40 protein-coding genes and 1 tRNA gene (1 of these 41 running past the window's edge) are annotated in these 57671 nt (G+C 40.4%); 35 read left to right on the forward strand and 6 right to left on the reverse strand.

Annotation, left to right across the window (positions count from 1 at the left end; genetic code table 11):
* The 4 genes from ACGHEH_RS14470 to rlmB form a co-directional block, all read left to right on the forward strand.
* On the forward strand, positions 1-6913 hold a 6913-nt coding region (locus ACGHEH_RS14470; RefSeq protein ID WP_390446522.1), incomplete at its 5' end, for an SdrD B-like domain-containing protein.
* Positions 6906-10982: an OmpA family protein gene (locus ACGHEH_RS14475; protein WP_390446524.1), complete on the forward strand. Its 4077-nt coding sequence runs from the start codon at positions 6906-6908 to the stop codon at positions 10980-10982. The genes ACGHEH_RS14470 and ACGHEH_RS14475, both read left to right, overlap by 8 nt.
* 202 nt (positions 10983-11184) lie before the next feature.
* Positions 11185-13731, forward strand: a complete 2547-nt coding sequence (gene rnr, locus ACGHEH_RS14480; protein ID WP_390446526.1) for a ribonuclease R — start codon at positions 11185-11187, stop codon at positions 13729-13731.
* Between the two features lie 5 nt (positions 13732-13736).
* Positions 13737-14474, forward strand: a complete 738-nt coding sequence (rlmB, locus tag ACGHEH_RS14485; protein ID WP_390446528.1) for a 23S rRNA (guanosine(2251)-2'-O)-methyltransferase RlmB — start codon at positions 13737-13739, stop codon at positions 14472-14474.
* 223 nt (positions 14475-14697) lie between these two features.
* Here rlmB and yjjG read toward each other — a convergent pair whose 3' ends face one another.
* From yjjG to ACGHEH_RS14500, 3 genes are all read right to left on the reverse strand, one after another.
* Positions 14698-15384: a pyrimidine 5'-nucleotidase gene (gene yjjG, locus ACGHEH_RS14490; protein WP_390446530.1), complete on the reverse strand. Its 687-nt coding sequence runs from the start codon at positions 15382-15384 to the stop codon at positions 14698-14700.
* A 7-nt stretch (positions 15385-15391) separates the two neighbouring features.
* Entirely contained in the window at positions 15392-15928 is a 537-nt protein-coding gene (gene yjjX, locus ACGHEH_RS14495) for an inosine/xanthosine triphosphatase (protein WP_390446532.1), read from the reverse strand.
* A gap of 101 nt (positions 15929-16029) precedes the next feature.
* Positions 16030-16929 (reverse strand): phosphoribulokinase, encoded by a 900-nt coding sequence (locus tag ACGHEH_RS14500; protein ID WP_390446534.1) that lies wholly within the window; start codon positions 16927-16929, stop codon positions 16030-16032.
* Between the two features lie 224 nt (positions 16930-17153).
* On the opposite strand from ACGHEH_RS14500, the gene ACGHEH_RS14505 reads away from it, so the two are divergent.
* The 9 genes from ACGHEH_RS14505 to ACGHEH_RS14545 all read left to right on the forward strand — a co-directional run bounded on the left by ACGHEH_RS14505 (position 17154) and on the right by ACGHEH_RS14545 (position 24534).
* On the forward strand, positions 17154-18020 hold the full coding sequence (locus tag ACGHEH_RS14505; protein WP_390446536.1) for a hypothetical protein: 867 nt from the start codon (positions 17154-17156) through the stop codon (positions 18018-18020).
* Between the two features lie 74 nt (positions 18021-18094).
* The gene (galE, locus tag ACGHEH_RS14510; protein ID WP_390446538.1) at positions 18095-19105 is read left to right on the forward strand and encodes a UDP-glucose 4-epimerase GalE; all 1011 of its coding nucleotides are present in this window, start codon (positions 18095-18097) and stop codon (positions 19103-19105) included.
* A gap of 175 nt (positions 19106-19280) precedes the next feature.
* Positions 19281-20258, forward strand: coding sequence for a tRNA dihydrouridine(20/20a) synthase DusA (dusA, locus tag ACGHEH_RS14515; RefSeq protein ID WP_390446540.1), 978 nt, complete (start codon positions 19281-19283; stop codon positions 20256-20258).
* A gap of 601 nt (positions 20259-20859) precedes the next feature.
* Positions 20860-21549 carry a PspA/IM30 family protein gene (locus ACGHEH_RS14520; RefSeq protein ID WP_390446542.1) on the forward strand — a complete coding sequence of 230 codons (690 nt, stop codon included), beginning with the start codon at positions 20860-20862 and terminating at the stop codon, positions 21547-21549.
* Between the two features lie 80 nt (positions 21550-21629).
* Positions 21630-21830 (forward strand): PspC domain-containing protein, encoded by a 201-nt coding sequence (locus ACGHEH_RS14525; RefSeq protein ID WP_390446544.1) that lies wholly within the window; start codon positions 21630-21632, stop codon positions 21828-21830.
* A 38-nt stretch (positions 21831-21868) separates the two neighbouring features.
* Complete coding sequence (locus ACGHEH_RS14530) at positions 21869-22192, forward strand: hypothetical protein (RefSeq protein WP_390446546.1); 324 nt, start codon at positions 21869-21871, stop codon at positions 22190-22192.
* Between the two features lie 77 nt (positions 22193-22269).
* A complete protein-coding gene (locus tag ACGHEH_RS14535) occupies positions 22270-22773 on the forward strand; it encodes a copper chaperone PCu(A)C (RefSeq protein WP_390446548.1) in 504 nt (167 codons plus the stop codon).
* A gap of 9 nt (positions 22774-22782) precedes the next feature.
* On the forward strand, positions 22783-23769 hold the full coding sequence (locus ACGHEH_RS14540; RefSeq protein WP_390446550.1) for a DUF2333 family protein: 987 nt from the start codon (positions 22783-22785) through the stop codon (positions 23767-23769).
* Between the two features lie 3 nt (positions 23770-23772).
* Positions 23773-24534, forward strand: a complete 762-nt coding sequence (locus tag ACGHEH_RS14545) for a TIGR04219 family outer membrane beta-barrel protein (protein WP_390446552.1) — start codon at positions 23773-23775, stop codon at positions 24532-24534.
* Positions 24535-24932: 398 nt separating this feature from the next.
* Here the strand turns inward: ACGHEH_RS14545 and ACGHEH_RS14550 are convergent, their stop codons facing one another.
* Together ACGHEH_RS14550 and ACGHEH_RS14555 are read right to left on the reverse strand one after the other, a co-directional pair.
* Entirely contained in the window at positions 24933-25808 is an 876-nt protein-coding gene (locus ACGHEH_RS14550) for a TIGR03899 family protein (RefSeq protein ID WP_390446553.1), read from the reverse strand.
* Complete coding sequence (locus ACGHEH_RS14555; protein ID WP_390446555.1) at positions 25805-26191, reverse strand: hypothetical protein; 387 nt, start codon at positions 26189-26191, stop codon at positions 25805-25807. The genes ACGHEH_RS14550 and ACGHEH_RS14555 overlap by 4 nt, the downstream gene beginning before the upstream one ends.
* A gap of 388 nt (positions 26192-26579) precedes the next feature.
* Between ACGHEH_RS14555 and ACGHEH_RS14560 the strand changes: the two genes are divergently transcribed.
* A complete protein-coding gene (locus ACGHEH_RS14560) occupies positions 26580-28772 on the forward strand; it encodes an EAL domain-containing protein (RefSeq protein ID WP_390446557.1) in 2193 nt (730 codons plus the stop codon).
* Between the two features lie 307 nt (positions 28773-29079).
* On the opposite strand, the gene ACGHEH_RS14565 is transcribed toward ACGHEH_RS14560, so the two are convergent.
* A tRNA-His gene (locus ACGHEH_RS14565) sits at positions 29080-29155 on the reverse strand.
* 173 nt (positions 29156-29328) lie between these two features.
* Here ACGHEH_RS14565 and ACGHEH_RS14570 point away from each other — a divergent pair.
* From ACGHEH_RS14570 to ACGHEH_RS14670, 21 genes are all read left to right on the forward strand, one after another.
* Complete coding sequence (locus ACGHEH_RS14570) at positions 29329-30144, forward strand: mechanosensitive ion channel family protein (RefSeq protein ID WP_390446559.1); 816 nt, start codon at positions 29329-29331, stop codon at positions 30142-30144.
* An 18-nt stretch (positions 30145-30162) separates the two neighbouring features.
* A complete protein-coding gene (locus tag ACGHEH_RS14575) occupies positions 30163-30939 on the forward strand; it encodes a YdiY family protein (RefSeq protein ID WP_390446561.1) in 777 nt (258 codons plus the stop codon).
* A gap of 839 nt (positions 30940-31778) precedes the next feature.
* Positions 31779-33059, forward strand: a complete 1281-nt coding sequence (gene tviB / locus ACGHEH_RS14580; protein ID WP_390446563.1) for a Vi polysaccharide biosynthesis UDP-N-acetylglucosamine C-6 dehydrogenase TviB — start codon at positions 31779-31781, stop codon at positions 33057-33059.
* A 93-nt stretch (positions 33060-33152) separates the two neighbouring features.
* The gene (locus ACGHEH_RS14585) at positions 33153-34175 is read left to right on the forward strand and encodes an NAD-dependent epimerase/dehydratase family protein (RefSeq protein WP_390446565.1); all 1023 of its coding nucleotides are present in this window, start codon (positions 33153-33155) and stop codon (positions 34173-34175) included.
* A gap of 246 nt (positions 34176-34421) precedes the next feature.
* Complete coding sequence (locus ACGHEH_RS14590) at positions 34422-35558, forward strand: polysaccharide export protein (protein WP_390446567.1); 1137 nt, start codon at positions 34422-34424, stop codon at positions 35556-35558.
* 14 nt (positions 35559-35572) lie between these two features.
* Entirely contained in the window at positions 35573-36007 is a 435-nt protein-coding gene (locus tag ACGHEH_RS14595; protein WP_390446569.1) for a low molecular weight protein-tyrosine-phosphatase, read from the forward strand.
* Between the two features lie 14 nt (positions 36008-36021).
* Positions 36022-38259, forward strand: a complete 2238-nt coding sequence (locus ACGHEH_RS14600) for a polysaccharide biosynthesis tyrosine autokinase (protein WP_390446571.1) — start codon at positions 36022-36024, stop codon at positions 38257-38259.
* Positions 38260-38531: 272 nt separating this feature from the next.
* Positions 38532-39647 carry a non-hydrolyzing UDP-N-acetylglucosamine 2-epimerase gene (gene wecB, locus ACGHEH_RS14605; RefSeq protein WP_390446573.1) on the forward strand — a complete coding sequence of 372 codons (1116 nt, stop codon included), beginning with the start codon at positions 38532-38534 and terminating at the stop codon, positions 39645-39647.
* Positions 39648-39746: 99 nt separating this feature from the next.
* Complete coding sequence (gene wecC, locus ACGHEH_RS14610) at positions 39747-41006, forward strand: UDP-N-acetyl-D-mannosamine dehydrogenase (protein WP_390446575.1); 1260 nt, start codon at positions 39747-39749, stop codon at positions 41004-41006.
* A 40-nt stretch (positions 41007-41046) separates the two neighbouring features.
* The gene (locus ACGHEH_RS14615; RefSeq protein ID WP_390446577.1) at positions 41047-42228 is read left to right on the forward strand and encodes a hypothetical protein; all 1182 of its coding nucleotides are present in this window, start codon (positions 41047-41049) and stop codon (positions 42226-42228) included.
* The gene (locus tag ACGHEH_RS14620) at positions 42218-42709 is read left to right on the forward strand and encodes an acyltransferase (RefSeq protein WP_390446579.1); all 492 of its coding nucleotides are present in this window, start codon (positions 42218-42220) and stop codon (positions 42707-42709) included. Before ACGHEH_RS14615 ends, ACGHEH_RS14620 begins: the two co-directional genes overlap by 11 nt.
* Before the next feature lie 185 nt (positions 42710-42894).
* Positions 42895-43989, forward strand: a complete 1095-nt coding sequence (locus ACGHEH_RS14625) for an oligosaccharide repeat unit polymerase (protein ID WP_390446581.1) — start codon at positions 42895-42897, stop codon at positions 43987-43989.
* Between the two features lie 42 nt (positions 43990-44031).
* Positions 44032-45213, forward strand: coding sequence for a glycosyltransferase family 4 protein (locus ACGHEH_RS14630; RefSeq protein WP_390446583.1), 1182 nt, complete (start codon positions 44032-44034; stop codon positions 45211-45213).
* Between the two features lie 64 nt (positions 45214-45277).
* Complete coding sequence (locus ACGHEH_RS14635) at positions 45278-45985, forward strand: WecB/TagA/CpsF family glycosyltransferase (RefSeq protein ID WP_390446585.1); 708 nt, start codon at positions 45278-45280, stop codon at positions 45983-45985.
* 265 nt (positions 45986-46250) lie between these two features.
* The gene (wecA, locus tag ACGHEH_RS14640) at positions 46251-47354 is read left to right on the forward strand and encodes a UDP-N-acetylglucosamine--undecaprenyl-phosphate N-acetylglucosaminephosphotransferase (protein WP_390446587.1); all 1104 of its coding nucleotides are present in this window, start codon (positions 46251-46253) and stop codon (positions 47352-47354) included.
* Positions 47355-47847: 493 nt separating this feature from the next.
* Positions 47848-49983 (forward strand): YjbH domain-containing protein, encoded by a 2136-nt coding sequence (locus tag ACGHEH_RS14645; RefSeq protein WP_390446589.1) that lies wholly within the window; start codon positions 47848-47850, stop codon positions 49981-49983.
* Between the two features lie 419 nt (positions 49984-50402).
* Positions 50403-51572: a nucleotide sugar dehydrogenase gene (locus ACGHEH_RS14650; protein WP_390446591.1), complete on the forward strand. Its 1170-nt coding sequence runs from the start codon at positions 50403-50405 to the stop codon at positions 51570-51572.
* 360 nt (positions 51573-51932) lie between these two features.
* Entirely contained in the window at positions 51933-53309 is a 1377-nt protein-coding gene (locus ACGHEH_RS14655; RefSeq protein WP_390446968.1) for an MBL fold metallo-hydrolase RNA specificity domain-containing protein, read from the forward strand.
* Between the two features lie 77 nt (positions 53310-53386).
* Positions 53387-54262, forward strand: a complete 876-nt coding sequence (gene galU / locus ACGHEH_RS14660) for a UTP--glucose-1-phosphate uridylyltransferase GalU (protein WP_390446593.1) — start codon at positions 53387-53389, stop codon at positions 54260-54262.
* 638 nt (positions 54263-54900) lie between these two features.
* Positions 54901-56058, forward strand: a complete 1158-nt coding sequence (locus ACGHEH_RS14665) for a polysaccharide biosynthesis/export family protein (RefSeq protein WP_390446595.1) — start codon at positions 54901-54903, stop codon at positions 56056-56058.
* 32 nt (positions 56059-56090) lie between these two features.
* Positions 56091-57671 carry the 5' portion of a hypothetical protein gene (locus tag ACGHEH_RS14670; RefSeq protein ID WP_390446597.1) on the forward strand. 279 nt of this gene lie beyond the right edge of the window, so 1581 of the gene's 1860 nt are visible here — the first part of the coding sequence; its start codon is at positions 56091-56093; the stop codon falls past the right edge of the window.

Below are 57671 nucleotides of genomic sequence, written 5' to 3' on the forward strand. Positions count from 1 at the left end.
CACTTTACAAGACGGTGAACTTGAAACTGCCGAGCTAGATAAAGCGTTAGAAAACATTTCAGTAACCCTAACAGGTAAAGACAAGTTTGGTCGCGCGGTGTCACTAACCCGAACCACAGATGTGAACGGCCTTTACGAATTCGATAACCTAGTCGAAGCCAATGCTGATGGCTATGTCGTATCAGCTGCTTTCTCTGGCAATGCGCTGAATGAAAATGGTCAAGACTATCTAATCATCGGTGCAAACCGCACTGAGTCAAACACGGTAAACAGCAGTGTCAAAGTTGACTTAACGGGTGCAAACAAATCAGCAACCGTAGACTTTACTGAAAAACTGAAGCCAGTTAATTATGAAGTATCAGGTCGCGTCTTCCTAGATACCTTACAAGACAGTGAACTTGAAGTAGCAGAGCTTGATAAAGCGTTAGAAAACATCACTGTCACGCTGAATGGTAAAGACAAGTTCGGTCGCGATGTATTACTGACACGTACCACAGATGTGAACGGACAATATGCGTTTACTGATTTAACTGAAGCAAATGATGATGGTTACTCAGTAGCTGCAACTTTCTCAGGTAACACTGAAAACGAGAACGGTAAAGATTACCTAATCATCGGTGCAAACCGCACTGAGTCAAACACGGTAAACAGCAGTGTCAAAGTTGACTTAACGGGTGCAAACAAATCAGCAACCGTAGACTTTACTGAAAAACTGAAGCCAGTTGATTATGAAGTATCTGGTCGTGTCTTCCTAGATACCTTGCAAGACGGCAAATTAGAAACAGCTGAGTTAGATGAGGCTATTAAAGACATCGTTATCACGTTAACTGGACAAGATATCTTTGGCCGCGCAGTGTCGCTAACCCGCACTACAGATGTGAACGGACAATATGCGTTTACTGATTTAACCGAAGCGAATACTGATGGTTACAGCGTGACAGCAACACAGTCAGGTCTGACAAATCATTTAGACGGTAAAGACTACTTGGTTGTAGGTGCAAATCGCATCGGATCGCAAGCTTCAAGCAACACAGTTGTGATTGATTTAACTGCTGGTACACGTTTAGTAACAGTGGACTTTACAGAGCAGTTAGAGCCAGAAAATCGCAGTATTTCTGGCCGTGTATTCCTAGACACCTTACAAGATGGTGAACTTGAAGTAGCAGAGCTAGACAAAGCCCTTGAAAGCATCACAATCACGCTGACAGGTAAAGACACCTTTGGTCGCACTGTATCGCACACTCAAGCAACCAAAGTTGACGGTACTTACTCGTTCACAGGTTTAACAGCGGCGAATGATGCGGGTTACACGGTAACAGCAGCGCAATCAGGAATTTCTAAACAACTAAATGGTCAAGATTATTTAATCTTAGGCGCTGCGAAAACAGCCTCAAATACAGCTAACAATTCAGTCATTGTGGCATTGTCAGGCAACACAGAGACTGCTGGTGTTGATTTCACAGAGATGTTAACTGATGAAGAGCGTCGTATAACTGGTCGTGTGTTCTTAGATACTCAACAAGATGGTGAGCTTGAAGCGGCAGAGCTAGATAAAGCGCTCGAAAATATTACAGTCACACTGACAGGTAACGACATCTTTGGCCGCTCTGTATCTCGCACTCAAACAACCCAAACGGATGGTATATACACATTCACAGGTTTAACGGCGGCTAATGATGCGGGTTATAAGCTTCAAGCGAGTTCTGGCGGTTATGTGAATGGTAAAGATTATCTAACCACATCAGGTGTAACGACTATATCTGACATGTCTGACAACGCCGTTCTAGTAAAGTTAAGCGGTTCGAATGAGCAAGCAACGGTTGATTTCACTGAATTACCAAAAGCAGGCGAAGGTCAAATCACAGGTCGTGTATTCTTTGATGCTCAGCAAGATGGTGAGTTAGAAGCTGCTGAATTAGATAAACCGCTATCGGCTGTGTCAATCTCACTTGTAGGTACAGATATTTATGGTCGTACCGTAACGTTCCAGACGCAAACCAATGAGCTAGGTCAATTTAACTTCACCAACTTAACTGCTGCGAATGATGCAGGCTACACAGTTACAGCGGGATATGGTGGCTTTAGCAATGGTCTTGATTACTTAACCATCGCAAGGTCAACAACCCAGCTAGATGCAGAAAATAACGCCATTGCAGTGAAGCTAACTGAAACAACGCTGACAGCAAACATTGACTTCACTGAGCAACCAGATGATGGCACTAAAACGATCCGCGGCTCTGTGTTTGTTGATACCGAGCAAGATGGTCAATTCGAGGCTGCTAAAGGCGATAGTGCATTAACACAAGTGATGGTGACCCTTGCTGGTCGGGATCAATATGGTCGTGAGGTCAATCAAACTGCGCAAACTGATGCCCAAGGTGGCTTTGAGTTTACCCGCTTACATGAAGCAGATAGCACAGGTTATGTGATCACACATGCACTTGTATCGCCATATCGTGATGGTTTTGATTACCAAGATGGCGCACGCACAGCGAAACAACCTGACACTGAGCACACCCATGGTATTCGCTTTGAGTCACAAGAGACGGTTGTGTATGACATGACAGAACGCTTACCTGCCAATGAAGGGGTTATTTCTGGGCAATTGATTGTCGATATTAATCAGAATGGTCGTTTAGAGGAACAGGATATCGTCATTACTGATGCTCAGATCACGTTAACGGGTATAGATCTATTAGCGCGTGATGTGTCTCTATCGGTGCAAACAGATGCACAAGGGCGTTTTGAATTTACGCAATTATTTGCATCAAATAATCAAGGTTATCAACTCGCGCATCAACAAGTTACGCCTTACTTAGACGGGCTTGATTATCTAGACAGTAAGCAAGTTGATTCAACAGATGATGTGATTGCAAATATTGCTGTAACTGCTGCGTCACGTACGTCATTGTTACTAACCGAGCAGTTGCCTGAAAACACCGCTAAGATATCGGGCCGCGTGTTTGTGGATATCGCTCAAAACGGTGTGTTTGAAGCACAAGACGTGGTGTTACCTCAAGTCACCTTGCAGTTGTCTGGCCAAAACGTATTAGGTCAAAGCATATCGCTTACTACCCAGACTGATGAGCAAGGTGACTTTAGCTTCGAGCAGTTGTATGCATCTGATGCTGCGGGCTATCAAGTAAATCAAGTACAGCCTGCACAGTATATTGATGGTGCTGATTACTTAAATACGCAACGTATTTCAGAGCAAAATGATTTGATCTCTGATCTGGTTCTGAATGCGGGTCAGCAGCAAACGTCGCTGATTTTCACTGAGCAATTTAATGAATTAGGCAGTATTGCTGCACAGGTTTATTTAGATGCGGATCAGAATGGTGTACCAAGTGACACAGAGCTAGGCCTACCAGCTGTTACTGTGACATTAGTCGGGACTGATATTTATGGTCGTGAAGTCTCGCTTGAACAGCCAACAAATGAGCAAGGCATTGTTAAGTTTGAAGGGCTTGCTGCCAGTGACATGCAAGGTTATGTGTTAATCCAGTCTCAGCCGGAAGGTTACTTTGATGGTAAAGAATCTGATCAAGGTGTAGTACTTGCTGAAAATAACGATCAGTTCAGCATTACACTTGCGCCTGAACAACAAAGAACAGGACTTGCTTTTGCGGAGCTTGAAGCGGGTAGTATTGCTGGTCATGTTTATGTCGATAGTGATAACAGCGGTACATTTGCAAATGATGCAGATCGTGCAATTGCTTATGTGACATTAACGCTAAAAGGTAATGACTTATTTGGTCAGTCGCTAGAGCGTCAGGTTCAAACTGATATTGATGGCGCATACCAGTTTACTGGTTTGCCACCAAGCGATGGCAACGGGTATCAGGTAAGCCAAGCACAACCAGAGTTCTACCTTGATGGCTTAGATTATATTGCTGGCGTTGTTGTTGAAAACTCAGCGCAAACAGATGTTATTTATGTTGGCGTATTAAAATCAGCTCAGCAAATCAACAACATAGACTTTACAGAAGCGTATGGCCTTGCGGTGATGGGCTATGTGTTTGTTGATAAACAAGACCAAGGTGTTTTAACGCTGGCAGACGATATGTCAGAGATTGCAATTGCCAACAGCGAAATCACGCTCACAGGCTATGACTACCGAGGTCAGTCGGTTGAAATGACCACCACTACCGACGAAAACGGTCAATATCGTTTTGAAAAACTTGCACCGAGTGATGAGCAAGGTTATGCGATTTCGCAGACCACTCAGCCAAGCGATTACATCGATGGTTCTGAGTCACTTAACGAAGAAGTGTTTGCCAACTCGAAAGGTCGTGACGACATCTTTACGGTAGAGCTAAAAGAGTTACAAACCTTCGGCATGTATAACTTTGCTGAGCTACCTCGAGCTTCATTGGCTGGTGCCGTATATGTTGATAGCAACGAAGACGGTGTGCTTAATGACTCGGAACAGTTACGTGTTGGCAATGTTGAAATCACCCTAGAGGGCACAACCTTAGAGGGTGAAGCGGTGAACCTGACAGTGCGCACTGATGAGCAAGGGGAATACTTGTTCGACTACCTTCGCCCAGGCCAATACAGCATTACTCAAACTCAACCATCAGCATGGTTAGACGGTGAAGAGCAACTTGGTTCATTAGGCGGTGAAGTCGGTCAAGACACCTTCACGAATATCAACTTAGAGCTTGGCGTAAAAGGAGCTGGTTACTACTTTGCTGAGCGTGGTAGTCACCTAAGCGGTACGGTTTATGTCGATTTAAATGACAATGGTACTCAAGAAAATAATGAGCTGGGTCTTGCGAATACACAGCTAGTTATTTCGGGTACCGATTTAGACGGTCAGCCTGTGCAACGTGAAGTACTTACTGACGGGTATGGCCGTTACCAGTTTAAGCAACTACCTCTGAGTGGTGGTGAAGGTTTTACTATCACCGAAACACAACCTGAGAATACCCAAGATGGTCTGGACAGCATTGGTAGTATTGGCGGTGTTCAAGAGCAAAATGACGAGCTGAAGCACATTCAGATCAGCGAGCACGTTACTCATGGCGTTGACTATAACTTCGGTGAGCAACTGATGGATCCGGCGAGTATCAGTGGTCTAGTTTGGCTCGATAAAAACCATAACCGTGCCAAAGATGACAACAACGGTCAGTCGGGTTGGATAGTCGAGCTTTTACTTGACCCGCAAACGGGTGAAGCAAATCCATTAGACGAAGAGCCGTTGGCAACCACGACTTCGGATGAAAATGGTCGCTACACGTTTGCAGGCCTACCAGTTGGTATCTACGAAATTCGTTTCCGCCACCCTCAAGGTGGGGTTATTTACGGCACACCTGTGACTGATGATCCTGACGCATCGAGCGAGAAAGGCACCATCTTAAACCTTCGCTTAAGTGCTGGTGAAGAGGTCGATAACCAGTCATTACCAATTGATCCATCGGGCGTGGTGTACAATGCGCAAACGCGTAAGCCAATTCAAGGTGCGATCGTGAAGATCATTGGCCCAGCAGGCTTTGAACCAGATCTACACTTGGTAGGGGGCAGTGCGAACGTTGAACAAACGACCGCAGAAGATGGTTTCTATCAGTTTTTATTCTTCTCACAAGCACCAACGGGAATTTACCGTTTAGAAGTCACCGAACCAGTTGGTTACTTAGCAGGGGGCTCAACACAGATCCCTGTGTGTGAAAACACCTTAACCGCGGGTGCGAGTGAGTTACCTATATTGGTGCATTTTGAAGAGTTGGTACCACAGTTAGACGCACCAATTCATGATCCGAGCGCGTGTGTGGCACATTCAGATCAGATCACTCAAAACAACACCAGTACTCAGTACTATCAGAGCTTCTATATCGATCCTACGTTACCATCTGGCAATGTGGTGAATAACCATATTCCGCTCGACCCGTACGGTGATGACATGGTGCAGGTAAGTAAAACGGCATTAAAACAAGATGTGGTGATTGGTGAGCTAGTGCCTTATCAGATCAGCTACAAGAACCGTTCGAGTGAGACATTAGCGCCACTTTCTTTAATCGACCAACTACCAGCTGGCCTGAAATATGTACCGGGTAGTGCCCGTGTTGATGGTTTTACCAAAGAACCTGAAGTACTTGGTCGCGTACTACGTTGGCACAGTTACAGGCTGGCTCCTGAGCAAGTGATAAACATCGAGCTGATGGTTGTGGTGGGCAGTGGTGTAAGCCAAGGCACTTATATCAATCAAGCATGGAGCGAGTTTATTGGTGGTCAGCATTCACTTGATAGCGGTTGGCGTATTTCAAATATTGCCACTGCAGCTGTGCGTGTTATTCCAGATCCGGTATTCGACTGTAGTGACTTGAGCGGTAAAGTATTTAATGACCTCAACCGCAATGGCTATCAAGATGGCGATGAAAAGGGTCTACCTGCGGTGCGTTTAGCCACGGCACAAGGCTTGTGGATCACCACCGACGAGCATGGCCGTTATCACTTAGCCTGTGCCGATATTCCAAATGCGGTTCGTGGTAGCAACTTCATCGTTAAAGTCGATGAGCGTAGCTTACCGTCTGGTGTACGTATTGTGTCTGAAAACCCACGCGTAGTGCGTTTAACGCGTGGTAAATCACAGCAAGTTGATTTTGCCGCCAATATTCACCGAGTGGCGCGTATTCAACTGACACCAAGCGCGTTTGTTGAAAACCAACTTGCTGATGATTACGAAACACGTTTATTGGCATTACTTGATGCGCTAGATACACGCCCAACGGTGATCCGTGTGGCTTATCAGGCCAAGCCGTCACTACAGACAGATCAACAACTGAACAACTTAAAGCACTGGCTAAGCGAACAAGCTGAGCTCAGAGAATTACAGCTAACCATAGAAACAGAAATGACCCCAGTAGCAATTCCTACTTTGTCTTCTCTAACTAAGGAGACAAGCCATGACTAAATTACCTTCATTGAGCCCAATTATGCTTGGGCTAGTTTTGGGCCTGCCAGCTTATGTGCAGGCTGAGGAAGCGCAACCCGTATTACCTAAAGCTGGGGTGGCGAAAAACACCGAGCAAGTGTTAGTACAAAAACACTTTGTATTTCATGGTCTAGCCGCACCAACCCCTAAAACGGTGCAAGAAGACTATAAAGAGCAAAGCGATCATAAAGCGGAGTTTGTAGAAGAGTCTGCCATTCGCTTCGTATCGGGTAAGCATTACTTAACCGGCTCAACACGTCGTGAAATGAATCGTATTGTGGATTTTTTACGTGGTAAAAAGCAGCTGCGTATTCATTTTATTGGTCATGCCGACTCACAACGCTTAAGTCCCAGAGCGAAGAAGATCTATAAAACTAACCAAGGCTTGTCTGAGCACCGAGCGAAAATTGTATCCGAGTTCTTCCGTCAGCAGTTAGAACTCGATCCGTCGGTGCTCACCACAGAAGGTCGCTCTAATCACGAACCAGTCGCAGATAACGGCACGCTTGAAGGTATGGCGAGAAACCGCCGCGTAGAAGTCATTGCCGTCTACATTGAAGAAAAAACCAAAACCCGTGAAGTCATGGGAGCCATGCCGAGTCGTGAGCTGGTTTGTCAGGGGGCGCTTGCTAATGCTGCACCTATGATGATCACATTAGATGGTGAAGCGTTTTCTGATCAAGACAGCAGTAATAACGCCGATGAACAGCGTTGTGCTGACGTTGCATTAGCCAACATGCAACTGCAACTGAAGTACGATCCAATTAACCTTATTCCACGTTTGAGTGTTCAGCATGCACTCACTAAGTCTGGCAATACCCTGATGATGCACTTGCGTGGTTACAGCAATTACGATGCATTTATTGATTATGCAGAAGTGCAGATCATGGCGCCGGATGGTCGTTCAATTCTAACCAAGGTTAAATTAGACAAAAATCACAATGGTAAATGGCGACTACCGGGCAACTTGCTAGGTATGAGTTTGCAGTATCGTCTGCGTGTTTACGATAAACACGGTCGCTACGACGATACACAAATGCAGCAAGTAGACTTTAGACCGCGCTTTGCGGTCGAAGCTGAAAAAGTTGATGGCTACTTGATGACCGCCTACGGCGAGTCACAGATTGCACAAAAGAATATCAAGCTCAATGGCGGCATGTTGACTTTGTACGGTGAGCAAGTGCCAGATCGCCATAACGTGTATTTCTTAGGGCGCACCGTTGCTATTACCCGTGAGCGTAAGTTTGTGCATCAACAAATTGTCCATACCGGTTTCCATCGTGCCGAAGTTGCGGTACTTGATGGTGACGGTAACGGTCATTTAATTCACCGCGACCTGGAGCTGCCAGAAAGCGATTGGTTTTATGTGGCGATGGCTGATCTGACATTGGGTCAAAACAGTCACAATGGGCCTGTTGAACTGCTGTCTAGCGATCACAACAAAGATGGCAATTTATTCGCAACGGGCCGTTTAGCCGGTTACATCACAGGTAAATGGCGCGACGAATACAAGGTCACTGCTCGGATCGACACTCAAGAGCAGCCAGTCAATAAACTGCTATCTGGGTTACATGAAAAAGATCCGAATAGCCTGTTCCGTCGCTTAGAAGAAGAGCAACACCCAGCCGAATATGGCGATGATTCAGTGGTGCAAGATGATGCGCCTTCAAACGGTAAGGTGTATTTAAAAATCGCCAAAGATGACTCGCACGTGATGTGGGGTAACTTCTTTACTAAGATCCAAGATACCGAGCTGGCGCGAGTTGAGCGCGGCTTATACGGTTTACAAACTCAGTATCAGAGCGAAGCAAAAACCCGCTTTATGGACGCAAGCACCCAAGCGCAAGTGTTTGTTGCTCAAGCTGAAACCATGCCTGCATTTGAATCTCATCGCGCGACAGGTGGTTCACTCTATTACTTACAGCATCAAGATATTGTGCGCGGCTCAGAGCAGCTTGCCATTGAAGTGCGTGATAAAACCTCAGGCTTAGTACTAGTCAGGCGCTCGCTGATGGCAGGGCAAGATTACGACATTGATGCGTTGCAAGGCCGAGTTATTCTAAATCGCCCGCTGTCGTCATTCGAACAAGACGACCTGGTGGTGCGCGCCGCAGCCATGGATGCCAATCCGGTATTCTTAACGGCGCAATACGAATTTACCCCAGGTTTTGATGAGCTCGACAACCTCTCTTACGGTGCGCGTGTTAGTCATTGGCTAACCGAGCAAGTCAAAGTCGGTGCGACACTGAGCGAGCAGCAACTCGATAGTCACGATGACAGCTTATATGCCCTAGATGCCACTTATCGACTGAGCGAGCACAGCTATGTAAAAGTTGAAGTCGCCCAATCAGAAGGCATTGGCGAAACACTGAACTCATTTAATGGCGGCATGAATTTTAATCCGGTGCAATCGGGCATGTTACCTGTAAAAGCCAATGCGCAGCGCATTGAAGCGGCATTCTCTCTGGCCGACTTATTTACTCAAAATAATGATGAGGCAGAAGAGGCATCTCGTCTGCAATTCTATTGGCAGAAAATGCAAGCTGGCTTCTCGGGCGTAGGCCAAACCAGTCGCACCGATACTACGCTTGCAGGTATTAAAGGTGAGTTTGAGCTAAGTGATGACACACAGTTAATCGTCAAAGCCGATCAAAATAAACAACAAGCGCTTGAACAGCGTCAAGCAGTAGAAGTGAATGTTGCCCATCAGGTGAGTGGCAATTGGCAAGCAACCGCGGGTATTCGCCACGACGATAGAGAGCCGTTACAGGCGCTTGCTGATTCAACACCTTCGCCGCTCAACCTAGATCAAGGTGCGCGCACCGATGCTGTTGTGCAACTCGACTACCAAGGTGCGACAGATTGGCAGGCCTATGGCTTTGTGCAAGCCACTTTGAATAGTGAGTCGAGCAGGTTGCGTAATAATCGTGTCGGTCTAGGTGGTGAAATTCAGTTGACTGAAAAGCTGGCTCTTAATGGTGAAATCTCTGATGGTAATCTGGGCTTGGCTGGAAAAGTCGGGGTTAGCTATGACTATGCGCCAGAAAGTAATCTTTATGTTGATTTTAGTGATGACCCTGATGACGGCATGATTACTCAAGGCAAACAGAAAAATTGGGTAACGGGTGCTAAGCATCGCTTTAACGACAGCACTAGCATGTATGCCGAGCAGTTATGGCAATCACAAGCGCAACAGCAAGGACTAACTCACGCTTATGGTATTGACCATCAAATCAATAGTCGTTGGCTGGTGGGGGTGAACTTTGAGATGGGTGAACTAGAAAGTGACACCAGTAAAGTGCAGCGTGACGGTACAGGACTGTCAATTAGTTATACTTCGCCGATTTTCCAGTGGCGCAGTGCCATTGAATATCGTGAAGATCAAGACAGCACTCAAACTCGCACGTCGTGGTTAACGCGTCAAAACTTACGTGCCAACTTAAATGAAGATTGGCGCGCACAATTGCGCTTTGATTGGGCGAAGAGTGATTCATCTCAACAAGCCGAAGTGGGCGCGTTGAATAGCGACTTTACTGAAGCACAGTTTGGAGTTGCATATCGACCATTAAAAGCGAGCCCTTGGTCGGGACTTGCGTCAGTGACTTATCTCGAAGATTTAGCACCCGCAGGGCAGCTAAATGGTATTGGCCTTGATAATACACCACAGCAACGCAGTCGAGTTTGGGCAGTGGATGTGAATTATCAGCTCACACCTAAATGGCGTTTCGGTACTAAACTCGCTGAGCGTCATGGTGAAATGCGTATGCGTGATGGCAACAGTCCATGGTTCGACTCAACTGCATCACTCCAAGTGTTTAGAGCCGATTACCATTTAAAGCATAACTGGGATGCTACATTAGAATGGCGCCGCCTAGCCGTAGACTTGGCACAAGATCAACGCGAAGGCGCTTTAATTGGTATTCATCGCCACATTGGTGAACACATGAAGTTAGGTGTGGGCTACAACTTTACCGATTTCTCTGATGATCTCACTGATTTAGACTACGACTCAAAAGGTTGGTTTATCAACATAGTAGGTAAATTCTAAAGTGGGCAAAAAACTCTCTGATTGGCTGCTTAATCGCGGCCTTTTTTGTAAGTCGTCGTTCACGGCGACAACCGATTTCATAGTAAAAACCTCGTTATTTTCGCTTCAAACTAAATTGTTTATAAAAGCTTCATCTTGATAGTTAGGTCATTATTCAGAAGTGCGTTAGAATAGAGGTAACTTTATTCGAAAATAGCAGTGAATGACAAAACAGGATCCCCATCTCCAACGAGAGCAAGAAAAATACGATAACCCGGTACCAAGCCGTGAGTTTATTTTAGAGCACATCAAAAAAGCCCCAGCGAAAGCCACGACGTTTAGCCATCTTTGTAGCAGTCTTAATGTATTTGAAGAAGACCGACAAATTGCATTTAAGCGTCGCTTGCGTGCAATGGAGCGTGACGGTCAACTGCATTTTAATAAATTTAAGCGCTACGTGATCCCAACTGACGATGGGTTAGTGAGAGGTCGTGTGATTGGGCATCGTGATGGTTTTGGCTTTTTAGTCGTTGAAGGTGAGCCAAAAGATTGGTTTATTGCTAAACACCAAATGAACTCGGTATTACACGGTGATATCGTACTTGCAAAAGCGGCCAGTCGCGGCAGCGGCGGTAAGGTCGAAGCGCGTATTGTTCGTGTGCTAGAGAGTGAGCGCGCGCCGATTATTGGCCGTTATTTCGTGGAGTATGGCTCTGCCGTGGTGGTGCCAGAAGATCCAAGGATCACACAAGATATTATTATTCTGCCAGGCTCCGAAGGTGGTGCGCGTCACAACCAAATGGTGCAAGTGGAGATCACGCAGCGTCCAAGTCGTCAAATGAATGCAGTAGGCCGTGTGACAGATGTACTGGGTGACCATATGGCACCGGGTATGGAAATCGAAGTGGCACTTCGTAATCATGATATTCCCCATGAATGGCCTGACAAAGTTGTTGATCAAGTTGCAAAGCACGGCGAATTTGTAGAAGAAGCAGATAAAAAAGGGCGTGTCGATTTACGTCACTTACCGCTAGTGACCATCGACGGTGAAGATGCCCGAGATTTTGATGATGCAGTTTACTGTGAACGAAAGAAGTCAGGTGGCTGGCGTTTATGGGTCGCGATTGCTGATGTCTCGCACTATGTACCAAAAAGCAGCCCGCTTGATAAAGAAGCGATAGAGCGCGGTAACTCAGTCTATTTCCCTGAGCAAGTGATCCCTATGCTGCCAAAAGTGTTATCAAATGGCCTGTGTTCACTGAATCCGAAAGTAGACCGCTTATGTATGGTGGCAGAAATAACTGTGTCAGAAGCCGGTAATTTATCGGGTTATCGTTTTTACGAAGCGGTGATGAATTCACATGCACGATTAACTTACACCAAAGTACACAGCATTTTGCAAGGCGATGAAGTGCTACGTGAGCAATATGCAGAGCAAGTGCCTCATCTCACTGATTTGCACCAAATGTATATGGCGCTTAAGTCTTCTCGCCAGCAGCGCGGGGCGATTGAGTTTGAAACGGTTGAAACGCGTTTTGTGTTTAACGCACATCGTAAGATTGAATCAATCGTACCTGTCGTTCGTAACGATGCACACAAACTCATTGAAGAGTGTATGATCTTAGCAAACGTTGCTGCAGCTAAACTGCTTGAAAAGCACGAAGCGCCAGCGCTGTATCGTGTGCATGACGAGCCTGATCAAGAAAAACTGAGTCATTTTAGACAGTTTTTAAATGACTTGGGTATTGAAAGTAACCTTGCTAATGACCCATCTCCGTTAGAGTTGACCGAAGCACTCGCACAATTGGGTGAGCGTCCAGAGCAAGAGCTGATCCAAACCATGTTGCTCCGCTCAATGAAACAAGCGGTTTATCAGCCTGATAACATCGGTCACTATGGTTTGGCGTTAAAAGCCTATGCGCATTTTACTTCGCCAATCCGTCGTTATCCTGATTTGGTTGTGCACCGTGCGATCAAAGCTATTTTAGCATCTCAAGGTCAGCAAACATCTGGCGAATATGCTTATGAAAATGATGAAGCCGATCAGTTGGGTGAACAGTGTTCAATGACTGAGCGTCGTGCAGACGATGCGACTCGCGAAGTAGCCGACTGGCTGAAATGTGAGTTTATGCAAGATCATGTTGGCAGTGAGTTTAGCGGTGTGGTTTCATCAGTCACTAATTTTGGCTTATTTGTTCGCCTAGATGAGTTACAAATCGATGGCATGATCCATGTGTCGACACTGGGTAATGAGTTCTTCCATTTTGATGGCGCGAAACATTGCCTTGTGGGTGAACATAGTCATCAGGTTTATCGCTTAGGTGATAAGCTACAAGTACAAGTATCATCAGTCAGTTTAGACGAACGCCGTATCAATCTGGTGCTTGCGGGTGAGTTAGTGCAAGACCGCTATGCGCGCCGAAGAGCTAAGCCTTCAGCAAGTCGCTCGACAGATATACCGAGTCGTAAACCAAGCGTGCGAGAGCAGCTTAAAGCAGGTAAAATCCCGGGTAAATCGACTAAGTCGGGTGAGCAAGCGAATGAAACTCGAGGCGAGAGTCGCGATGCCAAGCGCAGCTCAAATCGTAACGAACAAGGTAAAAAGCCAAAAAAAGGCAAAAAGACGACGCCTAAAGGCAAACTAAAAAAAGCCAAGAAGGCAGCACTTGATAACCCAACGGGTGTTAAAAAGTCTAAAAAGGCCAAAGCAAAGAAAACGCGTCCAGGTAAAAATGCCCGCAAACGCACGAGACCGAGCGCAGGAGAATAAAGACAGTGAGCAGTGAATTAATTTTTGGTTTTCATTCTATCGAAGCAATTTTAGCGAATGAACCTGAGCGCTTTTTAGAGATCTTTGCATTAAAAGGTCGTGAAGATAAGCGTTTGAACCCTGTAATTAATGAAGCGCGTAAATTTGGCATTTCAGTGCAGTTTATGCAGCGTAAAGCGTTAGATAACAAAGCCAATGGTGAACAGCACCAAGGTATCATGGCACGCGTAAAACCCGCGCGTCAGTATAGCGAAAAAGATCTTGATGAAATCATTGCCCGTGAAGCAACACCTTTCTTTCTAGTTTTAGATGGTGTTACTGATCCTCATAATTTAGGTGCATGTTTGCGTAGCGCTGATGCGGCTGGAGTACATGGCGTGATTGTGCCAAAAGATAAGTCTGCAAAGCTTAATGGTACAGCCCGTAAAGTTGCTTGTGGTGCAGCGGAAACCGTACCACTTATTCAAGTGACTAATCTAGCGCGTACATTACGTGACATTAAAGACGCCGGTGTATGGGTTGTTGGTACTGCAGGTGAAACGGATACCCATGTGTTCGATGCCAACCTAACTGGCCCGATGGCCATTGTTATGGGTGCTGAAGGTGACGGTATGCGCCGATTAACGCGCGAGCATTGCGACGTGTTAGTTAAAATCCCAATGGTTGGTACGGTATCAAGTTTGAACGTATCAGTAGCAACGGGTATTTGTTTGTTTGAAGTGCTGCGCCAGCGCAGTCTTTAATAAATAAGAGAAATATATGAAAAAGCACGATTGGTATCGTGCTTTTTTTGTGTTTGCGCGTGGCATAAAGCCAAGCCTACAGATAGTTGTCAGCTTTGGAATTGTAGGCGCGATTTTACATCGAGCTCATGTTTCTGTACGTGGCATAAGGCAAGCTTACAGATAGTTTTCAGCTGTGGATTTGTAGGCGCGATTTTATATCGCGCAATGTTTAAATTTTTACCTACGCAGCAATTTTATCAGCTAATAACTCTGCCAATTCATACAAAGAACTAACCGTATAAGTTGGCTTAATCCCGTCTTTACCCTCAACACACGCGTGTTGTAGCCAACAGCTATCAATGCCAAAACGATTTGCACCTAACACATCGCTTTCTAAGGTATCACCTACCATCAGCACCTTACTTTTATCTGGATTACCCAGCTTTGCTAATGCCGCGGCGAAAGGTTCAGGAGCCGGCTTTGCCTTGCCTATTTGCTCAGAAATGATCAAAGCCTCAAAGTAATCAGCAAAGCCGGTATGTGCTAAACGTTTTTGCTGCAATTTGGTAAAACCATTGGTGATGATCCCAAGTTTCACTTTGCCATGCAGTGATTCAAGCAGGGCTTTAGCGCCTAGCAATGGCTGACAGATCTCTGCCATGGCATCCAAAAATGCGTCGTTTAAGTCTTGTGGTTTGACGTTGAGCTCTGCCGCTAGTTTTGTGAAGCGAGTGACTTGCAACGTTTCAGCATTAATCTCACCATTTTGATATTGCACCCAAAGCGCTGCGTTATCGTCTTTATATCCTTGATAATCTTGCTCACTGAATTCAATACCATAGTTTAATAACATGGTTTTCAAACCTAGATAGGCGTTAAAGCTAAATAGAGTTTCGTCTGCATCAAATAAAATATGTGTGTACTGCATCGTGCTATCACTTATTGTAGAGTTCAGGGTGATTAAATGGCGCCATCGCAAGTAATAAAGCCTGTGTATAGCTACTTTCGCGCGTTGCTAGATGATTGGTTAGTAAACCAATTGCACCGCCTTTTTGTTTGATGTTTTCGGTATTGAATAAATCATCCATCACATGGCCCAACTCCTCACCCGCCAGTAATTTATTATAAACCGATTGTGGTAGAGGCAAGTTGCAACTACGACCAATGCTGATTTGTTTACCATCTGAAATAACCACAAAAGCAAAGGTGGCGGGGCCGTAGCTAAACTGATTTGCACCACCTTCCATTGCACAGTAAAAATCTGCCTGATGATGTTTTATAAGATGTTTAACGCGGTTTTCAGCACCGATGCGAGTATCGTCTTCCCCTAAAGGCTGATCGGGCACGCCACTTGGGGCATGCATACCTTGGCAATCAAGTGTGTGCTCAGGAAAGTACTGTGTGAAAATTTCTTTGGCAGCGGCCACTTTGACCGGATTTTGTGAGCCAACAAGTATTTTTAAAGAAGGCATTATCCCGTGCTCCTTTTATCAGTTGAGCAACTAGTCTAATGTTTTATGAGCGACTTAACTATGTTTTAAATGTTAGAAATAATTAATCGTTGTATTGATCTCTAAATGGGTAAATCAACCGGAGCCATATTCTCCAGCGCCCGTTTTTTTACCAGCAGATCTTTTATCAGCGGGGTTAATACAAGCTCCATCGCGAGACCCATCTTTCCTCCTGGAACAACCAAAGTATTGACTCGAGACATAAAGCTGCCATCTATCATTTGCAAGTAATAAGGAAAGTCCACGTTATCGATACCACGAAAGCGAATAACCACAAAGCTTTCATCGAGAGAAGGAATGTCTTTCGCGCTAAATGGGTTTGAGGTATCAACGGTTGGTACGCGCTGAAAATTAATGTGTGTGCGAGAAAACTGTGGCGTAATATGGGTAATGTAATCATCCATACTTCGAACAATTGAGGTCATCACAGCTTCACGAGAATGGCCGCGCTCATTAGTATCGCGTATCATTTTTTGGATCCACTCAAGGTTAACAATAGGCACCATGCCGATCAGTAAATCAACATGCTTAGCAACGTCATGTTCATCAGTTACTACACCACCATGTAAGCCTTCGTAAAAGAGCATGTCAGAGTTAGGCTCTAAATCTTGATAGGGGGTGAAGGTGCCGGGGAGTTGGTTATAAGGCACGGCTTCATCAAAGGTGTGTAAATAGCGCCTTAGTTTACCTGTGCCATGCTCACCATATTCAGCAAACAAGGTTTCAAGACCCGCAAAGTCATTGGCCTCCTGGCCAAAGTAACTGATGTGTTTGCCTTCTTGAAGCGCTTCTCGCTTTAGCTTGTCCATTTCTGGGCGAGTGAAACGATGAAAACTATCGCCCTCTACAAAAGCAGCATTCGTCTCAAGGCTGCGGAAAATATGTTTAATCGCATTGGTGGTAGTGGTAGTGCCAGCACCTGAGCTACCTGTTATCGCAATGATCGGGTGTTTTTGAGACATATTAACCTGCTGATGTAGTTTTTTATAAGCGCAAATAAGTGATTTACCTGTTTGATGTTACCTGAAGGTTAAGAGATAGCAAGCATTTCAAATTCAGTGCTCTTAGAGTGCTATGGTTGTGTTTTGTTTTTGGTGAAATGCGAAAGCCTCGTTATGATAGAGGTATTACGAGGCTTATTTGCTAAAAAGAGCAATAAAAAAGCATGACCAATTAAGGGATTTCCATGTATAAAAAAATGGCTTTAGCTGTCAGTTGTAGCTTAGTTTTCACCGGTTCAGTATTTGCAAATACGTTCCCTAGTAGCCAGATTTATTTGGCGACAGAACTTGAAAATGGCATTAAGGTGAAACCAATCACGGGTGCAAAGGGTTACCACAATCAACCCTTAGTGACAGAAGATGGCATCTATTATACGCAATCAGTCGGTGACGGTGATAAAAGCCAGATGGACTTATTTTTTTATGATTTTAGTAAAGCCAGCGCTGAGAATTTAACTAACTCGCCGGTTTCTGAGTACTCACCGACGTTATATCCTCATGAAGCGGGTTTATCTAGCATTGTTGTTGAAGCTGATGGTAAACAGAAGCTATGGTTTTATCCATTCGATAAAAGCCAAGCACCAAAACGCATTTTTGACCATATTGAACCGATTGGTTATCACGCATGGGGTAAAACTGAAGATTTAGTGATGTTTATCCTAGGTGAGCCACATACACTGCAATACACAGATTTAACCGGTCATTTACCGAAAGTAGTTGCGGGTGATATTGGCAGGAGTTTGGCGTATAACGAAAAACGTTCGCTTTACTCGTTTACATATCAAGAAGGTAACCAGCATTGGTTTGCGACTTTCTCACCTAAAACGCAGCAAGTTAAGCAACACTTTGTGATGCCAAAGCAAGTACGAGATTACACCTGGATTGATTCAGATACCGTTGCTTATGCCATTGATAACCGTATTTATACACGCAATATTGAGCAGCCTAAACAAGTGTCTCAGTGGCATAACTTTACTTCGTATTGTGATTCGCAAATTACCCGATTAAGTTACAAACAAGGCAAAATGGCATTTGTTTGTCAAAAATTGTAATTCTCACAGCAATCTTTTTTGATGTTAGTTACACTTAATACAAACTTTTAGGATAAACATTTTAAGGGCTAGTGATGGCAATTTTAGTAACAGGTGGAGCGGGTTATATTGGTTCTCACACGGTTTTAGAGCTACTAAATCAAGGCGACGAAGTGATTGTTGTCGATAACTTAAGTAATTCATCGCCAGAATCATTGAAGCGTGTTGCTGAGATTACAGGTAAAGAAGTTAGTTTTTACCAAGGTGATATTTTAGATAAAGCATTCTTAGATTCAGTATTCGTTCAACATAGTATTGAACAAGTTATTCATTTTGCTGGTTTAAAAGCGGTGGGTGAGTCGGTTCAAAAGCCAATAGAGTACTATCAAAATAACGTACAGGGTACGCTCAGCTTACTTGATGCCATGCGTGATGCAGGCGTGTTTAAGTTAGTCTTTAGCTCGTCAGCAACGGTTTATGGCGACCCTGCAAGCCTACCTATTCGTGAGGACTTCCCGGTGGGTGGCACAACTAACCCATACGGTACGTCTAAGTTGATGGTTGAAATGGTACTGCAAGATGTTGCCAAATCCGACCCACGTTGGGCGTTTGCAATTTTACGCTACTTCAACCCTGTCGGCGCGCATAAATCTGGCCGCATTGGTGAAGATCCAAATGGTATTCCTAATAACTTACTACCTTACATTTCACAGGTAGCGGTAGGTAAATTAGCGCAACTCGGTGTTTTTGGTGATGACTACGATACCAAAGACGGTACTGGTGTTCGTGACTATATCCACGTCGTTGATTTAGCTATCGGCCACTTAAAAGCTTTGAATAAAATCAACGCAGAAGCAGGCGCACATATCTACAACCTGGGTACAGGTAACGGCTATTCGGTATTCGAAATGGTCACCGCTTTTGAGAAAGCAGCCAACAAACCAGTACCATACGAAGTTAAACCGCGTCGTCCTGGTGACATCGCAGCGTGTTATGCTGCGCCAGAAAAAGCACTAAATGAGCTAGGTTGGCAAGCAGAGCGCGGTATCGAGGAAATGATGGAAGACACGTGGCGCTGGCAAAGTAATAACCCGAACGGGTATTAATGTTTTTATTCTAGCCATGTCATATATTCTCAAACGGTCACATTATGTGGCCGTTTTTATATCTATTAATGAATGGTATAATTTGCTGCTAATTTTAGGCTATGCCTAATTCAAACCTTAAACAATCAAAGCTGTGAAATGCTTTGCATTAAGATCATATAGTTAGAGGTAATTTGTGACGACTCAAGCACTAGACCGCCGTTTTTCTGTTGCACCTATGCTGGATTGGACAGACCGTCATTGCAGAACTTTCCATAGAAAATTGTCTAAACATGCGGTGCTGTATACAGAAATGATCACGACCGGTGCCATTTTATTTGGTAAAGGGGATTATTTGGCGTTTGGTGAGCATGAATTACCTGTGGCGCTGCAGCTAGGGGGCTCAGATCCTGAAGCATTGGCAAAGTGTGCGAAGAAAGCCGATGAATATGGGTATAGCGAGATCAACCTAAATGTAGGCTGCCCATCTGATCGTGTACAAAACGGCCGCTTTGGTGCGTGTTTAATGGCTGAGCCGCAGCTAGTGGCTGAGTGTGTTGCTGCGATGAAAGCGCAAACTAATGTGCCGGTGACGGTAAAAACACGTATTGGTATTGATGAGCAAGATAGTTACGAGTTTTTAACCACGCTGATCGAAGCGGTTAAAGATGTGGGTTGTGATGACTTTATCATCCATGCGCGTAAGGCTTGGTTGCAGGGGTTAAGTCCAAAAGAAAACCGTGAGATCCCACCGCTTGATTATCCACGTGTTTATCAGTTGAAAAAAGATTACCCAGATTTACACATCAGTATTAATGGTGGCGTTAAAACCATTGAGGAATGTCAGCATCACTTAACGAATATTGATGGGGTGATGGTCGGTCGTGAAGCTTACAGCAACCCATTTATGTTATCGCAGGTTGATGAGTTGCTGTACGGTGGTGAAGCGTTTACACAAACGCGCCATGAAGTGGTTCGCAGCATGTATGATTACTTTGAAGCACAAATGAGCGAGGGGGCGAACTTCTGGCACATTGCTCGCCACATGTTAGGTATTTTCCAAAACCAACCGGGTGCGCGAGGGTATCGACGTCACTTATCAGAGAATGGACATAAAAAAGGTTCTGGTATTGAGGTAATGGAAAAAGCACTGACGTTCGTGCCTGAACTGTAAATTTTTAGAGTTTAAAAATGCCTTTGAAGCCGCTTACCTAAGCGGCTTCTTTGTTTTCATATGCGATGACTCTTAGTCTCGTGTAAAAATACGCGGGGTAAACCCGCGCCTACATATTTCAGTGTTTCTGTTGTTGGATTGTCGCCGTAAACGACGACCTACAAAACTACAAATAGAGCACTCCATTGCGGCGGCTAAAATTGCTCATTTCACTTTGTGCAAAAGTAATCTTGCTTCGCAACGTATATTTTGCACGATTGTAGGCGATGATTTTATGTCCCGCTAAAGTGCGCGGAGTAAACCCGAGCCTACATATATGGATTTCTCTGTTGTTAGATTGTCGCCGTAAACGATGACCTACAAAAATATCGTGATGGGCCTCACCTATAGGTCGTGGCTTTAGCCCGACAATAATCCGCGAACAATTCTCATGTTAACTAAATTGACTACTTTTTAGTTTATTTAACGAAATCATGAAGTTTGTCTCTTCTGTAAAAACTCCTGAAAAATATTAAGTGCTTGTTTTTATTTGATTTTACCTTTTGGCACAAAGATTGGAATAGCTCTAGTAACCCAATTGCCAAATGCATAGGAGCAGAACATGGCCTTAATCGACAGAATTGAAGATCTTATTAAATCAGAAATTAATGCGTTTTTAGACAAAGCAGAAGATCCACAAAAAATGACTGCGCAGATTGAGAGTGAGTTACAAGATGCCTTGGCTGAGTGTCGTTCAACTGCTGCACAGATCATCGCAGAGCAAAAAGGCTTATCTCGTCAGCATGATGACCTAACTCAAGGAATCGAACGTTGGCAGCAGCAAGCAGAGCTAGCGGTAAGTAAAAGTCGTGATGATTTAGCAAAAGCGGCACTTATCGAAAAGCAAAAGCTTGTAGATGCTCAGGAAGATAACCAAAAGCAAGCAGCACAATTAGAAGACGCGCTGCACAAGCTGAATGAAGATGCCGCTAGGCTAAGTAATAAAATTGCTGAGGTAAAAGCAAAACAGCAGCAATTTTACAGAGCACAAAATAGTGCAGTAGCAAGATTAAAAGTACGTAGCATGTTAAATAGTGAAGAAGTACAAAATGTTTGCGCACGCTTTTCACAACTAGAACAGAAAGTAGAGCGTATCGAAGCACAAGTTGAAAGCTACGATATTGGTAAAAATGATGTTTATCAAGAATTCAAACAAATGGAGCAAGACGAAAAGCTGAGTGAAGAGCTTGCTGCACTGAAGCAAAAAGTGACAGGTAAGCAGGCTTCAGAAGCATCAACTTCTGCGCAGTAAGCAAAAGTTTGCTAGGTATTAATTCGTTTTGACAGGCTCGGCGCAACGAGGCGCCTCCCTAATTTTTCAGGAGTAAGGTTATGAATATGCAACAAACAACGAAAACATGTCGTCGTATTTTAGCGAGAAAGAAAATTGCAGGAGTATGTGCTGGGCTAGCAGAACGTTTTGATTTACCAGTATGGCTAACTCGAGTATTAACTTTGTTGGTATTTTTAAAGTTCCCAATGATGACGGTGATGGCATACGGATTATGCGCTGTACTGTGGCCAAAGCAGTAATTGCTAGATATTAAGCTGTAAAGACGTAGGAGGTAATTATGAAAACAGCATTGATTTTATTAGCAGCATTACTATTTATTAGCGCATTAAGCTGGGTTCAAACACCTGTTATGTTCTTTGCGATGCCTGAATTTATTTGGGAAATAAGCTGGGTCGGCATCGAGCTATTCGCGCTTTTAGCTGGCATTATTGCTGTGATCGCGCTGGTGGCACTTGTGAGTGTCGGAGTAATTGGATTGGTGTTAGTTGTGCTCATTGGGCTAGTGTTAGCATTATTATTTAATTCCATCTTTATTGCTCTGCCATTAATTATGTTAGTTGGATTAGCTTGGTTACTTAAGGAAGAATCTCCAGCATATTAGATCTCTACCAGATCAAAGGGTTTCTTGATTTTTCATGCTATGATGTTGCAAGTTAAACTTTTTTCAAAGGAATAAGCATGTTATTAAGAACCCTTTCTCTGGCGGCGGCACTATTATTTTCTGGTTTATCGCAGGCACATGAAGGCCACAGTCACGACCATAGTCACGTACAAAAAGAACTCATGGTGACAGGTGCTCAAATTCGTACATTCTTACCGGCGGCAAAATCAACTGCAGCTTATTTCACTATTCATAACCCGATGGATAAATCGGTTTTTCTGAAGAAAGCGACTATTCGTGGAATTGGACGTGTTGAGATCCATGAACATGTGCACAAGAATGGCATGATGCGCATGCAAAAAGTCGAGTCAGTTGAATTGCCTGCGAATCAGCAAGTAGTGTTTCAACCGGGTGGTTTTCATTTAATGGCTTTTGAGCCAGAGCATACATTAAAAGTCGGTGAAAAGCGCAAGTTGACGTTATATTTTGATAACGGCGACAGGTTGTATAGTTTTGTAGAAGTCGTATCTTTGAAAGATACTTTTGAAAAGCCAAAAAAATCTCATCATAACCACCATTAAGGAGGGTTTATGCAACAGCATTTAGGAAAAATTGCAGGCGGGTTGGCTGGTTTATTTGTAATCGGCTATTTAATCGCGGTTTACTGGAGTTTTGAACCAGCAGCATTCAATGTCGTTGAAAAAGCAAAGCAAACTGCTGAGCAGCAACAAGTTAAATTAGTACCAGGTTATGTTACGTCAACAGCGCTTATTGAAGTGAGTGAAACCTTACTAAATAAGCCAGGTGGATATTTATCAAATGATAAAATGCCACCGAGTGTGTTAATGGATAATATGCCAGCGTGGGAATATGGTGTCCTTGAAATGGTGCGTGATTTGGCTTTGTCGATGCGAAAAGACTTCAGCCGCTCTCAATCTCAATCTACAGAACACCCAGCACTTAAAAAAGCTCAGCCACAATTTAACATCAGCTCAACAGCCTGGATCTGGCCAAGTGCAGAAGGCGAGTATCAAGTGGGAATCGAGCAGTTAAAGCTGTACCGCGCACAAATTGCGAACCCTCAAGATAGAGAGAGCCAGTTTTATGCGCGTGCAGATAATTTGCGTGGCTGGTTAAAAGAAGCTGAAAAACGTTTGGGCAGCTTAAGTCAAAGATTAAGCGCTAGTGTAGGGCAAGATAGAGTTAATACAGATCTCGCTGGTGATTCAGCTGCAAACCAAGCGACCAGTGCGCCTAGCCATCATGTGGTGAAAACATCATGGTGGAAAATTGACGATGTTTTTTATGAGTCGCGCGGCGCAACTTGGGCACTATTGCACTTTTTAAAAGCGGTAGAGCATGATTTTGCTGATGTACTTGAGAAAAAGAATGCTAAAGTTAGTTTACAGCAAATTATTCGCGAGCTTGAGTCAACGCAAGAAACCGTGTGGAGTCCAATGATTTTAAACGGTAATGGCTTTGGTTTTGTTGCTAACCACTCGCTGGTAATGGCAAACTATATATCAAGAGCAAATGCAGCTCTTATTGAACTCAGTGAACTTCTAGCGCAAGGATAAAAAATGAAAAAGTACTGTTTAGCTGCAGCATTATCAATGGCTTTCTTAGCACCAGTTGCAAAAGCAGATATGTTGTTAGGTTTATACGTAGGGGCTGACGGCTGGCAGAGTGAAAACTCAGGTAGTTTTGCTGGTAAAGGTCAGGCAGAAAACTTCAACTTTGAAGATAAGACATTCTCAAGCTACTATGCGGCGTTCGAGCACCCGGTGCCATTAATTCCAAACATTAAGCTTAAGTATACTCAATTAGAGCTTGAAGGTAACACAACGCTGAATGAAACATTTGAGTTCAATGGTCAAAACTTCACCGTTAATTCTAGGGCGGATCTAATGACTGATTTCAGTCACATGGATTACACTTTGTACTACGAACTGTTTGACAACGACTTAGTGTCACTTGATTTTGGTGTAACAGTTAAGCATTTTGATGGTGATGCCACAGTTACGGGTATAGTTGAAGGTTCAAAGAGAACTGAGACAATTGATTTCTCTGCACCAATTCCACTAGGTTATTTACGTGGTGAAGTCGGCTTACCACTAACTGGTCTGAGCGTTTTTGCTGAAGGTAATTTATTGGCAATCGACGATAGTAAAGTTCAAGATTACCAAGTGGGTATTGCTTGGGAAGTGATTGACAACCTAGCTGTTGATGTAGCGATCCGTGCAGGTTACCGTTCATTTATCATTGAATTAGATGACGTAGATGACATCAGCACTGACCTAGAAACTTCGGGTCCATTTGCGGGTATTCAGGTTCACTTCTAAAGTTTGAAAGCTAAAAGTAACGAGCTGGTGAGTTAAAAGCTAGCGAGTCACAGTATGTGAATATATATAGGCGCGGGTTTACCCCGCGCTTTTTTGTGAGTGACATAAAGCCAGCGCCTACAATCGTGCAAAATATACACTGCGAAGCAAGGTTACTTTTGCGCAAGGTGAAATGAGCAATTTTAGCCGCCGCAATGGAGTGCTCTATTTGTAGTTTGTAGGACGTTATTTATGGCGTCAATTTAAAAATTTTGTTGCACTAAAGCACACCTACAGATGATAGAACTTAGTGTTGTATAAGCCGTTATTTATAGCGAGCTTTAAAATTATACTTTGACCCTCAACGAGCAAATGATCATTTGCCTACTGCTCACTGCTCACTGCTTACTGCTCTAAAACTAACTCCACTCACAAGTAAACTCTTCCTGCATCGCTTGCTCTAACAATTGCTTATACTGCTTATTTAACGGTGCGGTGATCAGGCGTTTTAGTTCTTCCCCTGTTTGAGTCAGTTTGTAATAACTTAAGACCAACTCATTGCTCTTGGCTGTCAATGTTAACTTTTGACCTTGAAAACTTAAACTAATACTCTGCCCTTGCTTTAGGCTCGGGGACTCTATTTCTTTTCTGTACATCAAACCAATATCCATCAAGGTGAGAATATTGGGAAAGCTCAAACCTGAGTGGGCTAAATTAATAGATTCTTTATTTCCTTTACGTAAAAGGTCAAAGAAAGACGGTTTTTTATAGTAGCCCAGCATAATAAGGTAGCTGCCTTCATGTTCAACAAAACCACATAAAGGTGCACACCTTTGCAATGCGTTGGCTTCTTTTTGGGTCATTTGTTTAAGTGTTTGTAGGCTTTTTATTGAAAATGTACCAGGAGATAGGGTTTCACCCACTAAAATCTTAGCCCATAAAGTTTGCATAGCCTGGTTGGTAATATCTTCAGCAAGAGCAATAAAATGTTCGAGCCAGTCGGGATCAGGACGACCTTTACTGATCACATCAGGGCACAAACTTATGGCGCCAGCCATAATGGCTTCAATGTTAATTTGTCGCTGTATTTTTTGTAGTTGCTGCCTTTTTAGTGCGCGTTTGAGTGCTGAGTTATTCGATTGTACAGAGTACTCGACGGTGCGTTTACCTTGTGCTGAGTATTCAGATTGGTCAGACGTTTTTTTAAAAGAAGCCTTCTTTACCATTGGGTAACCAAGCTTTTCTTCAATCAGCAAAGCGAGATTTGCTTTAGAGTTCGCCTTCTTTACCGTCATTGCATGTCCTTATCAGCAAGTTGAATATGTGAACGTAAATTATTCACACTGGAAGTAAACATCTTATCGGCCATTGAACGAATATATAAAACAATAACCCCCCCACTGACCGTAGAGTGAATGGTGCCTGTCAATGAGTGGTTGATAGTTAATGTATGCTCATTGTGAATGAGGCTTACGTTTCCAAGCAATGCATGTTCATTATTGACCAAGATAGAATACTGTAGGTGGCTTTGAGATACTTCAGTAATAGTAACCTCAATATTGGCACTCGAGGTTTGTAAAAATACATTTGCGCCTAAAGTATTGCTTGGAGATGAAATATCAATACTGAGCTTTGAACTGAACTTATCCCACGCCATAAGCTGAGGCCAGTGTTTCAAGTCAAATAAGAGAGGCCTTACTTGTTTATCAGAGCCCTTGAGGTCACTTGTTTGCTGAATACTAAAATGCCGTGGTAAAAACACCAGTACCAGAAGCACAAGCACCATGGTTAGTAAGCTAAACTTTAACGTTTTGGCACGAATAGAAATAACTGCACTCCTAGAATGATATTGGCTGGTTTTACTTTTATTTCGATAAGATAGTCTATACTAATTCAATGACCTAAATAAATAAGTTGCAATTAAGCAATTGATGTTGAAGTCATTAGGGTTTACCTCAGCTAACAATTAAGATATACCTTAAAGCAAGCGAACATACCCACTTCATTTACGTTTTATTAAAAATAATAAAACTTTAACTCAAGCGGTAGAAGTTGAAGGAATTTGAATGGCGTCTGAGCAAGATGACTTTTTGTTTTTAGATCATGAAGATGATACACCAGAAAATAACGAGCCACAGGGCTTTTGGGATATTCTGGTTGTTGACGATGATCCTGAAATACACTCTGTGACTAAACTTGCTTTATCTGGCGTTGAGTTTTGGGGCAAGGCGTTGCGCTTTCATCATGCTTATTCGGGTGAAGAGGCGATTAACGAGTTAATCCAGCATCCAGAAATATGCTTATTACTGCTTGATGTGGTGATGGAGTCAGACGATGCTGGTCTTAAAGTTGTCAAAAAAGTTCGAGACGATCTCGATAATCATAATGTTCGAATTATTCTAAGAACAGGTCAGCCAGGTCATGCACCTGAAGAACAGGTTATTCGTGAATACGACATCAATGACTATAAAATGAAAACAGAGCTTACGCGAAGTAAGCTAGTGACGTCATTAATGACCGCTTTGCGTTCTTTTCAACAGATATGTGAGTTAGAAGCTCAAAGTGAAGGATTAACGAATATTTTAAGTGCCTCCAATGCGATTTTAGGGCACAACAACATTAGTGGCTTTAGTCAGGCTGTGGTGATGCAGTTAGCTAATATTTTAGCGAATGACGCCAATGGCTTTGTGTGTGCTCAAGTTTCAGGTACTAATTCATTGGTTTTGTTAGGTGGCACAACGCAATATCATGAGTTTATAGGGCAAGGTGTTGAGCAACTCGATAATGGCCGTGCGATTATGCAGGTCAAAACTTGCATTGAGCAGCAATGTCATCAACAAACAGAACATGACCTCACGTTATTCCTTGAAAAAAATAATGAACAAGCGGCGATTTTTATAGAATTAGCATTGCCTCCAATGCCGCGGCAAATTCAATTTGCGGAGATATTCTTAGCCAACGTCAGTGTGGGTTTAGATAATATTAAGCTATTCAGCCAGATCAGAGAAGTTGCATATAAAGATCCCTTAACAAAGCTAGCAAATCGCACTAGCTTTGTAGAGCACTTAGAGAAACCCCCTTATGACGACGGCTTATCTTTAATTTTGTTAGACATTGCTCAGTTCTCAGATATCAATAATGGCTTAGGACAAGAAGTAGGAAATCAGTTATTGATGGCTGTGATGCATCGCTTAGAGCAAGATATTCCTAACGCAAAAGCCTTAGCTAGAATTGGCGCTGATGTTTTTGCATTTTTACTACCGACCAGCTCTTTGAATGAAGAGTTACTCGTTGATGCCCTAACTATTCCTTATCAGTTAAAAGAGCATTTATTGTCTATTCACTTTCATATTGGCTTATGTAAATGTGAAGACTTCAGTGACACAGGTCTAGAAACCTTAAAGAAAGGGTATATAGCGCTTAACCAAGCAAAGCAGAGTCACAAGGTTTTTGATTGGTATACATCAGACTTAGAAGAAAAAATGGCATGGCGTTTAGGTTTGATCAGGCAATTAAGAAGTGACTTTGAGCAACACAAATTAGAAGTCTGGTACCAGCCACAATTTTCTCTGAAAACGCAGCAAATTATAGGTTGTGAAGCGTTATTACGCTGGCCATCGGGGAATGGGCGCTATATTTCTCCTGGTATTTTTGTGCCACTGGCTGAAAGCTCAGGTTTGATTGTTGAAATAGGGCAATGGGTGCTCGAGCAAGCTTGTCAGCAGCAAAAACGTTTTGCTCAATTAGGGCTGGATATTTGTATTGCTGTAAACGTGTCGGTGCCTCAATTTAAGACGCCTGATTACGCTAAAACAGTGATGAATACACTAGAGCAATATCAGGTGCCAAGTAGCAAAATAGAGCTTGAAGTCACTGAAAGTGTGGTAATGGATGAAATAGGAAGTGTCATTGATACGTTAGACGAGTTAAAACGTTATGGTATTGAAGTGGCTATAGATGACTTTGGCACGGGTTTTTCTTCATTAAGCTATTTGCAAAAATTGCCTTTATCTCGTCTCAAAATCGACAGAGCTTTCATTAAAGACATTCCTGACAGTGATACTGGCGCGATTGCTGAATTAATCGTATCACTTGGTAAAAATCTTGGTTTAAAAACCATTGCCGAAGGCGTTGAAACGCAAGTTCAATTAGAGCGTTTACAGCAAATGGGCTGTGATGAAATTCAAGGCTTCTTACTCGGTAAGCCTATGCCGGTTGATGAATTGATGGTGTTTGCTCAGAATAAGCTTGGCTCTTAGGTATTATTTTCAACGCTTATATTTAAATTATCGATAAAAATCAAAGGATGTATTTTTAATGTAGGTCGTCATGTATGGCGACAATATTAACTGTTTTAGTAAGCTACAACCGATTTATTATTTAAATACAAGTAAAGAAGCGCTTTTAGATTCTAAAACAGCATTGTTTATTTAGAGTGTACGCTTGAAGGTGGTCACTTATGGAGACAAGAAGAGCAGTGTAATACTTTAATAACGTTTAAAATGAATAAAGATAAAGACTAAAAATTTAAAATAAAATTCAGATATGAAAACACAGAAGAGAAGATGGGGCGACTGATGGGGCTCGAACCCACGACAACCGGAATCACAATCCAGGGCTCTACCAACTGAGCTACAGCCGCCGCAATACCACCTTGTTTGGTGTGGCGCGCATAATACATAAAAAAACTCGGCTTGCAAAGCAGAAATTCGAATTTATTTAAATTTAATGAAAAAGTATTTTTTAATAAAGGATAAGTTCATATTCAGCATGTATAATGCGTTAAATCACTCATCAAAAAATTAAGGAGAGTGCATGGACGTTCTAATCAACTGGATCAACGAAAATTCAGATCTAATTACTCACTATATTTTGCAAGGCATTTTAGCCATCGTAATCCTACTATTAGGATTAAAGGTCGCTAAGTTCTTTGGTAATTTAACCGAGAAAGCATTTGCAAAGAGAAAAATTGATAAAGCAGTTGCTGGCTTTATCTCAAATATTGTTTATGCACTGGTATTCGCTGCGACGGTATTAATGGCCTTATCGCAAGTTGGTATCGAAACAACATCTTTCGTTGCCATCTTAGGTGCTGCAGGCTTAGCCGTAGGTTTGGCACTTCAAGGCTCCCTATCAAATTTTGCTTCAGGTGTGTTAATTATCATTCTTCGCCCGTTCAAGTCTGGTGATTATATTGAGGCTGGCGGCAAAGCAGGTAGCGTTGAACGTATAGAGATATTTGCGACAGAATTACGCACTCCAGATAATAAAGTCATCATCATGCCTAACTCAGCAATTATGGGTGGTGCGATTGTTAATTATTCTCGCCAAAAAACTCGCCGTATCGATTTAGTTATCGGTGTGAGTTACGACGCGGATCTTCGCCAAGCAAAAGAAGTACTAAAGAGTGTGTTAGACAAAGAGTCTCGTATATTAAAAGATCCAGCTTATACTGTTGCTGTTTCTGAATTAGCTGATTCAAGCGTAAACTTTGTTGTAAGGCCTTGGGTAAATACTTCAGAATATTGGCCAACTTATTTCGACCTAATCGAAAACATTAAAATCGCTTTAGACGAAGCAAATATTGCTATCCCATATCCACAAATGGATGTTCACCTACATAAAGATTAATTACAGGGTAATCTATAAATGAAATTAAAACTTTTATCTCTTTGCGTTATTGCAGCAACCTCTTTTCAAAGTTTCGCAGAAGAAGCGAAAAAGCAGAAAACATGGGATGTAACAAGTGAAGTAGGTGCCATTATTACCAGTGGTAACACATCAACGACAACACTTAAAGGTGGCATCAAAGCAAAGCATCACTTAGAAAACTGGAACAACGAGTACAAACTAAGTGGCATCTATAAAGAAGATGAAATTGATAATGATGCGGGTGAGCGTGAGAAAAAACGTACCAATGAAAAGTATTCAGCATCGGCACAAGGTAACTATAAGTTAAATGAAGATCATAGCCATTTATTCGTCTATGGTTCGTATGACTCAGATTACTTTGGTGCATACCGAAATGAAGCTGTATTATCAATTGGTTACGGCCTTCGTTTGCTTAATCAAAGCAATATGTACTTAAATGCCGAAATCGGTCCTGGTATTAAACGTTTTGAAGAGCAAAAGAAGTTTGACGAAAATGGTGTGCGTCTTCCAACTGTGACAGAAAATGAAGCGATTGGTGTTGCTAAGTTGGATTATAACTGGCAAATCTCAGACAACGCGCGCTTCACTCAATTAGTCTCAGTTGAATATGGTGATACCAATACAAAAACGGTTTCTGAATCAGCACTATTGACGAAAATCAACGGCTCATTACAGATGAAATTTGCTTATAACATCACGCACAACTCAGAAGTAGATGCCAACAAAAAAAGCACAGATACTGAAACATCTTTAACTTTGGTTTACAGCTTTTAATTTCTATAAATCAAAGGTTGAAAGTGGCGTATAGTATTTATACGCCTGTTTTACTTTGTTTTTGAATTTACCATTTATTTTTCAATGGTATAAAAACGAGTCTGCGCTGTTTTTTGTTACAAAGACAGTTCGACTGTCCGAAAGTATGATGATCTTACCTTTACACTTCCCCAAATTTTTTGCTGATTTTTAAACTGTATTTGCTTTTGAAAAAACGCTGAAAACCTGAACGAAGTAGCAATAGTTTGTGCTTGATAAAAGAAGTCACAAATGCTTTAATTGTGCGCGCTAGTTGGGGCTGCATATATACAAAGGAAGCTTAGTCTTAGATCATCCTCATCAAGATTTAGCAATTCAAAAAAATTCAAACAAAAATATTGCTCGACTATTTATGCTTTTTAGCACACAAAGCAATGTGGGTCGCATTTCTTCTAAATTCTAGGCAGGAAGCTTCACGTGCATAAGATTCAAACATAAAATTTTATTATTTTATAAAGTGTTGAATATACACATTAAGCGTACAATTAAAAATTAATAATCAGCTTAACTTTTTAATTTACAAAAAGTAACTTTTTTGGCTTTGCTTTTAAAGATAGAATAGTTAGATTATGGCTTTTTAAAAGCGGTTCAACATTATCACTTGGTATACAAACTAAGCGTCAACTTAAATGAAGCGATTAGCAGCATTCTGAGTTATCAGAAATTAATGCTGTCCAGGTTTAGATGCGTTGTATTGATAGTGCTTGGCAAATTTTTCGATATGTACGATTAGAAAATATTTGTCTCTATTTTTAGTAATTTAGTAATCAGAGTAAAACTTAGTTTTAGGTAGAAATTAAATGCAAGATTTATTAAGCGGAAAGAAAATCGCTGTAATTGGTTTGGGCTATGTTGGTTTACCATTAGCTGTTGAATTTGGTAAAAAATACGATACTTTGGGTTTCGATATCAACCAGTCCCGAATTACAGAATTATTGAATGGACACGACTCTACCCTTGAAGTGAGTGATGAAGAATTAAAAGACTCTCCGAAGCTAAACTATTCTTGCAGCGCTGATGACCTAAAAGCATGTAATACTTACATTGTAACTGTACCTACACCAATTGATGAGCACAATCAACCAGACTTAACCCCACTTATTAAAGCAAGTGAAATGCTTGGTGGTGTGGTTAGCAAAGGTGACATCATTATATATGAGTCAACGGTTTATCCAGGTGCTACAGAAGAAGATTGTATCCCGGTTGTTGAGCGTGTGTCAGGCCTTGAGTTTAATAAAGATTTTTATGCGGGCTACTCTCCAGAGCGTATTAATCCGGGTGATAAAGAGCACCGTGTTACAAATATTTTAAAAGTAACTTCAGGCTCTACTCCAGAAATTGCAGATATTGTTGATGGTTTATATAAATCAATTATCACTGCGGGTACGCATAAAGCATCAAGTATTAAGGTGGCTGAAGCTGCAAAAGTTATCGAGAATACACAGAGAGATGTAAATATTGCGCTTATTAACGAGCTTTCAATTATTTTTAACAAATTAAATATTGATACGCTTGAAGTATTAGAAGCGGCTGGAACAAAGTGGAACTTCTTACCTTTCCGTCCAGGTCTAGTTGGCGGTCACTGCATTGGTGTAGACCCTTATTACCTGACACACAAAGCAGAGACTGTCGGTTATCACCCAGAAATGATCTTGGCTGGCCGTCGTCTTAATGATGGAATGGGTGAGTATGTTGTTTCTCAACTTGTTAAGAAAATGCTTCAGAAGCGTCTTCATGTAAAAGGCGCGAATGTGCTTGTTATGGGCTTTACATTCAAAGAAAACTGCCCTGATTTACGCAATACTCGAGTGATTGATATTGTTGAAGAGTTAAAAGAATACAATGTAAACGTTGATGTTGTAGACCCTTGGTGTTCAGCTGAAGAAGCGAAGCATGAGTATAATATTGAGTTAGCAGCAGAAGCTAAAGAAAATCATTACGATGCTATTCTTTTAGCAGTAGGACACAATGAATTTAAAGAATTAGGTGCTGAAGAGATCCGTAAGTTCGGAAAGTCAGAACATGTTCTATACGATCTAAAATATGTGCTAGATAAAGCATCAGTAGATATGCGCCTTTAGTACAAACAGTAGGAAGAACGTGACATATGTCACGTTCTTTTTTGTTTGCTCTATGAAAATACTTTTCTTTAAATCAAAAATACAGGTCGAAAAATGACTCGCTTTGACGAAATTAAAAATGAATTATTAGCACAACCAAAAACTTGGTTGGTGACGGGTGTAGCTGGTTTTATTGGCTCAAATTTATTAGAAACACTATTAAAATTAAATCAAACAGTGGTTGGTCTTGATAACTTTGCAACAGGACACAAGCACAACCTAGATGAAGTAAAAAGCTTAGTTAATGAAGAACAGTGGCAAAATTTTAGCTTTATTGAAGGTGACATAAGAGATTATGAGACTTGTGGTAAGGCGGTTGAAGGCGTTGATTATGTGCTTCACCAAGCTGCTTTAGGTTCGGTACCTCGTTCGATTGCAGATCCTATTACAAGTAATGCAGCTAATATCACGGGTTTCTTAAATATGCTTCAAGCAGCGAAAGAAGCTAAGGTAAAGAGTTTCACGTATGCAGCAAGTAGTTCAACGTATGGCGATCACCCAGCTTTACCAAAAGTAGAAGAAAATATTGGTAATCCACTATCGCCGTATGCGGTAACTAAGTATGTTAATGAGCTTTATGCAAGTGTATTTGCCCGTACATATGGTTTTAAATCAATTGGACTTCGATACTTTAATGTATTTGGTAAACGTCAAGATCCAAATGGTGCGTATGCAGCTGTAATACCTAAGTGGACAGCTGCGATGATACAGGGTGAAGAAGTGTTTATTAATGGTGACGGTGAAACAAGCAGAGATTTTTGTTTTATTGAAAACACGGTTCAGATGAATATTTTAGCCGCAACAGCACCAGAAGAAGCTAAAGATGAAGTTTACAATGTTGCAGTTGGTGATAGAACGACATTAAATGACTTGTATTCAGCAATTCAAGCAGCGCTAAATGAGTGTGGAGTGAGTGCTGAAGGCAACCCTACTTATAGAGACTTCAGGGCGGGTGATGTTCGACACTCTCAAGCTGACATTAGCAAAGCAGAGCGTAACTTAGGTTACGATCCAAAATTCCGTATACTAGAAGGCATTAGCACAGCAATGCCGTGGTATAAAAACTTCTTAAGCTAAAATTACTTTATAAAGTATTAAAAAAGCCACAATTCGATATTTGTGGCTTTTTTTTCATAACCAATACTATAGCTTTTGAAAATCACAGGTTAAAAGAAATAGTATTCATATCATCCCTTCAAGTAACGGCTACTAAAAAAATTCACAAGACGATTACTTGCTAACAAAATCTACAAGTGGTTTAATTACTCAGCTATATATAAAGGCTTTAGACAAGGCTAACAAGAACGATTTTAGGAAGAACGAATGGCGCAACGCTATAAAACTTTCATTGCATCAGCATGTTTTCTGGCAATGAGTGGCTGTACAATTATACCTGGCGGTCATTTTGAAGGACTAAAACAAGGTGAACAAACTGAGAGCCTTGAGAAGGAATTGGCAAAAGTAAATATTCAACTCATTGACTCCGCTCTGATTTCCAAACAAAAAGACTTCAATAGAAAAACTGCAACTCAAGTTGGCATATCTAATTCTAACAATCATATTGCAGGACTCGATCTTTCAAATTACGAATACAAACTTGGGGTGGGTGACGTACTCACTATAGGTGTGTGGGATCATCCAGAGCTGACTATTCCTGCCGCAGTGCAGCGTACCGCTGAGTTCGACGGTTTCCGAGTGCAAGCTGACGGTACCATTACATATGCTTATGCCCCTAAAGTACCAGCCGTTGGTAAAACGGTTGCAGAAGTTCGCGAAGAGCTGGTGAAGCGCTTAAGTCGAGTGATTGAAGACCCGCAAATTGACGTAAAAGTAGTCGGTTTCAGAAGTCAAAAAGCCTATGTTACTGGTGAAGTGAACAAGCCAGGTGTTTATCCTGTGACCGAAACGCCATTAACCTTGATTGATGCACTAAACCAAGCCGGTGGTTTAAATGAGCGTGCTGACTGGAAAACAGTGACATTTACGCGAGGCAATGAAACAGAAGTTATCCGTTTAGACGATTTTTATTCTAAAGGCGATATTTCACAAAACCGTTTATTACAGCACGGTGACATTGTACATGTAACACGTAACGACCAAAGAAACGTGTATGTTCTAGGTGATGTTAAACGTGCCGGCACAGTTGAAGTGAATCGTTATGGCCTTAATTTAGCCGAAGCACTTAGTGAAGTGGGCGGTATTGACGAGCGTTCAGCAGATGCTAACGGCATTTTTGTACTTCGTAAACGAGACCTTGAAAGAGACGGGGTTATTGCTGATGTGTATCAATTGCATGCAAAAAACGTTGCTGCATTAGTGCTAGCAGAGCAGTTTGAGTTAGATCCGCAAGACATTGTTTATGTTACTAGTGCACCGCTTGCACGTTGGAACAAAGTCATCAGCTTATTGTTACCAGCATTAACAACCGTTGATAGATTACAAGATATAGATAACCAGTAAGTAGGCAAACCAGTATGTTCGATAGTGTTTTAATGGTATGTGCAGGTAACATTTGCCGAAGTCCTACCGCTGAGTATGTTTTAAAAAGTAAACTGGCAGGCAAGAACGTAAAAGTGAGCTCTGCCGGATTAACAGCCCTTGAAGGCAAATCAGCTGATAGCTTTGCTCAAGAATTAGCGCTGCAACATGGCGTTGATATGTCTGAGCATAAAGGTCAGCAAATCAGCACAAGTCTTGTGACGCATAATAGCGTGATCTTGGTAATGGAGAAACGTCATCTCGAAGACTTGTGTTCTCGTTACCCTCAAGCGCGCGGTAAAACATTTCTCCTTGGTAAATGGTTAGGCGACAAAGAAGTACCAGACCCGTATCGACAAAGCCGTGAAGCTTTTGAACATGTTTACGAATTAATCGATAGCGCTTGTAGCGCTTGGCAGAAGTATTTATAAGGATGAAAGAGTCAATGAATGCTCAATCAAACCTATTAAGTGGCTCGCAACAAAAGCAACCCACAGAACAAGCGCAAGAAATCGATTTAATGGCCTTGTTAGGCGCTTTACTTGACCGTAAATGGTTTATTATCGCAGTTACAGCCTTTTTTATGATTGTTGGTGTTGCGGTTGCGGTATTTAGTACGCCGATTTATCAAGCGACTGCCATGATACAGGTTGAAGAAAAAGGCGGTTCAGTACCAGGTTTTGATGAACTAGGGGGCATGTTTGAAAGCACCTCGGCAGCCGTGACAGAAATCGAACTATTAAAATCTCGTAGCATCATTGGTGAGGCTGTAGATAGCTTAAAATTAGATATCGTGGCAGAACCAAAGCTTTTCCCTGTTATTGGTGGTAGAGCCTTTCGCAAGTTTACACCTATGCAAGAAGGCGACTTAGCAGAGCCAAGTTTTGGGGCGTCAAGCTATGCTTGGGGCGGTGAGAAAATTGAAATCTTTAAGTTCGAAGTGCCACCAAATGCAATTGGTGATGATTTTACTTTGGTTGCCTTAACAAATAATCAATTTGAATTATTAACAGGTAATGGCGATAGCATATTAAAAGGCAAAGTGGGTGAGGAGGTATCAAGCGGTGCTTTTTCATTAACATTGAAAACGCTAGTTGCTCGCCCAGATACTGAGTTTACCTTAACTAAGCGAGATCGCTTAAATACCATTCTTGATCTGCAAACTGCCATTGGTGCAAGTGAAAAAGGTAAAGACTCAGGGATTATTAATTTAAGCCTACAAAATGCCAACGCTGAATATGCTGAAACTGTTTTAAATAAAGTGGCGGGCATTTATGTGCGCCGCAATGTTGAGCGCAACAGCGCTGAAGCGCAAAAGTCATTAGACTTTTTAGAATATCAACTGCCACAAGTTAAAAAGCAGTTAGAAGTAGCTGAGCAACGCTTTAATGATTATCAAGTAAAACAGCAATCGGTTGATATTACCCTCGAAACTGAAGGTGTTTTAAAACAGTTAGTAAAACTAGAAACACAACTTCAAGAATTAGAACTTAAAAAGTTAGAGCTAGGGCGTAAATTTAAACAAAGTCACCCAAGCTATCAAGCAGCCGTTGAGCAGATACAAGCGGTTGAGAACCAAAAGCGTCGTTTAGCTGCAGAAGTGAAGGTGCTACCAGAAACACAGCAAGAACTACTTCGCTTAACGCGTGATGTTGAAGTGAATAACGAAATTTACACATTGTTATTGGCAAAAACACAAGAACTAGACATTGTTCGTGCGGGCACCGTAGGTAATGTACGTGTGATTGACCTTGCTGAAGTAAACACTTCTAAACCAGTTAAACCTAAAAAAGCTTTAATCGTTGTTATGGCAACGATGTTGGGCGGCATGTTGGCTGTAGCAATTGTGCTTGTTCAAAAAGCAATGCATAAAGGTATTGAAGACCCGAGTGAAATTGAAGCTTTAGGCTTACCTGTTTATGCAAGCGTACCTTATTCAGAATATCAGGTTAAACTAACTGGTTTCGCAAAAGCGCGCAAAGGTAAAACGGCCAAAGCAAAATCAATACTTGCGATGGATAACCCAGCAGACCTCTCCATTGAGGCATTGAGAAGCTTACGTACCAGCCTGCATTTTGCCATGATGGAAGCGAAAAACAATGTAATAGCAATCTCAGGCCCGAGCCCTGGCGTAGGTAAATCCTTCATATCAGTAAACTTAGCTACTGTACTCGCACAAAGCGATAAAAAAGTGCTTATTATCGACGCTGATATGCGTAAAGGTTACTTACAAACGCAATTTGGTATGCAATGGGATAACGGCTTGAGTGACTACCTTTCTGGCAGAATTGACCTAGAGAAGGCAACAAAACACAGCCAAGTTGAAGGGTTAGATGTAATGACTCGCGGCCAGATACCACCTAACCCTTCAGAACTGCTAATGCACGAAAACTTCTCAAAGCTAGTTGAAGAGGTAAGTGCCAAATATGACTTAGTAATAATTGATACACCACCAATTCTTGCAGTAACAGACCCTGCAATTGTGAGTGCTCATGCAGGTAGCACACTACTTGTAACCCGCTTTGGCCAAAACCATGTTAAAGAGTTAGAGCTAACTCGTAATCGCTTTGAGCAGAATGGCATTGATGTAAAAGGCGTGGTATTCAACGGCGTAGTCAAAAAAGCAAGTAATGCGTACGGCTACTACGGTTATTACAACTACGAATACAAGTCTGATAAATAACAATTGTAGGTCGTCGTTTACGGCGACAATTGAAATGATATTCGGCAGCAGAGACTTTAAGTCGCGAAAGATAAAAATGGTCACTCTGAACACATTTCAGTGCTTAAAGGTTTGTCATCCTGAACTTGTTTCAGGATCTAAAAGCCACAGATTGAATCAGATACAAATCAGCATTTAAGCTGTAGCAGCGACGTTATGTCGCGACAGTAAAATTTAACTAACCTCTTGAACTCGTCTCAAGAGTAAAAACATAAACAAATAAAGGAACACCTGTGAAAGTTCTTACAGTATTCGGCACAAGGCCAGAAGCAATCAAAATGGCACCACTCGTTCACGCGCTAGCAAACGACGAGCGCTTCGACGCGAAAGTTTGCGTAACAGCTCAGCACAGAGAAATGTTAGATCAAGTCTTAGAGCTTTTTAGAATTACGCCTGACTACGACCTAAACTTAATGAAAGCAGGCCAAACTTTACCTGAAGTTACAAGTCGTATTTTATTAGAGCTAACACCTGTCTTAAAAGAGTTCAAACCTGATGTGGTTTTGGTACATGGCGACACCGCCACTACTTTCGCAGCTAGCCTTGCCGCTTATTATGAGCAAATTGCGGTAGGTCATGTTGAAGCCGGTTTACGAACAGGTAATATTTACTCGCCTTGGCCAGAGGAAGCAAATCGTAAACTTACAGGTGCTTTAACAAAGTTCCATTTCGCACCTACAGAAACATCAAAACAGAATCTATTAACTGAAAACTACAGCGAAGAAAATGTTTTCGTAACCGGCAATACGGTGATTGATGCGTTATTGATGGTCAAATCACAAATTGAAGACAATACTGATTTATCTTCTACACTGGCAGCACAATTCCCATTTTTAGATGAAACCAAAAAACTTATCTTAGTTACAGGACATCGACGTGAAAGCTTTGGTGGAGGTTTTGAACGAATTTGTGAAGCACTAGCGCAAACTGCTAAAAAGCACCCTGAAACGCAAATATTATACCCAGTTCATTTAAACCCAAATGTGCAAGAGCCTGTAAATCGCATACTTGCCGATGTTGACAACGTTCACTTAATCGAGCCACAGCAATACTTACCTTTTGTATACTTAATGAACAAAGCGCATGTCATTTTAACCGACTCGGGTGGTATTCAGGAAGAAGCCCCAAGTCTTGGTAAGCCTGTATTGGTGATGCGTGATACAACCGAACGACCAGAAGCGGTTGATGCCGGTACAGTTAAACTTGTTGGTACAAACGTGGGTTTAATTACCTCGTCACTAACAGAGCTACTTACAAGTGAAAGTAGTTATGCTGAAATGAGCCGAGCGCACAACCCTTATGGTGATGGTAATGCGTGCTCTCGAATTTGTGATATTTTGGCTAACTAAAAAAACATACTAAGAGTTTAATTTTGCTTACAGCTTACAGCTTACAGCTTACAGCTTACAGCTTACAGCTTACAGCTTACAGATTTATAAAGGGTTATCATGTCTTTTGAAACTATTTCAGTAATTGGCCTTGGTTATATAGGCCTACCTACAGCAGCAATGTTTGCCTCACGCAAAAAGAAAGTAATTGGTGTAGATGTAAATCAAAATGCAGTCGACACAATAAACCGTGGTGAAATTCATATAGTTGAGCCAGAGCTTGACATGATAGTGCACGCTGCAGTAACCGAAGGTTATTTGAAAGCAACAACAACTCCTGAAGCTGCAGATGCGTTCCTTATCGCAGTACCTACCCCTTTTAAAAATAATGATTCTGAAATTCCTGAACCCGATTTGGCTTATATTGAGGCGGCAAGTAAAGCTATTGCACCAGTTTTAAAGAAAGGCGATTTAGTAATCTTAGAATCAACTTCTCCAGTTGGCGCTACGGAGCAAATGGCTGAGTGGTTAGCTGCTGCACGTACTGACCTAACCTTTCCGAAAATGCATGGTGAAAACTCAGATATCCGAATTGCGCATTGTCCTGAGCGAGTATTACCAGGTCATGTTGTTCGTGAGTTAGTAGAAAATGACCGTGTAATTGGTGGCATGACATCTAAATGCTCAGAAGCTGCGATTGAACTTTACAAAAATTTTGTTGAAGGCGAGTGTGTTACTACTAATGCACGAACCGCTGAAATGGCTAAGTTAACAGAAAACTCTTGCCGAGATGTTCAGATTGCATTCGCAAATGAGCTTTCAATTATTTGCGATAAGTTAGATATTGACGTGTGGGAGTTAATATCATTAGCTAACCGTCACCCTAGAATTAATATTTTGCAGCCAGGCCCTGGAGTTGGTGGACACTGTATCGCTGTTGACCCTTGGTTCATTGTTAGCAAGACTCCAGAAGAAGCACAGATTATACATACGGCTCGTAAAGTAAATGATGCGAAGCCTGAATGGGTTATTAATAAAGTAAAATTAGCTATTTCTGATTTTCTACTGGAAAACCCTACGAAAGCGGCACAAGATGTTACGGTTGCTTGTTACGGCTTATCGTTTAAACCGGATATTGATGATTTGCGTGAAAGTCCAGCACTAAATATTACTAAGAGCATAGTTAATATGCACTCAGGAAAAGTTGTAGCTGTTGAACCAAATGTTAGTGAATTACCAATTTCATTAAAAGACTTAACGCTTGTAGATTTTGATACTGGTGTAAAAGCTGATATTCATGTTCTATTAGTTGATCATAAAGAATTTAAATTATCTACTATTGACAGTAAATATCTTGTAGATACAAAAGGTATCTGGTAGGTGCTGCTTTGCACTTATCAGATGTTTTTAAGGGGGTAAAATGCCTTTGTTTCGGTTAATTAAAGCTAATTTATCCCTTTTAGTTATGTTTTTTTTTGCAGGTTGTTTTTTCTTATCTAGTATATTAGCTAAGAAAATACTTAATGATGAAAGTTTTTATCAATATAATCTGCTAACAACAATATTTTCAATGTCTTTCACTTTTTGTTTTTTGGGAAGTGAGCAGCTTTTTTTAAGATTAGGGAAAGCTTACAACAGTAAATATCATATTTCTTACAAAGTAATAAAACTGATGCTCATAACATGCATTCTTTTTGTTTTTGTTTGCTTTTTTTGTTTGAGGGGGACTTTTTTTGAAGAGGCCCATTCTTTTTATTTTTTATTTATACCTTTATTCTCGGCTTTGTTTATATTTACATATAACTTTTTTAGAGTGCAACATCAGTTTTTTTTGGCGCAAATTATTAATAATTTGTGGAAATCAGGCTTATTGATTGCAGTGATTTTTTCGTTAGTGTATGAATTCTATTTTGTAAGCAATGTTTTGCTTACATTGGTAATGTTGTTTTCACTTTTCATGTTATATGTAAATAGAGACTCGCTAATAATTAATGATGAAGCTCTGCCTAAAAATTGGAAGCAATTGTTTCTCGGATTTTCACTCTCACTTTTTGTACTTTTGTTAATAAATAACTTAGATAGATTAGTAGTAGAGAGTTATTTATCGAAAAATGCTTTTGCTGGCTATGTTTATTTAATTACACTACTTATTATGCCGTTTAGTATTTTATCATCATATTATGGCTTTAAAGAAGTTGCATTTTTGAAAGTTAAATATAAGAAGCAGGAGTTCGAACGGAAGCTAGTTAAAGTGTCTTTGATTTCTTTTTCTCTATATCTAGTATGGTTTTTTATTATTTATTCTTTAAGGACTCATATAGAGATTGCGGTGGAGATTGAGTTTTTAATACCTTGCTTAATTATTGTTGTATTTAAGTCCTCTTACTCATTGGTTTCTTCGTTATTTGGTTTGAAATCGTCATTTAGAGAAATGCTTTTGGTTAATATTTCAACACTACTGATCGTGTTTTTGCTTTTTTCATTAGTTATAAAGCTAGGAGTTAGCTATTTGTATTTACTTTATTCTATGGCAGGTGTGTGGCTTTTTCGGTTTTTTATTTTTTATTTCCAAACAAGAAAGGTAGCTGAATATGAGATATGAAGTCATACTATGGTACTCTGCATTTTTGAAAGCGATACCTGGAAATATTGGTGTAGCGATACGCAGAAAGATGCTGCCTTCTAAAATAGGAAGGAATTCTAAAGTTTGGGATAATGTTCAGATTGATTCACCTTCGAAGTTAATAGTTGGAGAAAATACCTCAATTAATAGAGGGGGGGTATTGAATTGTGGAGGAGGAGTTCAGATAGGGAATAATGTATTAATTGGTCCTTCAGTTACTATTTATTCTCAAAATCATACTTATAAAAGTAAAGATACCTTAATTAATCAGCAGGGTTATAATAAAGGAAAAGTTATTATTGAAGATGATGTGTGGATAGCTGCTAATGCCACAATATTACCAGGGGTGACTTTGGCAACAGGTACTGTAGTTGCTGCAGGTGCTGTTGTAACAAAAAATTCAAATCAATATACCGTTTTAGCTGGGGTGCCAGCAAAAGAAGTTTCTAAACGCTTATGAACTCCTTATCTATAGCTAAGATTCCAATATTATTTGTTATTTTCTCAATATTCATTCTGTTTGAATTGACTTACACTGGGGTTTACGCACTTTTCCTACTACTTTGTATAACTTTGTTAAGCCGTAGTAACCATAACTCAAATGTATTTTCAATATTTTGCTTTGTTTATTTTGGCATAGGTTTGTTGAATATTTCAACACTTAGAGGGACTGTTTCCCTAGAAAGTATCCAAATAATTTTTATTTATTTAAGCTCTTTATTGCTACCTCTTGTTTTTTTTCATAGGAAAAAAATTGATAGTTTATCTCACGAACTACATATTTCAGTTTACGGTTACTTCTTTCTTGTGATACATATCATTTTGGCATATTTAGTTTTAATTTTTATTTATGTCAAAATTGGGAACGTTTTCTTTAATCAGAGCCTAAGGTTAAATGTTCCAGTTTGGGCAGGATATGTGGTTCGATCTATTTTGATTATTCCATTAGTAATCACAGTATTGTCAAACTCAAAATACCCATTATTTAAAAACAAAAAAATAATTTACTTGCTTTGTTACTGTCCTTGTATATTGATAGGTGCAAGAGGAACAGCAATTACATTTTTATTGTCACAGTTATTGCTTTTCATCTTGTTGCAGGAAGGGTTTAAAAGCTCAATACAGTTACATACAGATGACTTTAAGAGAAAGTTAAGAAAGCGAAATGTTATTGGGTTGGGGTTATTTATTTTTACCATTGTAGTATCTGGTTTTTACCTAAGGAGAACAGGAGGGTCAATTTATGCCTCTCCTCAGGAGCTTATTGACTTGTATTTCAGTGTTGATTCGATTTGGCTCTATTTGATCATGCCGTTCTATTTTGCTTTTAGAGAAACCGTAGGTATCACGAATACAATCATCGTTAATTCAATTACCAATGTTGAGCTAATCCCACTTTTTGTTGCTGATATTTTTACAGTTTTACCGGGTGACTATAAAGCGGCGGGTCAATCACTTGGGGATCTAGTTGGTAGAGTGGGGTCAGGTGGTCTAACTCCTGGTATTATAGGTGGCTTATATATTGATTTTGGCATGAGCGGTGTGTTTTTTGTGTCTATTATTTCTTTTTTTTTAGGGTACTCATTCTATAAAAGCGGGGGGAGTAAGCGTTACTGTGTTATATATTCTATATTTATATTTCAATATATTCATCTAATTCACCGAGGCTTCCTGAAGCCCGAGTATTTAACTTTTATTATTATCGCCACCTTTTACTTGCTTTTTTTGAGCAAAGAGTAATGGTAGTTTCAATTCTTAATTCAGCTTCAAAGTATATTATTTATGAAAATAGCTCATGTAGTGTATCAATGTTTCCCGAACATTTCTGGTTCAAGTACGAGAACCAATCATATATTAGAAGCTCAGAAAGCCCATGGGTTTGAACCATTAGTTATCTCATCACCTTGCCAACCCCCAGAGGACTTAGCTAAAACCGTTGGTTGCGAGATGCTAAATGGTGTCAAGCACTATAGAACTTTCTGTTTTTCAGGGTTGTCTGTAGGTGGAAAATCAACTATTTGGGAAAAAATAAAAAAGGTTATTGCATTTCCTTATTTCGTATATAAGCTTTGGCGCTTTTGTTTAGTTGAAAAACCTGATGTTTTGCATGCTCATGCGATGTTCTATTGTGCTATATCAGCGATAATAGTTGGGAAACTGTTAAAAATTCCTACAGTTTATGAGGTTCGCAGCATATGGTATGCCAATTCAAACTCTCAGCAAAGTTCACTTTTAAAGAAATTAGCTATAAAAGCGGAGCATTTTGCTATACGTTTTAGCAACTCTGTAATTGCAATTAGTGATGGAATAAAGTCTGAATTCAGTGATATTAGGGAAGATATTTATATAGTACGTAATGCTATTCGTGAAGACAGTGTTTTGGCGGAACCTAAACTTTCTTCAGAGTTTAAACGTTTCGGATATGTTGGTAGTGTAATTGAACTGGAAGGCTTGAATTATGCGATTGATGCATTTGCCCAATTAAAAAAAGCACACCCAGATATTCAATTCCATATTTATGGTGGTGGCTCAAAGCTTGATGAGTTAAAAGACCATGCACTCAAAGTGAAGTCTCCGACGGTTTTCCATGGCCAGATACCTCCCTCAGAGGTTCATAGATGTTATGATGAATTAGATTGTATAATTAATTGCAGAAACGATGAGTTGGTTGCCCAGTTAGTTACCCCTTTAAAACCTCTTGAAGCGATTGCCTTGAATAAAGTTCTCATATGCAGTGATGTTCAAGGGTACATGGAAATCATTGGAGGAGATAATCATGCCATTGTTGTTAAGCCTAGAGACTCTGACAGTATTGTGACGGCTGTTGAATATGTTTTGAATGTAAGTAGTTATGATGCACTTATAGAAAAGCTTTCTTTGGCTAGAGCGTATATTGCTGAAAATCGGACTTGGGAATCGAATATGGCTGTTCATACTTCAATATATGAGAAACTGTTGTCATAAAACAATATGTTATTAATCGAGAGGTAAGGCTGCTTTAGCTTTACTAGTATTCCTTGAGGGTAGAATGCATCACACTAAGATATCAGATATTCCTGTAAATTGTTTTGAAACAATGGATGAGGCTGTACAATATATAGCAAAATATGGGCAGGGGAAAATTGCTGTTGCCATTAACCCAGAGAAAATACTTGCATCTTTAAATTCTGAGAATGTTAGGGAGGTTTTATTAGATGCAGATATTCGTTATTTAGATGGAATAGGGGCAGTTAAAATTGCTGAGTCTAAATTAAGAAAAAAATTAAAACGGATACCTGGATGTGAGTTGTGGGAAGCTTTAATGGTTGATGCTGGAAGCCGTGCCCGCTCAGTGTACCTTTTGGGGGCAGATTATGAGGTTGTTAATAAAACTAAAATAAAGTTGGAAAAAGATTACGGAGTCAATGTGGTTGGTTTTTCTGATGGCTATTTTAAAAATGATGACGAAATAATAAAAGAGATATTATTACATAAGCCGGATATTTTAACTGTTGCTATGGGGTCGCCGCGACAGGAGTTATTTATGAGTAAATGCAGAAGTGCTGGATTGTGTTCATTTATGATGGGGGTTGGTGGTACTTATAATGTCTTTGTGGGAGTAGCTGATCGCGCTCCTAATTTTTGGTGTCAGTTAGGACTTGAGTGGCTATACAGGTTATTAAAGGAACCAAGTAGGTTCACAAGGCAGGCTAAGCTTTTGAAGTTTATATGGCTTGCTTTTAGGAAGAAGTTATAAAAGCCAATAGTTTGTGGCTATGTGCTTTGTACTTTCAACCTTTTTGACTCAATTCAATTGGCATTTGTTTCTAGCATATTTAGATTATTTTGTATTACACATTGTTTGAATCTTTCTTTAACTTAGTGTACTTTTGATAAGCGTATAGTTTATTTTTGTTGCTGCTAGTAGTTTAGATTTGTACGTACTCGCTCGTGAGAATCTTAAATTTAACAATGTTTTTCTAAATTTAATTCTTTACAGGTAGTTGAATTTAGTTTGGATAATGGAAACCATGTTTTTAGATCTTTTTTTTACTTTCCTTATGTCTTTCGCAGTTTTATTCTTGATGAGGAAAGTAGCTCGCCATATTGACTTAGTAGATAAACCCTCTGGTAGAAAAGAGCACACAGGCAATATTCCATTGATAGGTGGAGTATCAATATGCGTTATAATCATACATTATATTTACTCCCACCCAAATATGATAATGCACTCTAACCTATATATGATTTCTATAGCTACCTTGACTGCTATCGGTGCTTTAGATGACCGTTTTGATTTAAGCGTCAAGATCAGAATGCTAGTTCAAGCATTAGTTTCAGTTTCAATGATAGTATTTGCGAAAGCGGAATTGTTCACTTTAGGTAATATTTTTGGATTCGGTGTTGTTAGTTTTAACAATAGTTATTTTGGGTGGGTAATCACAGTTATCGCTGTTATTGGTTGTATAAATGCTTTTAACATGGTTGATGGTATTGATGGGCTACTTGGTGGTTTGTCTGTTGTGACTTTTAGTTCGATCGGGTTGTTATTATTTGCGGTCAATGAGAATAGTTTAAGTTATCTGTGCCTTTTGTTGGTAGTTTGTATGTTCCCATATATTTTAATGAATCTGGGATTAGTCGGCAGAGAGCGTAAAGTTTTTATGGGGGATGCTGGGAGTATGCTGATTGGATTTACTGTAATATGGCTTTTAATAGGTGCAAGTCAAACCCATGGCACCCCTTTGATCAGACCAGTTACTGCATTATGGCTTATCGCGGTTCCGTTGATGGATATGACTGCGATCATGATTCGTCGTATAAAACAGGGTAAATCGCCATTTAAACCAGACAGAGAGCATTTACACCATGTATGCCAACGATTGGGCTTTAGCTCCACCCAAACATTACTATTTATTTGCACCGTGGCTACTATTTTTGCAAGCATTGGTATTTTGGGAGAGTTATTTTCTGTCCCTGAGTTTATTATGTTCTATGGGTTTTCTATAGTTTTTGCTTTGTATTTATATGCTTTATTAAATTATGAAAATATTTTAAGACCTATATATAAGTCGGCAGATAGTCTTGATAGTAGTGCTAAAAGAGTTGACTTTGATAGAAGTTAGTGAACTAGGCAGTGTAAATAAGATAGTATTTTGAAATTTATTCTTTGTCTCGCTAATTATATCGTTTTGTGATAGGACCTTTTTTTGCTCAAATCTTCTTTATAAAGACGTTAATTAGTTTTTGAAAATCTTAGGAAATAGCTAAATCATATAAGTAGCTTGCCTTTTTGGTTTTCAATTAATTACTTCAATTTTAAAAAGCAACCTTTTGCATTATCAATTTAATAGATTACTTGAATGGTATATAACTTTTGTTAGTTTGCCCGAGTGTTGGTAAAGTGCTTTAATTCAGACCGTTTCTATACCACCAACTTCCAAGGAATTTGGTTATTGAATTGATAAAAGTGAGAACATTTAAGAAATAAGTATTTTACCAAACGTACTAAAGTCTTGATGCTTTAAAATCTTGATTTAAAAAACGCTAGAACGCTTGTAAGAATAGTTATTTTAGATTTACTTTGCTAAGTAATTTAATGTTACATTAGGAAAAATAATGCCGACACTAAACTCGTTAATTTTCATTTTCTTAGCCACGTCGAGTGCTAACTTATTGGCTAGTGAAGCTAAACAATATCAGTCTTTCGCTGGTTACACAGGCCTGATTAATGTACCTAATGCTAGTATACTAAGTACAGGTAGTGTAGACATAGGTTACAACAACCAACTTGATCTTCGTGGCACTAACTACATGGATGGTCATAATTTCGTGTTTTCAGTTGGCTTGTTTGATGGCTTTGAAATGAGTGGTCTCATTGCATCTAATACTATTCATGACAACGGCTTTGGTGATGGCTTTGGTCAAATAAGAGATTTATCTTTTAATGCTAAATATCAAATTCCTTTTATACCAGATGACTGGTTTTTTCTAGCTATTGGCTCTAAGGATATAGGAGGGGCAAAAAACTACTACAATACACATTATTTAACTGCTTCCAAAAGATTAGGAGATTTTAGTATAACAGTTGGTGCTGGAAGTAGTGATAGTATAATTGAGGATATGAATGGCCCATTCGGTGGTATTGAATGGATGCCAGTAGATTGGTTTGCATTACAAGTTGAGCATGACGCTGAAGCGGTTAATGCTGCAGCGCGTTTAACAGTTCCAAAAGAGTGGTTATTCGATTTAGGTGAATTAACTTTTACGAGCCGTTTTTATAGTAATACCAATTACTCAGAAAATGACAGCACATATTATGGTATTAACTTCACCATGCCGCTATCTAGCCAAGCACGCAATAATTATAAAGAGATTAAACCTGCGCCTACTATTCTTGTAGCGAAAAACTCAGGGCCTTCAGATTTATCTAAACCAATCGTAGTTAACCAAAGAGAGCCAGAGCTTAAAAAGACAGTAATTACTAAGAAGTCAGATAAATCGGAAGCTTATAGCGCTCAGGTTAAGAGTAAACAAAACGCTTCTTTGAGCAGTCAAGTACACCGTTTAAAACTCGCTTTAATAGAAGATGGCTTTGAAAACATCAGTATTGGGTTTAACGAAACACCAAGTGTGGTAGTTAAGTTCGAGAACAGAGTATTTAATCGTAATGATTTAGATGCATTGGGCCTTGTGATGGGTCGAATCGGTGAGTTTATTACCAAAGAACATGCGCGCTTCTTAATTCAGTTAGAAAAAAGCGATATTGGTTTATTGAATATTCAAGGTTCTGTTGATAATTATCGTCAGTTTATTGCTGAAGGGGTAAGCCCAGATCTTGATGTTCGCCAAGGCAGTGTTTCTACACCATCAGACATGATGTGGGTGGGCAATACCGCAGAGCAGAGTCCGTACTTTTTACCTCGAGTTACTTTCTCTCCTGCATTAGCTGCAACTTATGCTACTGAACTGGGAGTATATGACTTTTCACTCGCGCTTCGTGCTGATGTTGAAGTACCGCTATGGAAAGGTGCGGGCGTAAATGTGACCATGCAAAAAGTGGTTGCTGATACTGAAGACTTTGAAAAAGGTGATACATTTGAAGGCCGTAGATTAAAAGGTGGTCTTAATCAAGCTGTGTTTTATCAGGCTGTTGAGCTACCATTTAATATCTATAACTTAACTCAAGTTGGTATGTTCAGAGACTATTTTGACTACTATGGTTTTATTAACGAAACCACTTGGCTAAGTTCTGGTGGTCGTCACCAATTAAGTGCGAATATCGCTAAATTTGAGTATCAAGATTATGAGGTTTCTCGTGATTATCACTTATTAGAGTATCAATTTAATTGGTCAGAGCAAGATATCACTTTACATGCCAGTATGGGTAAGTTCTGGGCACTTGATGAAGGTGTAAAAGTAGAAAGTCGTTTCTGGTTTGGTGATAGCTATATTGCGATTTATGCGGCCGATACAGCTTCGCAACAAGTAGGTATTGCGTTTAGTATTCCTTTGAGTCCACGTAAAGACATGTCTGTTACACCATATGGGCAAATTAAAGGCAATGAAGCGTGGCGTCATGGGGTAACAACTCGTGTAGGTGAGTCGCATAATGCGTTGGTGAGAGGCCAAGCTTCGAAAATGTATACGCGTATTAATATGGAACGTACATTCTTGAACCAAGGTCGTAACTCTAGTAGTTATGTGTATGCGAATTTAGCAAGATTAAGAGAAGCTTATTTGACTTATAAGTAAGATTCTAAAAGTTATAAGTTGCGAGTTAGCGAGCGTGACGTTTGCTAGCCAACGAGCTTAGTATAAGGCGCGGTTCATGTTTGTGAAGCGCGCTTTTTTGTGCAAAATATACGTTGCGAAGCAAGATTATTTTTGCGCAATGTAAATGAGTAACCTTAACAAGCTACTACAGAGTACTCAATTTGTAGCTTTGTAGGCCGTTATTTATGGCGGCAGTGTGATGAAACATACGCGAGCACTGAGTTTATGTCGTGCATTTAGTTTATAACACCAACTTAAAAAATTTGTTGCGCTAAAGCACAACCTACAGGCGTTTTATTTCCATCTTATAAAGCTACAAATTTTAATTTTTATATAACTAGATGAAACCATGACATTTCCTATACTTATATTATCAGTGTAATGTCCAAGGACTTTGTATGGCAAAAATAACAGTAGTTGGTACAGGTTATGTCGGGCTATCTAATACGCTTTTGCTTGCAAAACATAATCAGGTTATAGCGTTAGATATAGATGAGGTGAGAGTAGAAAAGCTCAAGCAAAGAATAGCGCCATTCTCAGACAAAGATATTGAGCAGGTCTTATCTAATAATGAAATTCAATTCGTAGCTACAACGAATAAGCTTGAGGCTTTGGCCGGTGCAGAGTATGTCGTTGTTGCAACACCTACAGACTATGATCCTGAAAGTAACTTCTTTAATACAGCTTCAGTGGAAGCGGTTATTGATGACGTTAAGTCTTTAAACCCAAATGCTATTGTTATAATTAAATCTACTGTGCCAGTGGGTTTTACTGAGCGTATGAAGGCTGAAAAGTGTTGGGGCAACATTATTTTTTCACCTGAGTTCTTAAGAGAAGGCAGAGCGCTTTTCGATAATTTGTACCCTTCAAGGATCATTGTTGGTGAGAAGTCTGAACGAGCAGAAAAGTTTGCTTCATTGTTACAACAAGCTGCATTAAAAGATGATGTGCCATTGCTTCTATTACCGTCAACTGAGGCAGAGGCTATTAAATTATTTTCAAATACTTATCTTGCAATGCGAGTCGCTTACTTTAATGAGCTTGATAGTTATGCTGAGTCTTTTGGTTTATGCTCAAAGGAGATTATTGAAGGCGTGGGTTTAGACCCCAGAATTGGAGACCATTATAATAACCCTTCATTCGGTTACGGTGGTTATTGTTTACCTAAAGATACTAAACAGCTATTGGCAAACTATGAAATAGTACCTAACAACATGATTAAGGCGATTGTAGATGCAAACCGCACCCGCAAAGACTTTGTAGCTGAAAGCGTCTTAAAATTTAAACCGAGTACCGTTGGAATATATAGACTCGTTATGAAAACAGGCTCCGATAATTTTAGGGCTTCTGCAATACAGGGGATAATGAAGCGTATAAAGGCTGAGGGAGTTGAAGTGATTATCTATGAGCCTAGTTTAGAAGCCGATAGTTTTTATAATTCAAAAGTTATTTCTTCACTTGAAGAGCTAAAACTAAAAAGTGATGTGATCTTATCAAATCGAATGGTTGAAGAGCTTAGAGATGTTGAACATAAAGTGTATACAAGAGATATTTTTGGGTGTGATTAAAAAAGAGCAAAAAAACTTTAAGCTGAAGGAACAAAGTGAGTGTATCTCTCAAGGCATTTCTAAAATTGGTTGGTCTGTGATTAGTAGTTCTTTATTTATGGTGGCAATTTAAAACCTTTGTTGCGCTAAAGCGCAACCTACAGCCAATTGGTTTAGTTGTTGTGTAGGTCGTCGTTTACGGCGAAAAATAAAAAACTTTGCTGCGCTAAAGCACAACGTACTATATGTCGGGTTATTGAGTTATTATTAAATTTACTTCTCCATCAACCATCGTTTTCTTCACTTTACCCAAATCTGTAACTCAGATATTGTTGTTCCTGTTTGAAAAAGGAGCATATTATGCCAAACGGAGATGGCGAAATAATTATAAAACACCATGGTGCAACACAAGGCGTAACAGGTTCTTGTCATGAGCTCGTTATAAGCGAGCTATCTAGCTTGCTTATTGATTGCGGCTTGTTCCAAGGAGAAGAATCCCGACAATCTTTAAATATCGAATTTGATATCAAAACCGTTTCTGCTCTTATCATCACTCATTGTCACATTGATCATGTTGGTCGTATTCCTTACTTGTTAGCCGCAGGGTTTTCCAAACCTATTTATTGCACGACAGCAACGGCCAAGCTACTGCCACTTGTGATTGAGGATGCACTTAAAGTTGGTGTTACACGAGAGTCTGCGTTAATTAATGCTTGTCTTAAGTTGTTAAAATCACTATTAGTTCCCATCGAGTTTAATCAATGGCACGAAATTAATTTAAGCTGTGGTTCTGAGGCTAAAATACGGTTTAAGCGTGCAGGGCATATCTTGGGTTCTGCGTATGTTGAAATCGATATAGTGCAATGGCATGAACAATACAAAAAGCCTAAACGTATTGTTTTTTCTGGTGATTTAGGGGCGCCTCATACGCCTCTTTTACCAACGCCTAAACCGCCCTATAAAGCCGATGTGCTCGTACTTGAATCGACTTATGGTGATAAAAACCATGTTGCCAGAGAGCAGCGAACTAAAAATCTAAAACAAGTGATTGAGAAAGCGGTTAGCGATAACGGTGTTGTGCTTATACCAGCTTTTAGTATTGGTCGAACCCAAGAGCTACTCTATGAACTTGAACAAATTATGCATAGTGCACCTAAAAAGTCAGTGTGGCAGAGTATTGAGGTAATTATCGACTCACCTATGGCGGCCAACTTCACTGAATTTTATCTTGAATTTAAAGACCTGTGGGATGCCGAAGCAAAACGCCGCGTAAAACAAGGTCGCCACCCTTTGGACTTTTCTAGTGTCGTCACAATAGGTAGCCACAAAGAGCATGTTGCAGTGGTGAATTATCTAAAAACGCGAAATAAACCTGCGATTGTAATTGCCGCTGGCGGTATGTGTAATGGCGGGCGAATAGTGAATTACCTAGAAGCATTCTTACCTGACCCCAAAGCCGATGTTTTATTTGTGGGTTATCAAGCTAAAGGCACTTTAGGGAGAGACATTCAGAAATATGGTCCGAGAGGGGGTTATGTAGCTATTAATAACCAACGTGTAGATATCAATGCTGGGATCCATACTATCAGCGGCTACTCAGCCCATGCTGATCAAAATGGCTTGTTAAGATTTGCAAGTAAGATGCGGCACCCGCCGAGAGTTATTAAACTAGTTCATGGAGATGATAAATCTAAGTCGACCTTAAAAGGTGAATTTGAGAAGCTGCTACCAAATACCTTGACTGTAATTCCAAAATAGTTATGTCATTTTCTTTTTTAAGAAACATAGCTAATATAAATGTAACTAACAGATTTTAAATATAAAGTAGGTTTTTTATGAAAGCGGTTATTCCAGTGGCGGGGCTTGGCACTCGCATGCTTCCGGCTACGAAGGCTATTCCCAAAGAAATGCTGCCTATAATAGATAAGCCGCTAATACAGTTTATCGTTAGCGAATGTATAAATGCTGGGATCAAAGAAATAGTGCTAGTAACTCACTCATCTAAAAATGCAGTAGAAAACCACTTCGACACAAGCTTTGAACTTGAAGTCACGTTAGAAAAGCGAGTTAAAAGAACCCTTTTAGATGAAGTTCGCGGTATTTGCCCTGCCGATGTCACTATTATGAGTGTACGCCAAGGCGAAGCTAAAGGACTTGGTCATGCGATTATGTGCGCGCGCCCCATCGTTGGAGATGATGACTTTGTTGTCGTACTGCCAGATGTGATCTTAGACGAGTACACTGCAGATCAAAGTTCAGAAAACCTGGCAGCGATGATAGCTCGTTTTAATGAGTCACGTGCTAGCCAGATCATGCTTGAACCTGTAGCACAAGAAGATGTGAGTAAATATGGTATTGCTGATATCAATGGCGCAGAGTTGAATCCAGGAGAAAGTGCGCCAATTAAAACGATGGTTGAAAAGCCTGCGATTGAAGATGCGCCTTCAAATCTTGCAGTGGTAGGGCGTTATGTGTTGTCAAAAAGTATATGGCCACTTCTGAAGAAAACACCAATTGGTGCGGGAGGTGAAATTCAACTAACCGATGCCATCGATATGCTTATGGCTCAAGAGGTTGTAGAAGCATTCCACATGAGCGGTCGAGTTCATGATTGTGGCGACAAAATGGGTTACCTAAAAGCCATTGTTGAATATGCGATGCGTGACGAAACGCTAGGCCCTGAGTTCACTAAGTTTTTAAAAAGCCTTTAGAAGATAGGGTTTATTGGGCTAAATTACACATGCTCCTTATTTAAAAGTGATATATACCACCTTTTATGTTTGTCACATGGTCTCAATACCATGTGACAAGTTGTCGAATGCTTATGTACTAACCCTAAGTCAAAAATAACAATCTTGTGAATGTACGCTAGTAAATACTTAAGCAGATGACATGTTTGTCATTTAACAGCTGTAATATTCTTTCTAAAAGTAACTAAATATTCTCAAGAATGAGATTAGAATTATGGGCTATGTTTGTAAGTACATACCTTAAACAGTTAAAAATGCCTAGTTCATTCGAAATGAATGAAATTAACTTATCGATAGTGGAAGAAAAGATAAGAAGATATCAATTCCCTTGAAATAATGTATCGTTGAGCATAAAATCCGCTACCAGCTTTTAATAAACGTTACCTAATTAAAAGCAGAACAAAGAAAAACCTTTGCATCAAAAAATTAAGTCATAGAATTGAAACTTCAAACCCTAACTTTGGGGTTTTGTATCGAAATTATGCATATTTTCTTTAATTTTCCTGCGTAAAAAGTTTGTTTTTACTCTTTTAAAAGCAGTTTATTTTCAAGTTAAATTACACTTACGAAGCATTTCGTTTAACGTGAATGAGGGCATAATGGATCACACAGGTTTATCGATTTTTAACTTCCAAGTATCAAATAAAAACCTTTTCAGTGGTATCGCTCTAATACTTGTTTTATTTTTATCAGGCTGTTCGTCGATGCCAGCGAATGGACCATCAAAATCAGCCATTGCTGAACTAAAGGATTCAACATCGTCTTCAATAAAATATGTTGAAGTAACTATGGTTGACGCGCTTCAGTTGAAGTCTAACGCTACAAATAAAAGTACGCTTGTTTTAGACCCAGCCCCTGCCTCTTTTGATTACCCTTTAGTTAAAGGTGAGCGATTAGAAATAAAAATATGGGAAGCAGCCTCTCCTGGTATTTATGCAAAAGGGGATGAAAACTACTCTCTCTTAGAAGTTGATATTAATGCTCATGGGCAAATATTTTTACCGTTTGTTGGTTATATAGAAGTAGAAAACCTAAGTTTGATTCAATTGCAAAAGCTATTGGTTGAGAAACTTGAGGGTTTAACAGTAAAGCCACAGGTATCTGTAAATAGGGTTTCACCTGAAGCTAATTCAATCCTTGTAACTGGTGATGTAAACGCACCAATCAAATTACCTTACCCACCTCATGGTATTAGGCTTCTTGACGCGATTGCATTAGCGCAGGGGTCAACTAATAAGGCTTTCGATACAGAAGTGTATCTAATAAGAAATGGAAAGAGTAACAGCCTTAGTTTGAGCGATATAATTCATCAACCAAGTAATAATGTGCTTCTAGCACCGAAAGACAACATTGTAGTAAAAGCAAATACAAAGACATTTACTGTTTTCGGTTCAGTGAATCAACAGAGCAGAATCAAAATAGACAAAGAGTCATATTTTCTGAGTGATGCGATAGCTGAATCAGGCGGTTTAAACGATAACAAGGCGAGTGTTGAAAATGTGTACTTGTTTCGTTTTGAAAAACAACCTATTGCGCTTTCAGAAGAAGATAACTCGCGTTTCCAGAAATATGGACAACCTACAATTTACCACTTGAATTTGAATGACCCTGAGGCAATGTTTATTGCGAATTTAATGCCTATTAATGATCGTGATATGCTCTACATTGCTCCAGCTGCAGCTAGTGAATTTCATCGTTTTCTTAATTTAATAATTTCTCCTATCACCTCAGGTAATAGAGTTATTACAGGAAAGTAGCTGTTAGCTTAATATAAATGGATAAACATGCGATGCTAAATAAAAACGAAATTTTAGAAGGCGCTTTGCTAGCCTTAAAGCCTGAAGAAATGCTTCAACAAGTTGAGCTTACAATAAAGCAGAAACCTGAATTTATTATGGCTTTGAGAAATGGCACGTTCCTGCCGTTGTTAAAACAAGAGAACTTTCACTTAGCTGGAAAAGTTAATAATGTACTTTTAGAGTCAATGCCAAGTTCTACCATGCTATTGAAAGATCGAGTATTGCTATCAATTAAAGTGGATACAAACGATCTTATCATTGAGAAGATGAGTGCATATTTAAAAGAGTGTGTTGATGGCACTGATTATGCCTTGCTAAATGCTGTACTAAAGAGACTATCAAAGCAGCCGAGTCAGGAAAGCCTTACAGTTGTTGAGCCGCTACTAAATGACAGTAATTTACCAAATAGCAGCTGCTACTTAGCATTGTTAGTTACGAGTCGACTAGTGCAAATAGATATGGCAAATCATTTTGCTTCATTTATGTTGACGCGTTTATGTGAAGATCTAAGCCTGATCGATTCAGAGTCTAATGAGATGGCTGTCGCTGTGAGACAGATAACAGACAATGAATTGCAATCAGATACTCTACAGTCTCTTCTGACAATAATGCCATATAGTAAGCTTAACGGTAATTTAAAGTTTGAGGTTGCTAGGTCTTTATTCAAACAAGATAACCAAAGTCGCGTATTAGATGAGCTTTATGACTCAAACGACGCTTCATTCTTTAGTAATGATATCAGAGTCTTTGATTTAGTACTTCGTAATCAGCTAGCGAGAAACAACCTAGATATCTTAAGTGACATTATAGGTAATATTACTCTAGAAGATATGAACGCTGCGCTTCTTTTAAGTATTGCTCGAGAGTTTCAGGCAAATCAACGTTATGAAGATGCCATTACAATTTTTGAAGTAATAATCAAGGGTGATGCGACTAGCGCTATATTTAGACAATATACCTCTGTTTTACTTGAGGCTGGTCACACAGAAAAAGCTCAAACTTTTTACAAAAATTGGCTTGAGCAAAGAGCTGCTTCTTTACCTAATACTTTTAAAGAAGGCATAGATAAAATACGCACTGGCAGCTTTAGTAGTAAAATTCCACAATCTCGTAAAGACTTTATATCTAAGACGCTGGCAAGCTCCGGTATTCAGGGTATTGAAGCTGTTGAACTCGAAAAGCAGCTTGATTTTACTAACGAGTTAGATCACTTCTTATTAGATTGGATGGAGTGTAATCCGCACAAAGTCTCTGAAATAGCCCCATTTATTGAGAACTATGACACTGTAATACAGCAGCTTTCAGAACGCTTAGAAGCCGGTAATGGTGCTTTTATTGCAACTGCACATATTGGCTTACTTTTTAGTGGTCCGATATTACTACATTTGGCTAACTTACCTGGGGTTTGGCTGGCGTCGGTTCCTGATCTTGGCGATGACAGATTTGCTGGTCACCATATTAGCACCGCAAATAAAAACGTAGCGCGTATATCGCGCGATGTAATGCGCGCTTTAAATCAAAATAAAATTGTGTCAATTGCAATAGATGGTCACGTTGCAAGTAATAAAGTT

The organism is Pseudoalteromonas sp. MTN2-4, assembly GCF_042848605.1.
In the GTDB taxonomy this organism is placed as follows: domain Bacteria; phylum Pseudomonadota; class Gammaproteobacteria; order Enterobacterales; family Alteromonadaceae; genus Pseudoalteromonas.

What these genes read in the sequence shown, in the direction of transcription:
- ACGHEH_RS14475 (WP_390446524.1), top strand. Translation starts at nt 6,906, where the DNA reads ATGACTAAATTACCTTCATTGAGCCCAATTATGCTTGGGCTAGTTTTG.
- rnr (WP_390446526.1), top strand. Translation starts at nt 11,185, where the DNA reads ATGACAAAACAGGATCCCCATCTCCAACGAGAGCAAGAAAAATACGAT.
- yjjG (WP_390446530.1), bottom strand. Translation starts at nt 15,384, where the DNA reads ATGCAGTACACACATATTTTATTTGATGCAGACGAAACTCTATTTAGC.
- yjjX (WP_390446532.1), bottom strand. Translation starts at nt 15,928, where the DNA reads ATGCCTTCTTTAAAAATACTTGTTGGCTCACAAAATCCGGTCAAAGTG.
- ACGHEH_RS14500 (WP_390446534.1), bottom strand. Translation starts at nt 16,929, where the DNA reads ATGTCTCAAAAACACCCGATCATTGCGATAACAGGTAGCTCAGGTGCT.
- ACGHEH_RS14505 (WP_390446536.1), top strand. Translation starts at nt 17,154, where the DNA reads ATGTATAAAAAAATGGCTTTAGCTGTCAGTTGTAGCTTAGTTTTCACC.
- galE (WP_390446538.1), top strand. Translation starts at nt 18,095, where the DNA reads ATGGCAATTTTAGTAACAGGTGGAGCGGGTTATATTGGTTCTCACACG.
- ACGHEH_RS14520 (WP_390446542.1), top strand. Translation starts at nt 20,860, where the DNA reads ATGGCCTTAATCGACAGAATTGAAGATCTTATTAAATCAGAAATTAAT.
- ACGHEH_RS14525 (WP_390446544.1), top strand. Translation starts at nt 21,630, where the DNA reads ATGAATATGCAACAAACAACGAAAACATGTCGTCGTATTTTAGCGAGA.
- ACGHEH_RS14530 (WP_390446546.1), top strand. Translation starts at nt 21,869, where the DNA reads ATGAAAACAGCATTGATTTTATTAGCAGCATTACTATTTATTAGCGCA.
- ACGHEH_RS14535 (WP_390446548.1), top strand. Translation starts at nt 22,270, where the DNA reads ATGTTATTAAGAACCCTTTCTCTGGCGGCGGCACTATTATTTTCTGGT.
- ACGHEH_RS14540 (WP_390446550.1), top strand. Translation starts at nt 22,783, where the DNA reads ATGCAACAGCATTTAGGAAAAATTGCAGGCGGGTTGGCTGGTTTATTT.
- ACGHEH_RS14545 (WP_390446552.1), top strand. Translation starts at nt 23,773, where the DNA reads ATGAAAAAGTACTGTTTAGCTGCAGCATTATCAATGGCTTTCTTAGCA.
- ACGHEH_RS14550 (WP_390446553.1), bottom strand. Translation starts at nt 25,808, where the DNA reads ATGACGGTAAAGAAGGCGAACTCTAAAGCAAATCTCGCTTTGCTGATT.
- ACGHEH_RS14560 (WP_390446557.1), top strand. Translation starts at nt 26,580, where the DNA reads ATGGCGTCTGAGCAAGATGACTTTTTGTTTTTAGATCATGAAGATGAT.
- ACGHEH_RS14570 (WP_390446559.1), top strand. Translation starts at nt 29,329, where the DNA reads ATGGACGTTCTAATCAACTGGATCAACGAAAATTCAGATCTAATTACT.
- ACGHEH_RS14575 (WP_390446561.1), top strand. Translation starts at nt 30,163, where the DNA reads ATGAAATTAAAACTTTTATCTCTTTGCGTTATTGCAGCAACCTCTTTT.
- tviB (WP_390446563.1), top strand. Translation starts at nt 31,779, where the DNA reads ATGCAAGATTTATTAAGCGGAAAGAAAATCGCTGTAATTGGTTTGGGC.
- ACGHEH_RS14585 (WP_390446565.1), top strand. Translation starts at nt 33,153, where the DNA reads ATGACTCGCTTTGACGAAATTAAAAATGAATTATTAGCACAACCAAAA.
- ACGHEH_RS14590 (WP_390446567.1), top strand. Translation starts at nt 34,422, where the DNA reads ATGGCGCAACGCTATAAAACTTTCATTGCATCAGCATGTTTTCTGGCA.
- ACGHEH_RS14595 (WP_390446569.1), top strand. Translation starts at nt 35,573, where the DNA reads ATGTTCGATAGTGTTTTAATGGTATGTGCAGGTAACATTTGCCGAAGT.
- ACGHEH_RS14600 (WP_390446571.1), top strand. Translation starts at nt 36,022, where the DNA reads ATGAATGCTCAATCAAACCTATTAAGTGGCTCGCAACAAAAGCAACCC.
- wecC (WP_390446575.1), top strand. Translation starts at nt 39,747, where the DNA reads ATGTCTTTTGAAACTATTTCAGTAATTGGCCTTGGTTATATAGGCCTA.
- ACGHEH_RS14615 (WP_390446577.1), top strand. Translation starts at nt 41,047, where the DNA reads ATGCCTTTGTTTCGGTTAATTAAAGCTAATTTATCCCTTTTAGTTATG.
- ACGHEH_RS14620 (WP_390446579.1), top strand. Translation starts at nt 42,218, where the DNA reads ATGAGATATGAAGTCATACTATGGTACTCTGCATTTTTGAAAGCGATA.
- ACGHEH_RS14630 (WP_390446583.1), top strand. Translation starts at nt 44,032, where the DNA reads ATGAAAATAGCTCATGTAGTGTATCAATGTTTCCCGAACATTTCTGGT.
- ACGHEH_RS14635 (WP_390446585.1), top strand. Translation starts at nt 45,278, where the DNA reads ATGCATCACACTAAGATATCAGATATTCCTGTAAATTGTTTTGAAACA.
- wecA (WP_390446587.1), top strand. Translation starts at nt 46,251, where the DNA reads ATGGAAACCATGTTTTTAGATCTTTTTTTTACTTTCCTTATGTCTTTC.
- ACGHEH_RS14645 (WP_390446589.1), top strand. Translation starts at nt 47,848, where the DNA reads ATGCCGACACTAAACTCGTTAATTTTCATTTTCTTAGCCACGTCGAGT.
- ACGHEH_RS14650 (WP_390446591.1), top strand. Translation starts at nt 50,403, where the DNA reads ATGGCAAAAATAACAGTAGTTGGTACAGGTTATGTCGGGCTATCTAAT.
- galU (WP_390446593.1), top strand. Translation starts at nt 53,387, where the DNA reads ATGAAAGCGGTTATTCCAGTGGCGGGGCTTGGCACTCGCATGCTTCCG.
- ACGHEH_RS14665 (WP_390446595.1), top strand. Translation starts at nt 54,901, where the DNA reads ATGGATCACACAGGTTTATCGATTTTTAACTTCCAAGTATCAAATAAA.